45 protein-coding genes, 1 pseudogene and 1 riboswitch (2 of these 47 cut by a window edge) are annotated in these 57,671 nt (G+C 62.2%); of the genes and pseudogenes, 9 read left to right on the forward strand and 37 right to left on the reverse strand.

Features of this window, described 5'->3' with window-relative positions; all coding sequences use genetic code 11:
• Positions 1–312, forward strand: the 3' portion of a protein-coding gene (locus JW799_RS00840) for a permease (RefSeq protein ID WP_205428257.1). 249 nt of this gene lie to the left of the window's left edge; only the last 312 of its 561 coding nucleotides appear in the window; the start codon falls outside the window, past its left edge; its stop codon occupies positions 310–312.
• 158 nt (positions 313–470) lie between these two features.
• On the opposite strand, the gene JW799_RS00845 is transcribed toward JW799_RS00840, so the two are convergent.
• The 4 genes from JW799_RS00845 to JW799_RS00860 form a co-directional block, all read right to left on the reverse strand.
• Positions 471–1,094, reverse strand: a complete 624-nt coding sequence (locus JW799_RS00845) for a YcnI family copper-binding membrane protein (RefSeq protein WP_205428258.1) — start codon at positions 1,092–1,094, stop codon at positions 471–473.
• Between the two features lie 126 nt (positions 1,095–1,220).
• Complete coding sequence (locus tag JW799_RS00850; RefSeq protein WP_205428259.1) at positions 1,221–1,910, reverse strand: response regulator; 690 nt, start codon at positions 1,908–1,910, stop codon at positions 1,221–1,223.
• Positions 1,876–2,802: a sensor histidine kinase gene (locus tag JW799_RS00855; RefSeq protein WP_240353110.1), complete on the reverse strand. Its 927-nt coding sequence runs from the start codon at positions 2,800–2,802 to the stop codon at positions 1,876–1,878. Before JW799_RS00855 ends, JW799_RS00850 begins: the two co-directional genes overlap by 35 nt.
• A complete protein-coding gene (locus tag JW799_RS00860; RefSeq protein ID WP_205428260.1) occupies positions 2,799–4,460 on the reverse strand; it encodes a copper resistance protein CopC in 1,662 nt (553 codons plus the stop codon). Before JW799_RS00860 ends, JW799_RS00855 begins: the two co-directional genes overlap by 4 nt.
• A 190-nt stretch (positions 4,461–4,650) precedes the next feature.
• A riboswitch (cobalamin riboswitch) is annotated at positions 4,651–4,800 on the forward strand.
• A gap of 163 nt (positions 4,801–4,963) precedes the next feature.
• Between JW799_RS00860 and metE the strand changes: the two genes are divergently transcribed.
• Entirely contained in the window at positions 4,964–7,267 is a 2,304-nt protein-coding gene (gene metE, locus JW799_RS00865) for a 5-methyltetrahydropteroyltriglutamate--homocysteine S-methyltransferase (RefSeq protein WP_205428261.1), read from the forward strand.
• A 732-nt stretch (positions 7,268–7,999) separates the two neighbouring features.
• Here the strand turns inward: metE and JW799_RS00870 are convergent.
• Positions 8,000–8,440, reverse strand: a complete 441-nt coding sequence (locus tag JW799_RS00870) for a gamma-glutamylcyclotransferase family protein (RefSeq protein ID WP_240353111.1) — start codon at positions 8,438–8,440, stop codon at positions 8,000–8,002.
• A 188-nt stretch (positions 8,441–8,628) separates the two neighbouring features.
• Here JW799_RS00870 and JW799_RS00875 point away from each other — a divergent pair, with 188 nt between their 5' ends.
• On the forward strand, positions 8,629–8,949 hold the full coding sequence (locus JW799_RS00875; protein ID WP_080836596.1) for a hypothetical protein: 321 nt from the start codon (positions 8,629–8,631) through the stop codon (positions 8,947–8,949).
• 191 nt (positions 8,950–9,140) lie between these two features.
• Here JW799_RS00875 and JW799_RS00880 read toward each other — a convergent pair whose 3' ends face one another.
• Both JW799_RS00880 and ssuE read right to left on the reverse strand, forming a co-directional pair.
• On the reverse strand, positions 9,141–10,106 hold the full coding sequence (locus JW799_RS00880; protein ID WP_080836595.1) for an aldolase catalytic domain-containing protein: 966 nt from the start codon (positions 10,104–10,106) through the stop codon (positions 9,141–9,143).
• A gap of 237 nt (positions 10,107–10,343) precedes the next feature.
• Entirely contained in the window at positions 10,344–10,895 is a 552-nt protein-coding gene (gene ssuE, locus JW799_RS00885; protein ID WP_080840853.1) for an NADPH-dependent FMN reductase, read from the reverse strand.
• A 271-nt stretch (positions 10,896–11,166) separates the two neighbouring features.
• On the opposite strand from ssuE, the gene JW799_RS00890 reads away from it, so the two are divergent.
• A complete protein-coding gene (locus tag JW799_RS00890) occupies positions 11,167–11,706 on the forward strand; it encodes a phosphoribosyltransferase family protein (RefSeq protein ID WP_205428263.1) in 540 nt (179 codons plus the stop codon).
• 51 nt (positions 11,707–11,757) lie between these two features.
• Here JW799_RS00890 and JW799_RS00895 read toward each other — a convergent pair whose 3' ends face one another.
• The 17 genes from JW799_RS00895 to JW799_RS00970 form a co-directional block, all read right to left on the reverse strand.
• Positions 11,758–14,835, reverse strand: a complete 3,078-nt coding sequence (locus JW799_RS00895; RefSeq protein WP_205428264.1) for a glycoside hydrolase family 2 TIM barrel-domain containing protein — start codon at positions 14,833–14,835, stop codon at positions 11,758–11,760.
• A gap of 156 nt (positions 14,836–14,991) precedes the next feature.
• Entirely contained in the window at positions 14,992–16,470 is a 1,479-nt protein-coding gene (locus JW799_RS00900; protein WP_205428265.1) for a four-carbon acid sugar kinase family protein, read from the reverse strand.
• Between the two features lie 7 nt (positions 16,471–16,477).
• Positions 16,478–17,737: a ribulose-bisphosphate carboxylase large subunit family protein gene (locus JW799_RS00905; RefSeq protein ID WP_080836587.1), complete on the reverse strand. Its 1,260-nt coding sequence runs from the start codon at positions 17,735–17,737 to the stop codon at positions 16,478–16,480.
• A gap of 947 nt (positions 17,738–18,684) precedes the next feature.
• Positions 18,685–19,527, reverse strand: coding sequence for an aspartate/glutamate racemase family protein (locus JW799_RS00910; RefSeq protein ID WP_205428271.1), 843 nt, complete (start codon positions 19,525–19,527; stop codon positions 18,685–18,687).
• A gap of 186 nt (positions 19,528–19,713) precedes the next feature.
• On the reverse strand, positions 19,714–20,202 hold the full coding sequence (locus JW799_RS28170) for a hypothetical protein (RefSeq protein ID WP_240353112.1): 489 nt from the start codon (positions 20,200–20,202) through the stop codon (positions 19,714–19,716).
• Positions 20,199–21,437: a hypothetical protein gene (locus tag JW799_RS00915; protein ID WP_240353113.1), complete on the reverse strand. Its 1,239-nt coding sequence runs from the start codon at positions 21,435–21,437 to the stop codon at positions 20,199–20,201. The genes JW799_RS28170 and JW799_RS00915 overlap by 4 nt, the downstream gene beginning before the upstream one ends.
• Positions 21,438–21,581: 144 nt before the next feature.
• On the reverse strand, positions 21,582–23,309 hold the full coding sequence (locus JW799_RS00920) for a response regulator transcription factor (RefSeq protein WP_205428275.1): 1,728 nt from the start codon (positions 23,307–23,309) through the stop codon (positions 21,582–21,584).
• A gap of 150 nt (positions 23,310–23,459) precedes the next feature.
• On the reverse strand, positions 23,460–24,278 hold the full coding sequence (locus JW799_RS00925) for a carbohydrate ABC transporter permease (RefSeq protein ID WP_080836581.1): 819 nt from the start codon (positions 24,276–24,278) through the stop codon (positions 23,460–23,462).
• Positions 24,278–25,147 carry a carbohydrate ABC transporter permease gene (locus tag JW799_RS00930; protein ID WP_176220791.1) on the reverse strand — a complete coding sequence of 290 codons (870 nt, stop codon included), beginning with the start codon at positions 25,145–25,147 and terminating at the stop codon, positions 24,278–24,280. The genes JW799_RS00925 and JW799_RS00930 overlap by 1 nt, the downstream gene beginning before the upstream one ends.
• A 99-nt stretch (positions 25,148–25,246) precedes the next feature.
• Entirely contained in the window at positions 25,247–26,590 is a 1,344-nt protein-coding gene (locus tag JW799_RS00935; RefSeq protein WP_205428277.1) for an ABC transporter substrate-binding protein, read from the reverse strand.
• A 75-nt stretch (positions 26,591–26,665) separates the two neighbouring features.
• Positions 26,666–28,552, reverse strand: coding sequence for a cache domain-containing sensor histidine kinase (locus tag JW799_RS00940; RefSeq protein ID WP_205428279.1), 1,887 nt, complete (start codon positions 28,550–28,552; stop codon positions 26,666–26,668).
• A 111-nt stretch (positions 28,553–28,663) separates the two neighbouring features.
• Entirely contained in the window at positions 28,664–31,357 is a 2,694-nt protein-coding gene (locus JW799_RS00945; RefSeq protein ID WP_205428281.1) for a glycoside hydrolase family 78 protein, read from the reverse strand.
• A gap of 101 nt (positions 31,358–31,458) precedes the next feature.
• The gene (locus JW799_RS00950; RefSeq protein ID WP_080836572.1) at positions 31,459–32,361 is read right to left on the reverse strand and encodes a nucleoside hydrolase; all 903 of its coding nucleotides are present in this window, start codon (positions 32,359–32,361) and stop codon (positions 31,459–31,461) included.
• A 126-nt stretch (positions 32,362–32,487) separates the two neighbouring features.
• Positions 32,488–33,981 (reverse strand): FGGY family carbohydrate kinase, encoded by a 1,494-nt coding sequence (locus JW799_RS00955; protein ID WP_205428284.1) that lies wholly within the window; start codon positions 33,979–33,981, stop codon positions 32,488–32,490.
• Positions 33,978–34,937 (reverse strand): transketolase family protein, encoded by a 960-nt coding sequence (locus JW799_RS00960; protein WP_080836568.1) that lies wholly within the window; start codon positions 34,935–34,937, stop codon positions 33,978–33,980. Before JW799_RS00960 ends, JW799_RS00955 begins: the two co-directional genes overlap by 4 nt.
• Entirely contained in the window at positions 34,930–35,790 is an 861-nt protein-coding gene (locus JW799_RS00965; RefSeq protein WP_080836567.1) for a transketolase, read from the reverse strand. The genes JW799_RS00960 and JW799_RS00965 overlap by 8 nt, the downstream gene beginning before the upstream one ends.
• Before the next feature lies 1 nt (position 35,791).
• Complete coding sequence (locus tag JW799_RS00970) at positions 35,792–37,222, reverse strand: L-fucose/L-arabinose isomerase family protein (RefSeq protein WP_080836566.1); 1,431 nt, start codon at positions 37,220–37,222, stop codon at positions 35,792–35,794.
• Between the two features lie 313 nt (positions 37,223–37,535).
• Here JW799_RS00970 and JW799_RS00975 point away from each other — a divergent pair, with 313 nt between their 5' ends.
• On the forward strand, positions 37,536–38,654 hold the full coding sequence (locus tag JW799_RS00975; protein ID WP_205428286.1) for a LacI family DNA-binding transcriptional regulator: 1,119 nt from the start codon (positions 37,536–37,538) through the stop codon (positions 38,652–38,654).
• Positions 38,655–39,444: 790 nt separating this feature from the next.
• On the opposite strand, the gene JW799_RS00980 is transcribed toward JW799_RS00975, so the two are convergent.
• Together JW799_RS00980 and JW799_RS00985 are read right to left on the reverse strand one after the other, a co-directional pair.
• The gene (locus JW799_RS00980) at positions 39,445–40,878 is read right to left on the reverse strand and encodes a heterodisulfide reductase-related iron-sulfur binding cluster (RefSeq protein ID WP_205428288.1); all 1,434 of its coding nucleotides are present in this window, start codon (positions 40,876–40,878) and stop codon (positions 39,445–39,447) included.
• A complete protein-coding gene (locus tag JW799_RS00985; protein WP_080836561.1) occupies positions 40,871–42,286 on the reverse strand; it encodes an FAD-linked oxidase C-terminal domain-containing protein in 1,416 nt (471 codons plus the stop codon). Before JW799_RS00985 ends, JW799_RS00980 begins: the two co-directional genes overlap by 8 nt.
• Positions 42,287–42,488: 202 nt before the next feature.
• On the opposite strand from JW799_RS00985, the gene JW799_RS00990 reads away from it, so the two are divergent.
• Entirely contained in the window at positions 42,489–43,211 is a 723-nt protein-coding gene (locus JW799_RS00990) for a FadR/GntR family transcriptional regulator (RefSeq protein WP_080836558.1), read from the forward strand.
• A gap of 143 nt (positions 43,212–43,354) precedes the next feature.
• Here JW799_RS00990 and nrdF read toward each other — a convergent pair whose 3' ends face one another.
• The 4 genes from nrdF to JW799_RS01010 all read right to left on the reverse strand — a co-directional run bounded on the left by nrdF (position 43,355) and on the right by JW799_RS01010 (position 48,133).
• Complete coding sequence (gene nrdF / locus JW799_RS00995) at positions 43,355–44,308, reverse strand: class 1b ribonucleoside-diphosphate reductase subunit beta (RefSeq protein ID WP_080836556.1); 954 nt, start codon at positions 44,306–44,308, stop codon at positions 43,355–43,357.
• Between the two features lie 174 nt (positions 44,309–44,482).
• Complete coding sequence (gene nrdE / locus JW799_RS01000; RefSeq protein ID WP_080836554.1) at positions 44,483–46,567, reverse strand: class 1b ribonucleoside-diphosphate reductase subunit alpha; 2,085 nt, start codon at positions 46,565–46,567, stop codon at positions 44,483–44,485.
• Complete coding sequence (gene nrdI / locus JW799_RS01005; protein ID WP_080836552.1) at positions 46,554–46,913, reverse strand: class Ib ribonucleoside-diphosphate reductase assembly flavoprotein NrdI; 360 nt, start codon at positions 46,911–46,913, stop codon at positions 46,554–46,556. Before nrdI ends, nrdE begins: the two co-directional genes overlap by 14 nt.
• A 311-nt stretch (positions 46,914–47,224) precedes the next feature.
• Positions 47,225–48,133, reverse strand: a complete 909-nt coding sequence (locus JW799_RS01010) for a helix-turn-helix domain-containing protein (RefSeq protein ID WP_205428290.1) — start codon at positions 48,131–48,133, stop codon at positions 47,225–47,227.
• A gap of 150 nt (positions 48,134–48,283) precedes the next feature.
• Between JW799_RS01010 and JW799_RS01015 the strand changes: the two genes are divergently transcribed.
• The 3 genes and pseudogenes from JW799_RS01015 to JW799_RS01025 all read left to right on the forward strand — a co-directional run bounded on the left by JW799_RS01015 (position 48,284) and on the right by JW799_RS01025 (position 51,155).
• The gene (locus JW799_RS01015) at positions 48,284–49,018 is read left to right on the forward strand and encodes a ThuA domain-containing protein (RefSeq protein ID WP_205428292.1); all 735 of its coding nucleotides are present in this window, start codon (positions 48,284–48,286) and stop codon (positions 49,016–49,018) included.
• Positions 49,019–49,297: 279 nt separating this feature from the next.
• Complete coding sequence (locus tag JW799_RS01020) at positions 49,298–49,990, forward strand: MBL fold metallo-hydrolase (RefSeq protein ID WP_240353114.1); 693 nt, start codon at positions 49,298–49,300, stop codon at positions 49,988–49,990.
• 41 nt (positions 49,991–50,031) lie between these two features.
• Positions 50,032–51,155: pseudogene (locus JW799_RS01025) on the forward strand (AbrB family transcriptional regulator).
• A gap of 407 nt (positions 51,156–51,562) precedes the next feature.
• Here the strand turns inward: JW799_RS01025 and JW799_RS01030 are convergent.
• The 7 genes in view from JW799_RS01030 to JW799_RS01055 are tightly spaced (at most 33 nt apart) and all read right to left on the reverse strand, a layout consistent with a single transcriptional unit that may run on beyond the window.
• Positions 51,563–53,275: a methyl-accepting chemotaxis protein gene (locus JW799_RS01030; RefSeq protein ID WP_205428296.1), complete on the reverse strand. Its 1,713-nt coding sequence runs from the start codon at positions 53,273–53,275 to the stop codon at positions 51,563–51,565.
• 33 nt (positions 53,276–53,308) lie between these two features.
• Positions 53,309–54,175 carry a fumarylacetoacetate hydrolase family protein gene (locus JW799_RS01035; protein ID WP_205428298.1) on the reverse strand — a complete coding sequence of 289 codons (867 nt, stop codon included), beginning with the start codon at positions 54,173–54,175 and terminating at the stop codon, positions 53,309–53,311.
• 16 nt (positions 54,176–54,191) lie between these two features.
• Positions 54,192–55,190 (reverse strand): Gfo/Idh/MocA family protein, encoded by a 999-nt coding sequence (locus JW799_RS01040; RefSeq protein ID WP_080836540.1) that lies wholly within the window; start codon positions 55,188–55,190, stop codon positions 54,192–54,194.
• A 7-nt stretch (positions 55,191–55,197) separates the two neighbouring features.
• Positions 55,198–56,226: a zinc-dependent alcohol dehydrogenase gene (locus JW799_RS01045; RefSeq protein ID WP_205428300.1), complete on the reverse strand. Its 1,029-nt coding sequence runs from the start codon at positions 56,224–56,226 to the stop codon at positions 55,198–55,200.
• A 21-nt stretch (positions 56,227–56,247) separates the two neighbouring features.
• Positions 56,248–57,063, reverse strand: a complete 816-nt coding sequence (locus JW799_RS01050; protein ID WP_338026337.1) for an aminotransferase class V-fold PLP-dependent enzyme — start codon at positions 57,061–57,063, stop codon at positions 56,248–56,250.
• A complete protein-coding gene (locus tag JW799_RS29480; RefSeq protein WP_338026194.1) occupies positions 56,952–57,368 on the reverse strand; it encodes a hypothetical protein in 417 nt (138 codons plus the stop codon). The genes JW799_RS01050 and JW799_RS29480 overlap by 112 nt, the downstream gene beginning before the upstream one ends.
• 17 nt (positions 57,369–57,385) lie before the next feature.
• On the reverse strand, positions 57,386–57,671 hold the 3' end of the coding sequence (locus tag JW799_RS01055; RefSeq protein ID WP_080836534.1) for an MBL fold metallo-hydrolase. It continues 452 nt past the right edge of the window; only the last 286 of its 738 coding nucleotides appear in the window; its start codon lies off the right edge, out of view; it ends in the stop codon at positions 57,386–57,388.

Genomic DNA, 57,671 nt, shown 5'->3' on the forward strand with positions numbered 1-57,671 from the left:
GCCTGGGGCGCAAAAGGCGGCTACGCCATTGCGTCCGTCGTCTTCAGCCACTGGCTGCTCGATTTGATCGTCCATCGGGCGGACATGCCGATTTTGCCGGGAAATGCGGGCCAATTGCCGCTGCTTGGCTTCGGACTGTGGAAATATGCGGGAATCAGCATGATCCTGGAAACGGCGATCCTTGCGATCGGATTCGCGATGTATGTGCGTTACGCCATGAAAGGGACGGGAAAAACAAGCCGGAAAAAGGCGACGGCGTCGGTCATTGCCATGGGGTTGTTCCTCGCGCTCACGATGATGATAAGCGTCTGACGGCAAGACGCGCCGCGACAACGATTCGGCGGCAAGGAAAGAGGCCGGCCGGATGGCCGGTCGGCCTCTTCCAACGGAGCGCCCCAAACGGAAGCGCCTCCCCGCCAAGCGCATATTGCGGCAAGCAAGCATTTGCCGCGAAGAGGGCAAGGCTCGCCCTACGCCTTCCGGCGAACGAGCGAGACGACAAGCGCCAGCAAGCCCGCGGCGAGGCCGGCGATCGCAAGGCCGAGCGTCAGCGGATCCCGCCCCGCGCCGTCGGACGCCTCATCGGCGGCGCCGGAAGAAGCGGCGCCGTGGCCGTGGCCGTCGGACTCGCCGGTCGACGGCGTCACCGCCGTCACGGAAGCCGGCGTGTCGGCGTCCTCGGCGCCGGTCCATTCGACGACGCTGCCGTCGGAGTACGTCTGGTAAGCTTTCCAGACGAGCTCCGCGGCGTCTGCCGCGACCCGGCCCTGGAAGCGGAACTCGCCAAACTCCGTCGCGCCCAGGCCGCTGCCGGACGTCGTCCAGACGACGGAAACGATTTTGCCGTCCGCGTTCGTCTCCGTCTCGTAGCTCCATTCGGGCTTCGGCTCGAACCGCAGCACTTCGACGCCGTCCGGAACGTCCAGCTTCACTTCGGTCGTAGCCGCGTCCTTCTCGGACGGGACGCGAATCGTAAACACCTGGTACGCGCCTTGCGCCACTTCGCCCGGCGATACCGTCACATGCGCGCTTGCCGCCTGGGCGAACCCGAAGGCGAGAAACAGCGCAAAAACGAGAGACAACCTTTTTTTCATGACAGGACCAATCCTTTCCGTTGATTGCGGATGAGACCAAGTATAAATCGTCCGCAACCCGACGGCATGACCCCAAAGGGCTACTCCGGCGAAAAAAAGATGGCGATCCGAAGGCGGCCCGCCGCTCTACCCGTCCACCAGCCCCCGTTCGTACGCATAACGGGTCAGCTGCACCCGGTTGTCCAAATGCAGCTTTTGCAAAATATTTTTGAGATGGTTTTTGACCGTATTTTCGGACAGGCCGAGACCGGCGGCGATTTCGCGATTCGTCCGGCCCCTGGCCACCTCCAGCAAAATTTCCTTCTCCCGCGGCGTCAGCCCCTCGCGCATGGCGGTTTCGCCGTCCGCGCCCGCTCTCCCCCGCGCCGGCGAAACCGGCGGCTGGGGCCTTGCGGCGAACTCCCGCAAAATCGACATCGCCAGATCCGGGTTCAGCGGCGCTTCGTCCAGGGCCACCGCACGCAAATATTCGCGCCAGGACGAAGGCTCCAGGTTTTTGAGCAAGTAGCCTTGGGCGCCCTTTTTCAGCGCTTCGAACAGGTGGGCCGGCTCGTCGGACACCGTCACCATGACGATTTTGACGTCGGGATAGGCGCCCTTGATCGCTTTCGCCGCCTCGAGCCCTCCCATCCCGGGCATGGAAATGTCCATCAGCACGAGCTCCGGCGTCGTCTCGTCCATCAGCTCGAGCGCCTCCTCGCCGCTGGCCGCTTCCCCGACGACGACAAAGTCGCGGTCGGACGCCACGATTTCCCGCATCCCTTGCCGCGCGTGAGGGTGGTCATCGACGAGCAGCACGCGAAACGGCTGATTCATCGCCTCTTCTCCCTTTCTTCGTCAATTCGATTACCGTACGGTCTCCACGCCGCTCCGCCGCCAGCGTCCAGCCCATCTTCCCCGCGCGATCGCGCACCATGCGCAGGCCGAACCGCCCCGGAGCCGCGAACGGGTCGCCCCCGAACCCGATGCCGTCGTCCTCGACGCGGCAGCGAAAGCCTCCGCCTTCGACCGGTTCGCCGACGACCGTCACGTTTTGCGCCCGCGCATGCTTGCGGACGTTCAGCAGCGCTTCCCGCAGGCAGGCGTGCAGCTCGACCTTTTCCTTGCCGGACAAGCTTTCGTCCGGAATCGTCCAGCGAAAATCCGCCTCGGCGTCGAGAACGCCCGCCGTCTCTCCGAGCAGCTCGCGCAAGGGGAGCACCCAGGCGGCGTCCGCCGCCGACGGCGGCAGCCGCAAATTGGCGATCGCCTGCCGCACGTCCTCGTGCATGACCCGGACCGTCTCGCGAATCTGTCCGGTAAGCTTGCGCACGGGCGGCTCGCACGCGGCTCGATCCAGCTGGTCGAGCTTGACCGCGAGCAGAAACAGCGACTGAGCGATGCCGTCGTGCAGCTGCCGCGCCAGCTGTTCCCGCTCTTCGAGCGCCGCCTTGGTCGCTTTCTCCCGCTGCAGCTCGCTCTGCGACTGCTCCATGCGCCGGAACAGCCCCGGCACGAGCGCCAGCGTCACCGCAAGCACGATGAACGGAGCCAGCAAGTTGCCGAGCTCCATCGACAAATAGGGCAGCAAAAACGCATGCCGCACGTACTCCCACAGCCCGATTGTCAGCGTGGGAATCCCGATGATCAGCCATTTGATCCGCTTGTCGCGCATGACGGCTCCCTCTTTCGCATCCGGCCGGCTGCCTCCGCCTTCCGGCCGGTTCAATAAATCCGAAACTCCGTTTCGCGCACGAGCTCGTTGCTTTCCGAATCCGTCACCCGCACCTGCGCCTTCCATTTTCCCGCAAAGGGCAAATACGAGCCTTGCGCGCGGTAGGTCGCTTTTTCATAGCCGGCAAAATCGTCCAGCTCCTCATCCTCGTACGCTTCGAGCGGAACGTCGATCGCGCCGACGTCGTCCCGCCCTTCGGGCATCAGGCGCAGCAGCGCTTGCTTGGGCAGTCCCAGCTCCTCCGGCAGCCATATTTTCAACGTAAACGCGTTTTCCCCAGGGGCGTTCGGCGCGATTCGCAGCGTCAGGTGCATCTCTTCGCCCATCTCGTGATAATGCAGCGGGGCGTTCGAGGGCAGCGGATTTTGATACGTCAGAATGCCGACGCACAGCACGATCGCTCCGAACAGGCCGATGTCGAGCTTCAGCAGTCCGCCGCCGGGAAGATTCCCTTTGCGCAGCCTGAGCCGGATCAAAAAGGCGGCGATGACAACAAGCGCGGACAGCGCCGTTTTGGCGATCAGCCATTTGCCCCAGGACGTGTAGAGCAAATAAGAAAGCGAAGGCAAATATTTCAAAACGCTAAGCGTCCCCGTGATCCAAAGCGCGACAAACGAAAGGAGCGCCCACCTGGAAAACAGCAGGGCAAACCGTCCCGCCTCCGTCCGCTCCTTGCTCCATACGAGAATAAGCAGCGCAAGTCCTCCGCCCCACAATGCGGCTCCAAGCAGGTGGACGAAATCGAGCCCGACCGAATACCCGATCGGCGAAAAAGCCGCCGCGTGGCCGCTCCAGGCCTCGGCGAACAGCGCAGCGGCCGCCCAGAAGAGGCGGGCGTACGCCCCGAGCGACCGAAGCAGCGTCGCCGCGACCGCGAGCAGCAGCTCGGCCAGGTACAGCCGGCCGATCGTCGTCTGAATCAGGATGCGGCCCCATTCGGACATCGGCTCGCCCTGCGCAAGTTCGCTTACATGCAGAACGGCGTAAGCGAGCGTCGCGCAAAGCGCGAATTTCCCCATGAAGCCGAGAGCCGCTTCGCGCCGCTCCCGCACGACCGGCGAAGCTCCGCGCGAAAGGCTCCACAGCGCCAGCCCGGCCGTCAGGAGCAGGCCCGCGTAATAGGCGATTCTCGTCGCGTAAAGAACGAATGCCCGGTCGCCCAGCATGTGCTCGCCGTGCCCGTCATGTCCGACCTGGGCGTGAGGATCCAGCCGGTCGGACGTCGTCGCGGCCGGCGGATTGCCGACGGTGAACACGTAGGCCCCGGAAACCGGATGGCCGTCGGCGGAAATGACGCTGTACGACACCGTATAATGGCCCTCTTCAAGCTTCGGAAGGCTGAGCCTCAAGCCTTTTCCCTGTTCGAAACGCTCCGGCTCCGCGTCCGTAACGGACTTCGAAGCGTCATCCAGCACGCGAAGCGAGTATCCGGTGCCGTCCAGCCGCTCGTTGAAGAGCAGCTCGACGGCCTCGGGTGCGGACGCGAGTTTCGCGTCTTGCGCGGGCGAAGCCTGTTCCAGCGTCGCATGCGCGAAAGCGGAAGGAGCCGACAGCCCGATGGCCCCGGCCCAAAAAACGATGAACGCGACAAAGCGCCGCAGCGCCGGCAAAGCGGCCGCATGCTTGCGCCCGTAAGCTGATGCAGTCGACACGAACGAAACCCCTCTTTCGAAAAATCCAAAAATTTCCGCAATCCTTGGACCCTGTCACCGTCCATCGTACCCGAACGCGTCCCTTCGTTCAACTGCCGGAAAAGAATTGTTGCATAAATATTCTTTCGAATGTATAGTTATTGACGACAACCGCATACCGGAAAAGATGGCGACGCAGCTTCCGGCGCTCGTGAAGAGCGCTTGAAGCGGTGAGCGGATGAAAAGGGAAGCCGGTGAGAGTCCGGCGCGGTCCCGCCACTGTAACGGGGGCAAAGGCGCGATATGCGCGCGGCCTTTGGAACCCGAAGCCAGGGATACCTGCCGTCTTTTCTCAAGCCAAGGAACCTACGGTCGATAGGGATGATCCGGCACATCTGATTTGACGTTCTGGACGTCTATTTCGGCATGCCCGTCCTTCCGAAGCTGGGAGGCGGGCATGCCTTTTTTGCTTGCGGCGCCCGGATGTCGGTTGATCAACATTTTGCGAGAGGTGTGGTTTGCGTATGTCTATCGTGGCAACCGCCGCGCTCGGGTATCCCCGAATCGGGGAAAACCGGGAATGGAAAAAAAGCCTGGAGCGCTTCTGGAGCGGAAAGTCGGGCGAAAACGAATTCAGGGAGGAGCAGGCGGAGCTTAGAATCCGCCGGCTGCTGCGGATGAAACGGTCGGGCGTCGCCGTTCTGCCGTCCGGGGACTATTCCCTGTACGACGGCATTCTCGATCATACGGTCGCCTTCGATCTCGTCCCGGAACGATTCCGGGATCTCGGCGCTCCCGGCTCGCTTGAAGTCTACTTCGCCGTCGCCCGCGGCGCGGAAGGAAAGCCCGCTTCCGAAATGACGAAGTGGTTCGACACCAACTATCACTATATCGTGCCCGAGCTGGGCGACCGCCGCGAGCCCCGGCTCGCGTTCAATCCCTGGCTCGACGCTTTCAACGAAGCGAAGGAAAAAGCCGGCCTTCTGACCCGTCCGGTTATCGTCGGCCCCTACACCTATGTCCGGCTGGCCAAAGGGGTGGCCGCCGGGGAATTCGCGGATCGGGTTCGCCGCCTCGTGCCGGTCTACTCGGAAGTTCTCGCCCAGCTGGCGGACGCCGGGGCCGTCTGGGTGCAAATGGACGAACCTTCGCTCGTCACGGACGTGCCGGAAGAGCATCTGCCGCTGATCGACGAGGTTTATGCGGCGCTTTCGTCCGTCCGGCCGAATTTGAAACTGATGCTGCAGACGTATTTCGCCGCGGCGGAGTTTCCGAAGCGGCTGCTCGCGCTGCCCGTCGGCGGCATCGGGCTCGATTTCGCGCGGGACGGAGGCGCGAATCTGGAGGCGCTCCGGCAGGAAGGCTGGCCCGCGGACAAAACGCTCGGTGCCGGCATCGTTGACGGACGCGGCATTTGGCGCGCCGATCCCGACCGCGCTCTCGCCCTGCTCGGCGAGCTGGCGGCGATCGTGTCCCCGGAGCGGCTCGTCGTGCAGACGTCGTGCAGCCTGCTGCACGCGCCCGTGACCGCCTCCGCGGAACGCAGCGGCGACCCGGTTGTGCGCGCCGCCTTCGCCTTTGCCGACGAGAAGCTGCGCGAGCTCGTCGATCTTGCCGACGCGCTCGGCTCGCGCCTGGCCGCCGGCGCCGACAGCGGCAGCGCCGCGCTGCCGGCGCGGCTGGAGGAGAGCCGCGCGGCTTTGGCCGCGCTGCGCGCTCATCCGGCGCGCGGCCGGGAAGCGGCCGGCGCGCGGGCGGATTCGGCGCCGGAGCGGGCGCCGTACGAGCGGCGCCGCGAGCTGCAGCAGGCGCGGTTCGGGCTGCCTCCGCTGCCGACGACGACGATCGGCAGCCTGCCGCAGACGGACGATATTCGCCGCGCCCGGCTGGAATGGCGGAAAGGAAAGCTGGCGGAAGGCGATTATCGCCGCCTGCTGAAGGAAAAAACCGGGCTGTGGATTCGCCGCCAGGAGGAGCTTGGCCTCGATGTCCTCGTGCACGGCGAATTCGAGCGGACGGACATGGTCGAGCACTTTGCCATGCTGCTGGACGGGTATCATTTTACCGACAACGGCTGGGTGCAATCGTACGGCTCCCGCTGCGTCAAGCCGCCCGTTATTTTCGGGGACGTGATGGACAAAGGCCCGATGACGCTGGAGGACACCGTCTACGCCCAATCGCTTTCTTCCCGTCCGGTGAAAGGCATGCTGACCGGCCCGATCACGATGCTCGCCTGGTCGTTCAGCCGCGAAGACCTGCCGCAAAGCCGGATCGCCGACCAGATCGCCAGGGCGCTGAACGCGGAAGTGCTCCGTCTCGAAGCCGCCGGCATCGGCATGATCCAGGTGGACGAGCCGGCGCTGCGGGAAATCGCCCCGCTGAAGCGACGCGAATGGACGGCCTACTTCGAATGGGCGGTCCGGGCTTTCCGCCGCAGCGTAGCCGGCGTGGCCGACGACACCCAAATTCATACGCATATGTGCTACTGCGATTTCCATGAAATTATCGACGCGATCCAGGCGATGGATGCGGACGTCATTTCGCTCGAAACGTCGCGCAGCCACGGCGCCCTGATCGAGGCGCTCCGCGGCGAGCCTTACGGCAACGGCATCGGGCTTGGCGTATACGACATCCACAGCCCGGTCGTGCCGGGCAGCGGCGACATGCTGGCCGTCATCCGCGCCGCCCTGGAGGTCGTGCCGGCCGACCGGCTGTGGATCAACCCGGACTGCGGCCTCAAGACGCGCAGCGAAAGCGAAACGCTCAAGGCGCTTCGCGAAATGACGGCCGCGGCCGAGCAGGCTCGCCGGGAGCTGCCCGCGACGTAAGCGCCGGCCGGGTTGGCCCGCCGGAGCCGCTCGTGACGCCAGCTGCCAGCCGTCTTGACCCGCCTGAAGCTTCCAGCGGCATAAGCTGCCGGACGCCTTAACTCGCCGGAATGCTCGCGACGCAAGCCGTCGGACATCTTGGCCCGTCGGGAGCTTCCCTCGACGTACTTAAATTGCCTGCCATCTTGGCTGGCCGGGAGCTGCCCGCGACGCAAGCTGCCGGACCAGTTGTCCCGCCTGAAGCTTTCAGCTGCCGGACGCCTCGGCCCGATGGGAGCTGCCCCGGCACCCATGCTGCCCTTGCGGCAGCCGGCGATGGTAGCGTGCAGCAATGCCGCGACGAAAAGGACCCCATTTCCGCCTGGATGCGGAATCGGGGTCTTTTCGTTCTTTTCGGGGCCACCCGTACGTTCGGGACGAAGTCCTCCCCACCGATGCCCGTCTCCGTTGGATTTTGTCCAACCGAGAGCCCCATTTTCACGACCCGCGCCGTCTTCGATGGATTTTGTCCAATCAAGCGACGCCCCTTTGCAAAATCTGCGCTAAATCCCCGTTCCTCGTTGGACAATATCCAACCTAGACAGCCCAATTCCCGAGTTTCGCTCTGCTGATTGGATGAAATCCAGCGTAGGCGATGCCGCGGCATTTGCCGACAGCATTATGCGTTCGCCTCTGGCCTCCTGGGGCCGCCTCCCGTTCGGGTCGGCATGGGCGGTTTGTACCCTGCGGGTGTCAGAAGCCTCTCCCGTCCTGGTATTTGTCCGCCCACGCGTCGAAATCCGCGAACGCCAGCCCGCGCGAATCGGGCCAAATGTAAGTCCAGCCCGCGCAATCCGGGCGGTCCGCGTCGCGCACCCATACCCGCTCGTAGTCGTTCGTTTCCTCGATCCCGTAAAATTCCTCGTACGCGTCGATCTCGGCCAAGGCGGCCCCGCTCAGCTCGCACCACAATCCGCGCACGAAGCGGTCTTCCCCGCCGGTCCCCGGCACCAACGCCGGATACGCCCCCGCATCGACCAGCCGTCCGCGCACGCGTCCCGGGAGGGGAGTCCCGCGCAAATAAGGCTCGAGAAGCCGATAACCCGCGAAGCCCGGCAGCAGCGTTCCGTATACGAACAAGCGGACGAGCGGCTCCTGCTCATCCAGGCCGGACCGTTCGATCCGTTTTTCCAAGCGCACGCCTCCTTCCCTATTTCCGCCGTATTTTACCGATGGTTCGTTATAAAGGGGACGTTGTCCGAATCCAATCTCTCGTTTGCAAAACGAACCTTGCAACGGCTACAATTTCGGTATGCCTGCGATTGGATTCAAATGGAGATTCGATTCAAATTGACCGACAAAACCGACAAAGGATGGGACCTATGGAAAGTTACGATTTGGCGTCATTGTCCGTCGCGCATTCGACCGGAAGCTGGGAGCTTGCTTTTTCCCAGGCTAAGCTGTTCGTCATTCAGGAATACGGCACCTTTCTTTGGTACATCGATGCGGAAGGCGTTTCCGACGAACGGCTGCTTGCGCATTTCGCCCAAACCGAGGATATCGGCGTTCGGGTCGAGGCGACGACGATCGGGGGACGCGTGTTGAAGGGCGACGCCTATTTCCATCCGAATCCGCAAAACAAAGCGGCCGCGATCCGCGGTCAAGGCGAACTTTCCGGCTATAACCCGAGCGCCGCGCGCTAAGCCGGGCTTGCCCCTGCCGGCATAACCCGAGCGCCGCGCGCTAAGCCGGGCTTGCCCCTGCCCGGCTATAATGAGCGCCGCGCGCTGAGCCGGCAACACCCCGATCCGACGCCCCAACCGAACATGGGGCACTCCATAGCGAAAACGGCCCTCCTTCCGGAGAGCCGTTTTCGCCTGCCGCGACGGCCGGATTACTTGGAATACACTTCCGGCGTCGTCATTTTATCGTAGAAATTGACGTATTCGTCGCGTTCGGCCGAAGCCCGGCACGCCATGGCGGAACGGGGATGCTCGTCCAGCGCGCCCGTCACCATGTACGGAATGAGGTAGCCCCATTCTTCCTTCTCGCGAAGCTTGACCATGTGGCGCTCGATCATGCCGAGCACGGGACGAAGGCTGTACTGGGGATTGTTCAGCTTCGCCAGCAGCAGCTCGGTCGGACAGTTGCCCGCCGCGCGGCCCATGCCGTACACGGAAGCGTCCAGCAGCTCGACGCCCATCTCCGCGGCGACAAGCGTGTTGGCGAACGCAAGCTGCATATTGTTGTGCGTATGGACGCCGAGGCGTTTCGTTTTCAGGTTGCGGCGGAACTTTTCCACCAAATAGCGGAAGTCGTCCGGATCGAGGCTGCCGTAAGAGTCGACGATGTAAACGACGTCGATCGGGCTGTCGGCGATCATCGCCAGCGATTCCGTCAGCTCGTTGTCCATCACGTTGGACAAGGCCATAATGTTGATCGTCGTTTCATATCCCCGATTATGGAACAAGGTGGCCAGCTCGATCGCCTTCGCCGTATCGCGCGCGTAGCAGGCGACGCGAATCAGGTCGAGCAGCGACTCGCTGCGGGGCAGCACGTCGTTTTCGTCGACGCGGCCGACATCGACCAGCGCGGAAAGCTTGGTGTTCTTTTTCTCGGGGATGACCTTGCGCAAAAAGTCGTCGTCCAAAAAGCGCCACGGACCGGCATTTTCCGCGCCTTTAAGCAGCTTGGGGGAATTTTTGTAGCCGATCTCCATGTATTCCACGCCGGCTTCGTTCAGCGAGTTGTACAAATCCTGAACGAATTCGACACTGAAATCCCAATTGTTGACCAGCCCGCCGTCGCGTATCGTGCAGTCGACGATCTGGCAATGATCCGTCTTGCGGTGTGCGGCCATATTGACAAAATCTCCTTTGCTTCGTGCTTGACTTGAGTCCGAAAGGAACTTGGTACCTAGTTTATAACGAAACGCGACCAATTAACAAGGGCTTTGTCCGACAGCCCGGGAAAAATCCGCGCAAGCGCGCCGAACCGCCGCGAGCCGTACGACGCTTTCCGTCCGTGCATTAAAAAGGCCCCTGCCGGCCGGGTATCCGATCGGGGGGGCCACATAAGCGTCAAGCAAAACGAAGCGTTACGCCTGCGCCTTGCCGGACAGCCACTCCGCTTCCTGGACGAGCTGGGCGACCGAACGATCTAGACGGGTCGTCGCTTCTTCGGCGATGTCCGCGCCGCCTTGGTCGTTCCAAACGACCTGGGTATCGAGAACGAAGACGCCCGTCAAAATGTTGCGCGCGCCGAGCACGGAAAAAACCGGCTTCATCGCGAAATCGATGGACAGAAGATGGGCGATCGTCCCGCCGACGGCGATCGGCAGCACGAGCTTGTTGTCCAGGCCCTTTTGCGGCAGCAGGTCGAGGAAAGCTTTAAGAATGCCCGTAAACGAAGCTTTGTAGACCGGCGTGGCGATAATCACGGCGTCGGCTTCCTCCACTTGCTTGTTGGCGGAGATAATCGCCTCGCTGTCGAAGCGCGCGTGGAGCAGATCTTCCGCGGGAAGATCGCGGACGTAAAGGACGGACACCTCGTTGCCCGACGCTTCCGTTTGGCTGCGAACCCGATCGACGACGGCGTGCAATCTGGACTTTTGAACCGGACTTCCGACGATAATGACAATTTTGGCCACTTTGATCACGTTCCTTTTCTCGCGAGACGTCAATTCCGATATAACCTCTAGGATTATATTGAATTATAACGTGCAAATATTCTGTCTTCAAGCTCAAGTTATCAAAAACATTTCGATAATGCAAATATTTCTGCCACGCGGTGTCGGGATGCATGCCGTTTCGTCCCTTTCGACGCTTGATGAGCATGAGACAAGTCCTGTATGATTTAGGAGTCGCCGGGAAGCCGGCCGACGGATTTGGAACCCCATTCGCTGCGAGAGGAACATCAACATGAATTCATATACGCTGAAAGTCGCGGGACTTGCGCGGGAACTTCCCGTAATTCCGATCACGGATAAGCTTTGCATCGCCAGCTTCGTCATTTTGGGAGATGCGGAGCTGGTCGAAAAGGCAGCCGAGGCGCTGGCCGGGAAGCTCCCGCCGGTCGATGCCATCGTGACCGCCGAAGCGAAAGGCATTCCGCTCGCCTACGAGCTTTCGAGAAGGCTCGGCCTCGGACGCTACGTCGTCGCCAGAAAAAGCGTCAAGCCTTACATGGCCGCCCCCCTGCTGCACAAAGTCGTTTCGATTACGACGCAGAAGGAGCAGGTACTGGCTTTGGACCGGGCAGACGCCGAGTTTTTGCGGGGCAAACGCGTCGCGATCGTCGACGACGTGATCAGCACGGGAGAATCGCTGCGCGCCCTGGAGGAGCTTGTCGGGCTGGCCGGCGGCATCGTCGAGGCGAAGGCGGCCATTTTGGCCGAAGGCGATGCGGCCGGCCGGGACGATATCGTTTTTCTGGAGAAGCTTCCTTTGTTTCCCCGTTGAACCGAAAGGACCGGGAGGAGCGATTGGGCGCGCTCCTGGCCCGGTCTTTTTCTAGCTGCGGATTTCGGCCCGGCAAGGACGAACGTTCAGCGAAAAAGACAGCGTCTTGTCCGGCCGCAGCAAGTATTGTTCGAGCGTCGGCGCGTAGCCGCAGCTGTGGTTGCCGAGGCCGCTTTGGGCGGCGTCGAGCTTGACGATCGTCTCGCCCAGCCTCGTCAGCAAATGAACGTGACTTGTCCGCATCAGGTCCTCGGTCGAATAGTGGTGCGCGCTGACGTTGAAGGGCCTGCCGCCGGATTCCGCGAAGCGCAGGCCGATTCCCGCGGCGTTCGTCACCGCAGCCCAGCGGACGTCGGCCTTGTTGCCGTTTTCCTGCGGCTTGACGTACGGCACGAACTGCTCCTGCACCGTTCCTCCGTAAACGCCGAGCTTCCCGCTTTCCTTGCGGTCGGCATAGCATTCGTGCGGCCCCCGGCCGAACCAGTCGAGCCGCTCGAAGCCGGCCGGCATCGACAGCTCGAAGCCGAAGCGGGGCAGCGGCGGAAGTCCTTCTCTCGGCTCGACGAGCGCCTCGAGCAGCAGCTCTCCGCCCGCCCGCACGGCAGCGGTCGTCCGCGCCCGGAACGCGACGCTTTCGCCCCTTGCGCCGATGACGGAATCGGCCGTGACGACCAGCTCGGAATCGCCCGTTTTTTTCACCGCTACATTCCGTACGTTGGTGATAAGGCGATCGTAGCCCGCCTTCGCCCATTCCTTGGCCATTCGCACGTCATTGTCGACCGGGGCCCGCCAGAAGTTCGGCTTCGGCCCCGAGGCGAGCATCGGGACTCCCTGAACGCGCCAATCGCAAAGCTGTCCCGTGCGCTTGTCGAACGTTATCGAAAAATCGCCGCCAAGCACGCGAACGTGCCGGCCGTCTTCTTCGACGCGAAGCGCCTCCCGCTTGCCGGACGCTTCTCCGGCGACGGTCGCCGTTATTACGCCGGAACGCGCCTCCTCCCGCTCCTTCGCGATGACGAACAGCGGCAAATCCGCCCACGCCGTTTCATGGCCCGCCTCCGCCCACGACGTCCCTTCGCGCAGAACGAAGCTCGCGTGAACCCAGTATTCGCCCGCTTCGGCGGGAAGCCGCTCCGGCAGCGGAATACGCACCGTCTCCGTCCCGCCCGGACCCGCGGAAAGAGCCGGAAGCTCGCCGTTCGCGATCGTTTCTCCGTCCCGCTTCAGCTCCCAAGCTCCCCGCAAATGGGAGAGCGTCAGCGTATCGTAACGGTTGCGGACCGTCCATTCGCCGGTTTCCGCGTTCCAGGCTTCCGTTTTGACGGGTTCGAGAACTTTTTTGTATTCCAGAAGGGAGGCTTTCGGCGCGCCGTCCGGAAACAGCAGGCCGTCCAGGCAGAAATTTCCGCTGTGCGGCTCTTCCCCGAAATCGCCCCCGTACGCGTAGTACGGTTCCCCGGTTTCCGTTTTTCGGCCGATCGCGAGGTCCGTCCATTCCCAGATCAGCCCGCCGAGCAGGCGCGGATACGCGTAGACGGCATCCCAGTACTCCCGCAAATTGCCGGTGGAATTTCCCATCGCATGTCCGTATTCGACCATTAAATAAGGACGGCTGTCCGGCTTGTTCGCTTCGGCGATCAGCATGTCGACGGACGGGTACATCGTGCTGACGATATCGACGATCGGCGCGTCGTACGCCCGCTCGTAATGGATCGGCCGGGTCGGATCGGCCTCGCGCACCCATGCCGCCATCGCGTCGTGATTCGGGCCGTAGCCCGACTCGTTGCCGAGCGACCAGACGATGACCGACGGAAAATTGCGATCCCGCTCCACCATTCGTCTGGCTCTGTCGATATAGGCGGCCGTCCAGTCCGGATGCTTGGACAGATAGCTTTCCGCCGCCCCTTTCGCAAACCCCGGCGTCTCCTGGTTGACGCGCTCGCCGGTAAACGCGAAGCCGTGCGTTTCCAAATCCGCCTCGTCGATGACGTAGAGCCCGTGCCGGTCGCACAGCTCCAGAAAGCGGGGATCGTTCGGGTAGTGGGACAGCCGGACCGTGTTGATATGATGCCTTTTCATGAGCACGACGTCCCGCTCCATCTGCTCGACGGATACCGCAAAGCCGCGCCAGGGATCGAATTCGTTGCGATTCACGCCCTTGACGACGATCGGCCGGCCGTTGACGAGCAGCTTTCCGTCCGCGATCCGGACCGTTCGGAAGCCGACGGCGATTCGTTTGACTTCCATTATGCGTCCGTCCGGATCCGTCAACGTCAGCAAAAGCGCGTACAAATAAGGCGTTTCCGCCGTCCAGAGGTTCGGTGCCGAGAGCTTTTCGCCGAGCGTCACGGTCCGTTCCTCTCCCGGAAGCGGAGCCGGAGATACGCTTAGCGTCCGGTCCAGCACCGGGCGGTCGTCCGCATCCAGCAGTTCGATCCGCAAACGGCAGGAAGGCTGCTCATGCCGCGAAAGATTGGCGACGGCCAGCGACACGCTCAGCTCCGCGTCGCCTCCCTTCTCGTTCGCGTCCGTCCTCACCTTCGCGTCCCGAATCGTAACCGGGGCCGGCGCCAGCAAGTACACATCCCGGAAAATGCCGCTCAGCCGCCATTTGTCCTGGCTTTCCAGGTAACTGCCGTCCGACCATTGATACACTTTGACCGCGAGAACGTTGTCCCCGGAAACGAGCCGGTCCGTAATCTCGAATTCGGCGGCCATATGGCTGCCCTGGCTATAGCCGGCAAGCTCGCCGTTCACCCAAACGTGAAAAGCGGAATCGACCCCTTCGAACACGAGCAGGACGCTGCGGCCTTCCCAGGCTTCGCCGAGGCGGAACGCGGTCCGGTAGCAGCCCGTCGGGTTGTCCGCCGGCACATGCGGCGGGTCGACCGGGAACGGATACGGACAGCTGCTGTAGTGCGGACGTCCGTACCCGTGCAGCTGCCAATTGCCCGGCACGGGCAGCGTCGCCCACTCGTCGTCCGCGTAATCCGGCGCTTCGAACCGCGCGGGAGCCTCTTCGGGGGACTCGCAGTACCGAAACTTCCAATCGCCGTTCAACAAACGGAAAAAAGGAGACGCCTCGCGCGGCTCCTTCAGGGCCGACTCGCGGCCGGCGTAAGGAATCATATAGGCATGGGGGCCTCCGCGTTTCGCGCGAGGACGTCCGGGTTCATCCAATCGGGCCTGCTCGCTTGCGCCGTCGGCGCTTCCTGCATGGCATTTTCCTCCTTTTGGGGCGCGGCTTCCGTGTATTCCGTCCGGGTTTGCGGCCCGGTTCAGGTTCTATTCCCCTCGCCGCACTTTTTCGAAAAAACGGTCTCCGCCGACCTGCCCGCCCTTCAGCACCAGCTCCAGGCCGTCGAACGCAGAGTCGTTCGAAAAAGCCCGGCACAGCGGAGCGCCCGGGGCGAGCGCGGACACGCATTCGAGCGCGTAGATGCCAAGCTCCCGGGTGACGTAGCCGGACGTGTCTCCGCCTGCGATGAGCACGCGCTTCAGTTCCGTTTCCGCCGCAAGCGTCCGGGTCAGCGAGCCCAGCTCCGCCCCGAGCACGCGGCTGCTGTCCTCGGCTCGCATGCCCTGGCCCTCGAGCGCCCGACGAAGCTCGGCGATGCTCGGGTCGCCGGGGCCGGAGGCGGAGTACAGCACGACGCTGCGGCCCGCGAGCAGCCGAGACTTCGCCTCCTCCAGCAGCCGCAGCCTCGCCGCTTCGGCGCTGTCCGGACGGATCAGCTCGTGCGCCGGCACCCGAATGCCGACAAAGCCGGCGTCCAGGGCTTGAGCGATCTGCTTCTCCGTTACCGGGGAGCAGCTGCCGGAGACGACAAGGAGCCGGTCGACGGAGCCGACGGCTTGTCGCTCCCGGTTTCCGGCCTGAACTCCGCCGTTCTTCGCATCCGCCGCGAGAGCTGCGGGCCCGCCAGGGCCCCCGTCTTCCCGCCAGCAGGCGCCGAGCGCATACTCGACGCCGGAAGAACCGACGACGAACAAGGCGTCCGAACGTTCGGCCTCCTCCAGGATCAGGCGTCCCGCCGTCCGCAGGCGCTCCTCGTCGAAGGCGTCGAACAGGACGATGTCCGGCGATTCGGCTTTAAGCCGCGCTTCGAGGCGGGCGCGCACGTCTTCGACGGCCCCGTCCAACGCCAAAATGTCCATCAGCGCCGTCCTCAGCTTCGTCTGCCCGGACAGATGAAGGCGCAAATCCGACTCCGCCATCGGCGTCACCGGGTGGCGGGACATCGTCGGATGGCGGTCAAGCCGGTACACGGCCTCGCCCGCCGCCGCGAAATGGTGGCCGAACAGCGTATATCGGCCCAAGTACGGCACGCCCGCAAGCAGCGGAACATAACGGCCGCCGAAAATATCGCGCCCGATCTCCGCCGCCTTGCCGATGCTGCCCGTGCCGGGCGACGAATCGAACGTGGAGCAGATTTTGTAATGCACGATCGCCGCGCCCGAGCGCTTCAGCGTTTCGAAAATCGGCCGCAATTCGCGCTCCATCTCGTCCGGCGACATCGACCGGCCGACGCCGGCCACGCCGAAGGCTTCCGCATCGGCAAACGGCCCGGCAAGCTGTTCCTCGGTCGGCGGCTCCAAAAACAACACCGATTTCAGCCCGGACCGGAACAGCGCCTCCAGCACGTCCGTCGACCCGGTAAAATCGTCGCCGTAATAGCAAATCGGCCGCCGGCGACGCTTGCTTTCCGCACCCGGCCCTGGATCCGGACCCGGCCCCGGGCGTATCGCTTCGTTTTCTTCCATGGCGCGATCAGCCCTTTCCGTATTTTTCTATCGCCCGCCGGAGGCTTGGATGGCTGCGCGCGTATTCGTCCAGCGGGATGCCCTTGACCGCCGCCTCCCAGCCGAGCTTCATGCTCTCGAAGCCGGCGGCCGGCCCGTCCGGATGCGCCAGCATGCCGCCGCCGGCGAGGTGCATGACGTCGACGCTGCCGGTCGCCTCGTAGGTCGCCGGGGCCGTGCCCGCCCACTGGGCGGAAGAGACGACGGGCATCGCGAGATAATCGCCGAACAGCGGAGTCGTGCACGCCGCGATCGAACGAAGCACCGATTCGTTGCTTTCGTAAAACTTGCTGTTCAGGCCGTTGACGTGCAGCTGGTCCGCGCCGGCGAGCCGGCACAGCTTTTGATACGCGGTAAACTCGAAGCCGAGCAAAGGCGCACGCGTCATCATCCCCCATTGATTGCGGTGGCCGTGAATCGGCACCTCGCTATAGCCGTTCAAATGGGCCAGCCCGGCCAGCCCGACGCTCAAAATGCTCACCATGACGCACGTTCCGCCGGAGCTTACGACCAAATCGTGATTCGCCCGCAGCTCGTCGATGTCCCCCGTAATGTTGAACGCGTACATCAGCTTCCGTCCGGTGGCGTCGGCCGCGCGCTCCACCGCCTCCATCACCGTTTTGACCTTTTGTTCCAGCGGAAAATACGGCGGATTGGCGTTCAGCTCGTCATCCTTGATAAAATCCATGCCGGCGAGCGCCAAATCGTAGACGAGCTTGCCCAACTCCTCCGGCGACAAGCCGACGCTCGGCTTTACGATCGTGCCGAGAATCGGACGATCGTAAACGCCCGTCAGCCGCCGCGTGCCTTCGATGCCGAATTTCGGTCCCGGATAACGGGACGCGAACGCCGCGGGCAGCTCCAAATCGACGAGCCGAAGGCCGGACAGCTCCTGCAGCTCGTACAAATTGCCCGCTACCGCCGACATCAGGTTCGGAATCGACGGGCCGAAATTGCGCAGCGGGAACGAGACCGTGATTTTTCCCCGCCGGTACTTCCCGTCATGCGCCTTCGGCAGCTTGGCGCCGGGCAGCGAAGGCGCGTCCGTCTCCTCCAGCGTCTCCACCGCTTCCACTCGGGCGGCATGCTTCTCCTTCAGCGCCTCCGTTTCGCCGGGCACCGCCGTAAACGTCCCGGTCGACTGCTCCCCGGCGATAATTTCCGCCGCCTTTTCCAGCGAAAAAGGCGTCTCCGCCAAATAAACCGCCTTTACGCGCTCCTCGCTCATTTTTTCGCTCCCCCTTTGACGCATCAACTTTTATCCTGAACGTGCACCGGATGCGCTACATCGGTCATTTATCGCCGCAGCCCGCCCATGTAGCGCACTAGGTGCATCACATCGGCTCATTCCGCACAGCTGGCCGCCCATGTAGCGCACGGGGTGCGCCACATCGGCTCGTTTCTCGCCGCAGCCCGCCCATGTAGCGCACGGGGTGCGCCACATCGGCTCATTCCCCGCCGCTGCTTGCCCATGTAGCGCACGGGGTGCGCCACATCGGCTCATTCCCCGCCGCTGCCCGCCCATGTAGCGCACGGGGTGCACCACATCGGCTCATTCCCCGCCGCTGCTTGCCCATGTAGCGCACGGGGTGCGCCACATCGGCTCATTCCCCGCCGCTGCCCGCCCATGTAGCGCACGGGGTGCACCACATCGGCTCATTCCCCGCCGCTGCTTGCCCATGTAGCGCACGGGGTGCACCACATCGGCTCATTCCCCGCCGCTGCTTGCCCATGTAGCGCACTAGGTGCGCCACATCGGCTCATTTCGCACAGCTCGCCGCCCATATAGCGCACGGGGTGCATCACATCGGCTCATTCCGCACAGCTGGCCGCCCATGTAGCGCACGGGGTGCGCCACATCGGCTCATTCCGCACAGCTGGCCGCCCATGTAGCGCACTAGGTGCGCCACATCGGCTCGTTTCTCGCCGCAGCCCGCCCATGTAGCGCACGGGGTGCGCCACATCGGCTCATTCCCCGCCGCTGCTTGCCCATGTAGCGCACGGGGTGCGCCACATCGGCTCATTCCCCGCCGCTGCCCGCCCATGTAGCGCACGGGGTGCGCCACATCGGCTCGTTTCTCGCCGCACCCCGCCATGTAGCGCACCGGGTGCGCCACATCGGCCTATTCCCGTATCGCCGTCACGCCATACAGGGGACTGGCTCCCCTTCTTGCGTTAACTCGGTCGCAAGGCGCCTGACCCGCGATCCGGTTGCTCCGCACCGAACCGATCAGCAAACCGGCGCCTGCCCGCCGCCGAGTTCGGCGCCGAAGCGCGGGGCGGCGCTGTCGGACGTCGCTTGCCGCTCCTCCTGTCCGCCGCCCCTTCCGTGCCGCCTTGCCCGGCAGGCTCCCCCCGGCTCAGCCGTTCCAGCGTCTCTTTCACCTGCTCGACGCCGAGCCGCGGACTGGACAGCACCGGCTTGCCCGTCGCCTCGGCCAGCGCCTTCTCCATCCGCGCCATCGAGCCTTGCGCGAGCACGATCGCATCCGCATCCTGCGCGACGCGCAGCGCGGTCTCGAGCAAAATGCGGTCGTGCTCCTCCGGGTTCCCGCCGGTCAGCGCTTCGAACGCTCCCGCCGCAAGCCCGTTCACGAGCGCGACCTCGCGCCCCGCTTCGGCCGCTTTCCTCTCGATCAGGCGCATCGTCGGCCGAAGCGTCGACGGCAGCGTGGCCAAAACGGCGACTCGGCCGTACGCCGAGGCCGCTTTGGCGGCCATCGCGTCGTCGATTTTGACGATCGGGATGCCGATCAGCTTGCGCGCGTCGTCGGCCGCTTCGCCGACCGACGAGCACGTATTCAAGATCACGTCGGCGCCCAGCTCCTCGCCGTGATGAAAATATTGCACCAGCCTGCGCGCAACCCCCGGGGGAACGCTCCCCGCCTTGACGACGTCCCCGATGAGGGAATCGTCGATAATGTTGACCAGCCGTACGTCCGGCAGCACCTCTTTGAAAACGGCCTTCAACGGATCGGCCAACCCCTGGCCCGTATAGACGGCAACAACGGTTTTCATCGCAAAACTCCTCCTTCTATGGATCTATCCGCGATTCTCTGGCGATTGAGCCGAATCGTCTTTTCGTTATCCGTACGGCAACTCGTATGAAAACCTGCAAATTATATCCGCTGATGCATCCGCCTGAATGCCCGATACCGCGTCAAGACAGCCCAAAAGCAGCGGGCCTAAGCCCGCCGCCCGGCATTACCATACGATTTCGTTTTCCAGCCGCCGGTAGTCGCCTTCGCGCATCGGCGCCGTGTCGTACACCTTGCGTCCGCTGTAAAACGGATGGTGCCGCCCTTCCGGAGAAATGCCGACGACGTCGTCGCCGCGCCATTGCGTCAAAAACGTTTGGCCGATCGCCGTTTCGACGGTCGTCCGCTCGTCCAGCGGGAACGTGACGGTAATCGTTTCTCCCGCGCAGGCCCGGCCCAGCAGCAGGAAGTGTTCCTTCACCCAGCTGCTCGGATCCATGCCGCGGCCTTCCGTCACGCTGCCTCCCCGTTCGCGAACGATCCGCACCTTCGCATAGCCGGCCCATTCGGGAATGCGGATTTGCAGCTCGGGAATGTCCCGATGAACGTGCAGCACGACTTTTCCTTCATGCGGCAAATAGCTGTCGACGTCGAGCCAGACGGAGCCGCGGTTCAGCAGAAAATTGACGCTGACCGTCCCCTTCGATTCCGTCACCGTGTTGCTCCAGCCCATGTACAGGCCGCGGGTGCCCGAGCCGAGACAGCAAATTTGCAAATCGTTCGTGTGGCCCGGCCGTGATTGACGTCGCAGCAAAAATCGTTCGGCGCGGAATAGCCCGCAAAGGCGCCGCGCGTGCGCTTCGCCACGTCGGTATAGCTGATTTTGCCCGGGATGTTGCCGGACTTGTCGTCCGTCTCCTGCACCCAATCGAGATCGAGCAGCTGCGACTCGGCCAGATGGTTGCGCAGAAACCGCTCGACCGTTCCCCAATATTTCGCGTAGCCGCTCTTCGCCAGCGTAATGCCCGTCGCGATGAGGTCGACGAGCGAGCACGTTTCGTGCTCGTACGCCTGCTCTTTCAAGTCGCCCGGCGTCCACCCGAACGCGGTGCACTTGGTCAGCGCCCAGGCGTAGCTTTTCTCGACCCAGGCGATCAGCTTCGCGTCGCCCGTAAACGCGCCGAAGCGCGCGATCGCGTCCAGCGTGCCGAGGCGCGTATGGAAGTGGCCGCTCCGGTACGCCAGCGCGTCGTTGAAGCTGCCGTCCTCGTTGAACACGCCGCTGCGCTCGACGATGAGCGCCGTAAAGAACCGGCACAGCTCGAAAGCGTCCGGATTGCCCGTCACCTCGTGATATTTGAGCAGCGGCATGATGAGGCGCCCGCAAAAAGCGGCCGGATCGGGCGCAAGCCTGAGCAGCACCGCGTTTTTGGACGGCCAGCCGTCCTCCTTGTATTCGGACGCCGGGTAGTACCACACTTCGCGCTCCTTGATCGCGATCCGCTTCAGCGCGGCGACGTGGCGGTCGGCCGCCTCCTTGACCTTCGGGTCCCCGCTCGCTATGTACCAGGTCGTCAGCGACAGGATGACGGCGCGCTGGTCGATCAGGTTGGCGTTTTGCTCCCAGTCGTGGTTCGGATTGTGCTGGCGGTAGCTGAGGCCGTCTTCCTTGAAAAACGAAAGCAGATTTTCGCGATATTTGGCCTCGATATCCTCGCCGAGCGTTTCGCCCGACATATGCCGGGCCAAAATCATGCCGTCGATCATCCGGCCGTGGGACGAGCCGAAGTCCCAGTCTCCGTGCGTCATGTTCGCGGGACTCGACATCAGGTTGGCCGCAAAAAAAGGATAACCGTGAAAATCCGGATCGGACATGCCCGCCATCGCGTTCAGCGCGTGTCCCGCCCGTTCCTCCAGCATCAGCGTATCGGGAATAAGCCGTTTGGCCATTTTCCATCTCTCCTCTTCCGTAGTGGATTTGCATCGCTTGCCTTGCTTCCTGATGTTACGGCGAAAAAGTTCCGGCGCGGGAGCCGCATCCGTTTCGCAAAAGGCCGCCAAATGGCGTTAAGGCCGCCGGGCCCTGCTTTGCGTCTACGTTTTGCCGCAACCGGCGGCGCTTCGGAACTCTCCGATCGTCTTGCCGGTTTTCTTTTTGAAAATCTGGCTGAAATACCGGTAGTCCTCGTACCCGACCTTATGGGCGATTTCATAGTTTTTGTAGGTCGGCACCTTCATGAGCTCCATCGATTTCCGGATGCGGATATCCGCCAAATAATCGACGAAGGTGCTGCCGGTCGTCTTTTTGAACAGCCGGCTCAAATAGTCCGGATTGACGAACCGGCTCTCCGCGATATGCTGCAGCGAAAGCGGCTGGTCGTAATGCGTCTCGATCAGCTTCAGCACCTCGCGGACGATCTGCTCGCCTTGCGTCTCGCCCCGCCGCCCCGCCGCCTTCAGCACGGCGGGAATGATCTCGCCCGAGAACACCGCCCGCACCGATTCGGGGTCGACCCGCAGCCGCAGCGCTTCCGCAAGCGCCAGCGGGTGTTTGCCGCAGACGCTCTCCAGGCTCGTCTCGGCGGCGCGAAGCTGCCGCTCCAGCGCGTGAACGAGCAAAATCGCCCCCCGCTGCAGCTGGTCGACCGTCGCCGTTTCGCCGCTGATCGAAGCGAACAGCAGGTCGAATTCGCGCTCGGCCTCCTCCTTGTTTCCCAGCTGCAGCGCGAGCAGAAACGCTTGTTCCCGCTTCTGCGGGTAGGGCTGCAAAGACGAACCCGGCGGATCGGCGGCCGCCGCGAACAGGATTTTCTCCCTTTCGCCAAGCTGTCGCCCGGCAAGGGCGGCTTGCGCCTGCGCGTAAGCCCGGCGCAGGCGGCTCGCCTCGGCCGGCCCGACCTCGCTTGCGCCGATGCTGCAGCCGGAGCCGCCCTGCCGCTTCAGCTCGGCCTGGATGTCCGCGAGCAGCCGCTTCAGCTCGGGAGCCGGCAGCTTGCCCGCGGCAACGGCGCCGACCGCTTCGGGGCGGCCGTCCGGCGCGGGCGACAGCGCGAGCTGCCAGTCGCCGCCGAAGTAGAACGCCCGCTCCCGGCCGAACTTCTCCCGCAGCGCCCGCAGCCAGGCGGCCCCCCCGCCGTCCGCCGGGTAGCGGTCGGCCTGCGCCGCGAAGACGACCGCTTCCTTGCCCGCCCAGGAGGACGGCACCTCCCCCTCTTCATCCGAAGCGGTGCTTTCCCGCCTTGCGGGCTCCGTCCGTTCCGGGCGGCCCTCCCCTCCGGACCGTTCCGCATTTTCGGGACGCCCGCCCTCTTTCGAACGCGCCTCGGCCTCCGCACGTCCGACACGGGGCGAAAACGCCGGATGCTCCGGCTCCCGCGCCAGCAGCAAATCGCGGAACCAGCCGTCGCCCCGCCGGCCCTCCTCGGCCGCAAGACGCTCGCCGTCCCGGCGGTCCAGCTCCTCCAGCGCCTTTTCCAGCACGCTCGCAAGCTCCTCCTTTTTGACGGGCTTGAGCAAATAATCGAAGGCGTGGTGACGGATCGCCTGCTTCGTGTATTCGAAATCCGAATAACCGCTGACGACGATCGTGACGAGGCCCGGCATGGCGCCGCCCAGCATGGCGAGCAGCTGCTTGCCGTCCAGCCCCGGCATCCGCATGTCGAGGAACATCAGATCGGGCTTTAGCTCGAGCGCCATTTCAAAGGCGTCCTGGCCGTCGGCCGCTTCGCCGGCAAGCCGCAGGCCGAGCCGATCCCACGGGATCGATTGAACGAGCCCGCGCCGCACCCATTTTTCATCGTCGACCACCATCACTTTGCGCATATCCGCACCTCCGCTCCGTTTGCCGCATCCGCCGGTTTTCGCCATGCCGACCTTCCGCGCCCCATGCCCGCCGCCTGTCCGCGCCTCCTCGCCTGCCGCCGCCGTCCGCGTCTCGCCTGCCGCCGTCCGGGTCGGCAGTTATCGCCCGCCTCAGCCTTTGACCGAGCCGGCCGTCAACCCGTCGATGATGTAGCGCTGCAGCAGCAGGTACACGATCAGCACCGGCAGCACGACGATGACCATGAACGCGAAAACGACGCCCCAGTTCGTGTTGTACAGCGAGACGAAATTGAAAATCTGGAGCACGATCGTCCATTTCGTGCTGTCCGTCACGAGATAAAACGGTCCGAAAAAGTCGTTCCACACCGAAACGATGACGACGATCGTGACCGTCACGAGCACGGTGACGAGCAGCGGCAGAATGATCCGGAAGTAAAGCCGGAAAAACCCCGCTCCCTCGATTTGCGCCGCCTCGTCCAGCTCGCGCGGGATCTGCTTCATGAAGCCGACGAGCAAAAAGACGGAGAACGGCAGCAGCACCGCCGTATAGTACATAATCATGCTGAAGTAGGTGCCCTTGATGCCCAACATGTCCATGAGCCGGATCGTCGGCACGATCGATACCGGCACGATCAGCCCGAGGATGAACATCATGTACAGGCCGCGCATGAGCCGGTCGTCGCGGCGCTGGATGACGAAGGCGGCCATCGAGGCGAACAGGTTGACGCAGACGACCGTCAGCCCCGCGAGCAGGAAGCTGTTTTTGAACCCGCGCAAAATGTTCCCCTGCTCGAACACTTTTTCGTAGTTTTCGAACAGCCACTCGGACGGCAGCCCCATCCCGAACAACGCCGACTCGCGGATGCCCTTGAACGAATTGACCAAAATCATGTAGAACGGAACGAGAATGACGAGAGCGCCCAAAACGACGACGAGGTGAAGCGCGAGCTTTTTTCCTCCTTGCCGCATCACATCTCCACCTCCCGTTTCTTGAGCGCCGTCAGCACCGGAATGCCGACGAGGGTGACGAGCGCGAAGAGCACCAGGTTGATCGCCGTCGAATAGCCCATCTGCCCCATGCTGAACGTGCTGCGGATGTACGTGTAGAACACTTCCGTCGTATACCCCGGCCCGCCGTCCGTCAGCACCATGACCATCTCGAACACCTTCATCGAGCCGATCAGCGACAGCAGGATGTTGACCGTCGTGGAGGACGCGATCAGCGGCAGCACGATGTTTTTAAGGCGATGCCAATAGCTCGCCCCGTCGATGGACGCGCTCTCGAGCAGGTCTTTCGGAATGAATTGCAGCCCGGCCAAATAGATGACCATCGTGAAGCCCGATACGCGCCACAGATCGGTGACGATAATGGAGAACAGCGCCCACTTCGGATCGTTCAGCCAGTCCTGGGCCATAAAGTCGAGGCCGATGCCGTTTAGAATCGTATTGACGATGCCGTGCTCGGGGTGATAAATGGCGCGGAACACGTAGCCGATGACGATCGGCGCGATGACGTACGGCATGAAAAACACCATGCGAAAAAAGTTCCGCATTTTGATCGACTCGTTCATGACGAGCGCGAGCGCGAGGCCGATTGCGTTTTGCAGGACGGTGACGGCCGCCGCGAAAATCAATGTATTGCTCAGCGCTTTTCCCAGTCTCGGTTCCTGGAAAAGAGCCGCGTAATTATCGAAGCCAATGAAGGTAACCGAATCGGCATTAATGTTCCAGTCCGTAAAGCTGTAATACACGCCGATCAATGTCGGGGCGATGAAAAACAGCAGAAAAACGGCAACTGCGGGGAAAGAAAAATAAAGCGGATATTTTCGCCTTTCCACGTCTCCCCCTCCTTCTCCCATGGTGGACGGGCCGTCCCGTTCGAACGCGCGAATCGCCTTCGAACGGGGGCAACCCGTTTTTTATCTAAGGCCGTCGGATCAGAAGCCTTCAAGCAGCTTCGCCTTGCCGTCTTTCTGATAGTTGGCGCTGAACTCCCCGATCGCCTTGTCGATGTCGCCGTCGAGGAAGAAGTTTTGCAGCGTCTTCGAGAAGTCGACGAACGACGCGGTGAGACGGTTCTGGATATTGACCTGGGATTTGCCGGCGTCGATAAACGCCTTGACGTCCTCCTGCACCGGATACAGCTCGCTGGTCGCGCCTTCGAAAATCGGAATGCCCGGTTTGTTCGCATAGAACAGATCGACGTTTTCCGGCTGCAGCATGAATTTCACGAGCTCGATCGCCGCGTCGCGGTTTTTCGCCTTTTCCGGCACCATCAGCTGGTTGGGAGGCGTAATCATCGCCGTGCCTTGGTCCGTTTCGGAAGGGAACGGGAAGAAGCCGAGGTTGTTCGCGACCCAGTCCTTGCCGAACTTTTGCTCCATTTGCGAAATGATCCCGTCCAGCATGAACGCCATCGCGACTTTGCCGTCGCCCATCTCGTTTTGCATTTCGTCGTACGTGCCGGCCATCACGTTTTTCTGATACAGGTCCAGCTCCTTCAGCTCTTTCTGCTTCGCGAACAGATCCTTCAGCTCCGGAATGTCCGTAAACTTCAGTTCGTTCCGGTTCAGCTTCGCGACGCCTTCTTCGCCGATCGCCGGATCGACTTGCGTCACCCAGCCCGTATAGTAGAACACTTGCGGCGGCCATGCGTCCTTGACGCCCTCGTAGAACGGCGTGAAGCCCGCGGCCTTGATTTTTTTCGCGATTTCGATCAGGTCCGCGTAGTTTTTCGGAACGTCCACGCCCGCCTGCTTGAACACTTCCTTGTTGTAAAACACGCCCATCATGCCGGTGGAGCCGTACGGAACGCCGTAAATTTTGTCGTTTTCCACCTGCGCCTGCTTGATCGAATCGATGACGTTGTCCCAAACGCCGGACTCGCCGGACCATTCGTGCAGCGTCTCTTCGGCTCTCAGCTTGACGTACTGCTTCGTGCCCGGCTGCATCAGGAACAAATCCGAAAAATCGCCCGTGGAAAACCGCGTTTTGATCAGGTTGTCGTAGTCGCCGCCGGGCAGCGCCTGCAGCTCGACCTTGTTGCCCGTTTGCTGCTCGTACGCCTCGAACACTTTCGTGAACGCCGTCGTATCCTCGGTGTTGGAAATGACGAACGTCAGCGTGACCGGGTCGCTGTTTTTGGCGCCTTCGGACGCCCCGGCCGATCCGGACGGGGACGCGCCGCCGCTGCCCTCGTTGTTTCCGCCTCCGCAGGCGGCAAGCAGAGTCATGAGCAGGCCGAGAACGAGCACAATCGATACCGTTTTCATCTTTTTCATTCGGTGGAACCTCCCTTTGGTAATCGCTTTCTGGTGACGCTTTCATTATAAGGGAAGCGCTTTCCGTTGCCCCATTCACGATTTTGACCCGATTTGTTGAACATTCCGACTTTTCTTCTCGATGCCCGTCCGGACGGCGAAGCCGGCGTCTTCCGCCGGGAGCCCGATCGTCACGAGCGTTCCCGTCCCTTTGCGGCTGTCGACCGCAAACGCCAGCCGGTCGCCGAACCTGATGGCGTAGCGGGAATAGACGTTGCGGATGCCGATGCCGCCTTCGGCTACGGAGACGACCTCCTCCTCCCGGTGCAGCGACTGCTTCAGCTTCGCCCGAAGCTCGGCGAGCCGGCCCTCGGACATGCCGACGCCGTCGTCGGATACGGAAAGAACGAACCGGTCCCCTTCCGCCGCGGCGGAGATGCGGATCGTGCCCTTTCCCCGCTTTCGCTCCAGACCGTGGAAGACGGCGTTTTCGACCAGCGGCTGCAGCGTCATTTTCAAAATCGGAAAATTGTACAGCCTCTCTTCGACATCCACTTCCCAGGCGATTTTATCCTCGAAACGGATGCTTTGGATTTTCATGTAAGCCTCGATTTGATCCAGCTCCTCCTGCAGCGTGACCACCTCGTCCCTGCCCCGCGTATTGTAGCGGAACATGTCGGCAAGCGCCTGCGCCATCTCCCCGATTTCCTCTACCTTGTGGTAGTCGGCCATCGCGCGGATGATGTCGAGCGTGTTGTACAAAAAGTGCGGATTGATCTGCGAGTACAGCATCGCCAGCTCCACCTCGCGCAGCTTGATCTGGTTGACGTATTTGTGTTCGATCAACTGCTGCAGTTCGTCCTGCATCGCGTTGAAGTTCGCGGCGATGAGCCCGATTTCGTCGTTGCGCTTCACGGGAGCCCGTTCGGAAAAATCGCCCCGTTTAATCCGGTTCACGTTTTTGTAAAGGGCGAGGATCGGCTGCGTAATCCGGCGGCCGAACAGCACGGAGATCATAAAAGTCAGCGCGAAGGCAAGCAGCGCCGTCGCGATTACGGTCGTTTTGATGTTGTCGAGCGGTCCGACGATATCCCGGCGCGGCGTGACGAGCACCACTTTCCAGCCGGTGGAGGTGGACGCGATATACGAAACGAATTGCTCGTCGGTTTCGCCTTCCGTCCAGAACTTTCCTTCGGCGCCGTCGAGACGGTTGAGCAGCCTTTCGTCCGGCATCCTGACCGCCGCGCCCGACGAGTCGTACACGAGCGCGTTCCGCTCGTCCAGCACGAGAATCCGGCTGCCGGCGGACAGGTCGTCGTTTTGGCCGATCGCGCGGAACAGATCGTCGCCGTACTCGACGCGAACGACGATAAAGCGCTCCGGACTGGAAAAGTCCCGAATGAGAATCGAAGACGAATACGCCGTGTCGGCGGCGTCCGTCGTGCCGTCGCCCGAGCTCGGTCCGTTGAAGTACACTTCCCCGTCCTTCGCCGCCGTGCGCAGAAACCAGTCCGAATTGCGCACCTGGACCGGCGTCCAAGGCTTGTAATCGTCGGAAGCGGCCAAAAGCTCTCCCGTGCGGTAGTAGATTTGAAACCGAATGAAGCCGCGAATCGGCGTGGCGTTGAAGCTTTTCAGAAACAGGTTTTCCAGCTTTTGCTGGTACCGGAATTTTTCTTGATCGGTCATTTCCGGATAGGCGTTGATGCCGTCGATATACTCCTGATCGTAATACGGAGCGAGCAGCAGATTGCGCTTGCTTCGAAAGTCGTTGTTCAGGTTGTTTTCGATTTGCCGGACGATTTGCAGGTTGGCCGACTCGACCCGGTCTTTGATCGTGGAAGAGGAAATGGAAAAGGAAACGGTTCCAACAATCGCGATCGAGAGCAAAATGGTGACGGAATAACTGAAAAGCAGGACCGTGCGGATACGGGAAAAGAAGTCGCGAATTTTGCCGGCGATCGGCTTGCCGCCTGTTTTCATCTTCTTTCCCCTCCCCGCTGCGATTCTGCCTGTCCGTTTCTTCGAATTATAAACCGCTTGAAGCCGCCTAACCAGTCCGTGTTGCTGCCAATTGTCCTTCCGCCCGCGACGTTAGCGCGCGAACGCGGCCGCCCCGATGACGCTTTCGAATACGTATTCGCCCGAACCGATCTCGAACGTCGCCGCCGCTTCGGTCTGCCAGGCGAGCGTCCAGCCTGTCGGCGAAGCCGCGGCGTTCGCCGGCTCGCCGTCGACGCGCGCTCCGCTGCCCGGCACGACGACCGTCGCGGTCGCGCCGGCCGGCACGCGAACGGCGAGCCGGAACGCTCCGTCCGGCGACAGCTTCCAGTCCGTCGAAACGACGCCGTACAGCGATTCGTATTCGGCCTTCGCCTCCGTCAGCCGGCCTCCCGGCTGCGGGCGAACGATCGCGTGGCGGAAGCCCGGCCGGTCCGGATCGGTTTCGATGCCGGCCATGTACCGGAACATCCATTCGCCGACGGAGCCGAGCGAGTAGTGGTTGAACGAGTTCATCGACGGCGTCTGGAAGCCGTTATGCTCGGTCCAGCCGTCCCAGCGTTCCCAGATCGTCGTCGCGCCGTGCTTGATCGAATACATCCACGACGGGAACGCCTCCTGGGTGAGCAGGGCGTAGGCGACGTCGAGCCGGCCGCTGTCCGTAAGCGCCGGGAGCAAATAGCCGACGCCGAGGAAGCCCGTCGACAGCCGGTCGCCTCTTCCGCGAATGTCGTCGACGAGGTGGCGGATCGCCGCGTCGCGCTGTTCGCCCTCCAGCAAGCCGAACTGCAGCGCCAGCACGTACACCGTCTGCGTCGCGCCGTGAATGCGCCCTTCGGCGTCGACGAAGGCGCGGCGGAACGCGGCGGCGATATCGCGGAACAGCCCGTCGTAATGCGCTTCGTCGCGTTTTTCGCCCAGGACGCCCGCAATGCGCGACAGCAGCTTCGCGCTGTAGGCGAAATAAGCGGTCGCCAGCACTTCGTTCGGCGTGTCGGCGTCGATCGACAGCCAGTCGCCGTAGTTGGCGTAGCTCGGACGCACGAGTTCGTCGCTGTTCGCCTTCAAATACTCGACCCAGCGGACCATCGCGCCGTAGTGCGTTTCGAGAATGCGGGTATCCCCGTACATCAGGTACAGCGTCCACGGAATGACGACGCCCGCGTCGCCCCAGCCCGCATTGTCCGGCGCGAACCAGTTGAGGCGCGTGTTCCACATTTTGTGGCGGATCCAGCCGGCATCCGGCGCAACGTCGGTGAACGCCCCGGAAGGCTGCTGCGCGTCGATCATATCCCACATGAATTTGGTGAAAAACCGCGAAACGTCCATATTATAGGAAGCGGTTCTCGCGAAAATCTGCGCGTCTCCGGTCCAGCCGAGCCGCTCGTCCCGCTGCGGGCAGTCCGTCGGCACCGACAGAAAGTTGCCGCGCTGGCCCCAGACGATGTTCGAGTAAAGCCGGTTGACCATCGCGTCGTTCGTTTCCAGCCGGCCCGTGCGCGGCGTGTCGGAATGAACGACTTTGCCGACGATCGTGTCGAGATCCGCTTCGCCGGGGTAGCCGATCAGCTCCACGTAGCGGAAGCCGTGGAACGTGAAGCGCGGCTCGTAGCGCTCTTCGCCCTCGCCTTTCAAAATATAGTGATCCTGCTGAACGGCGACCCGCAAGTTGTCCAAATACAGCGAGCCGTCCGGATTCAGCATTTCGGCGTGGCTGAGCGTGATTTTGGCGCCGCGCGCTCCCCGCACCTTCACTTCCGTCCAGCCGACCATGTTCTGCCCCATATCGTAAATGAACGTGCCCGCATCCGTGCGGCGGACGGAAATCGGGCGGCGCGTCTCGGTAATCCGGACGGGCGGCTCGATCGAAGCGGTCAGCAGGCCGTTGTAGCCCGGCCGAACGTCCGGCTGCTCCCAGCCGGAATCGTCGAAGCCGGGACGATCCCATCCCGCAAGCTCGAGGCGCGCGTCGTACGCTTCGCCCTTGATCATGTCCGAGTACAGGATCGGCCCGCGGGCCGTGCGCCAGGTCGAGTCCGTTTTCACGATTTGCTTCGTGCCGTCCTCAAGCTCGATGTGCAGCTGCAGCAGGAAAAAAGGCCGCTCGCCGTACACTTTGCTGCCGAGGAAGCCGACGGTTCCGCAGTACCAGCCGTCCCCCAGCACGGCTCCGACCGCATTTTCGCCTTCCCGGACGAGAGGGGTGACGTCATAGGTTTGCACCTGCACGCGCTTGTCGTAATCGGTAAAGCCCGGCGCGAACAGATCGCCGACCTTCTCTCCGTTCACGCGCAGCTCGTACAAGCCGAGCGCCGTCGCGTAGGCGGTCGCCCGCTTCACTTTTCCGGCGATTCCGAACGACTTGCGTACATGGGGAGAAGGCTGCATGACGACGTTCGCTTCCGTTTTGCGGCCGATCCAGCCCGCCTTCCATTCGCCGCGATCCAGCAGCCCCATCGTCCAATAGGCCGTTTCGCTCCAGCCGGACGGATTTCCTTCGCCGTCCCAAGCCTGCACTTTCCAGAAATATTGCCCCTCGGACTGAAGCGGCTTGCCGCCGTATACGACCTGGATGGAGCTGGCGGATACCACCTTGCCCGAATCCCACTGATCGCCCTCGTCGCGATCGAGCGCTTCCCGGCTCGAGGAGACGAGCACGCGGTAGGCGCTCTGCACCGTTCCCCGCTTTTCCGACTCCAGACGCCAAAACAGCCGGGGCTTCGATTCATCGAGCCCCAGCGGATTGACGACGTACTCCGTTTTCAAATGGACGACGCGAAAAGACATCGGCGTTTCCTCCGTTTTCGTTATATTGAGTCAAATCCCGGCACCCGCCGGACCGAAAAACCGGCTTGTCGGCTTCGCGTCCGGCCGGGCAGCGGCAGGATTCAAGCCTGCCCCGCGAACAAGGCCAGCTTGGCGTACATGTCCTCGAGGATGAACCGGGCATCCACCCGCTTGTAAACCCGGATTGTGCGGCTTCCGGGCCGCTGCTCGTAGGTCATGTCGCCGCGCACGTACGGCGCTTCCCGCCATTCGAAGTCGTACGGCTGATCGTCGATCAGCAGCGACACCGCCGGCGAGTCCCCGAGCGACCACATTTCGCCTTTCGGCCACTCCTGGCGGTGGGTCGGCAGCCGGTTGAACGCTTCCAGCTGCTCGAACAAATAGCGGCCGAGCTCGCCGTGCGGCCGGACTCTCGCCGCCAGCTCCGCGAGACTGACGCGGACCGACGAGTACACGTCGCGCGGCACCTGCCACAGCGGGATCGGCGAGCCGAAAACGACGTTCGCCGCAGGAATGTCGTTTTGCAGGTTGAACTCCCGCTCTCCCGCCGGGTAGGCGCCGCCTCCGATCCAGACGGCCGTCAGCCGCGAGGCGATGCCCGGCTCCTTCAAATAGGCCGCGGCCAGGTCGGTAAGCGGTCCGAGAAAAATAACGAACAGCGGCAGCGGATCGTCCTTCATCGCCTCCTCGACAATCAGATCCGCCCCTTCCGAAGGCACCGGCGTCGTTTCGTCCGGAAGCGCTTTCGTTGCGCCCCTGACGAGGCGGATCTTCTCTTGCGAATGCGTGAGCTCCAGCATTTTTTCGATTTCCGCGTACGACTCCTCCATCGATTCGTTCGTCCGGAGCGTCCCGAAATGCGCGGCGATGATGCCCTCGATCTTGAATCTCGGCGTCAGTATGGCGTGCGCGATGGCGAATTGGTCGTCCGCCTCGTTTTTCGCGTCGGTGTTCACGATCAGCCGAATGCGCTTCGCTTCCGGCACTTGATAAGGAAATTCCATAGGTTTCGCGCTCCTCCGTTCCGTAGTCGGCTGCGTTCCCGTTCACGTCCGGCAACCCGCCGGCCTCCGCATCCGTTTCATCCCGCCAGACGGCCCGGATGCTTCCCGGGAGCCCGGTCGGCCCCGTCAGCCGGTCCGGGCCGCTTCCTCCGCCGCGAGCACGGCCTTGACCGCCGCCCGCCAGCCCCGGTCGAGACGGTCCCGCGTCTTTCGATCCATCCCGGGCGAATACATTTTGTCTTTGCGATAAAAGGTAAAAAGCGTATCCCGATCCCACCATCCGAGGGCGAGTCCTCCCATGTAAGCGGAACCGAGCGCGGACAGCTCGGCCGCGTCCGAGCGGACGACGTCCGCTCCGAGCAAATCCGCCTGGAACTGCATGAGCAGCTCGTTCGCGGTGGCGCCGCCGTCGACGCGCAGCTCGGCCAGCGGCAGCCCGGTCTCCGCGGACAGGAGCCGAACCGCATCCGCCACCTGGAAGGCGATGCTTTCCAGCGCCGCCCGCAGCACATGGCGGCGGTCCGAGGCGCGGTTCAGGCCGATGACGGCCGCCCGGGCCCGGGCGTTCCAGTGCGGCGCGCCCAGGCCGACGAATGCGGGGACGAGGTAAACGCCGCCGGTGTCCTCGATTTCCGCGGCGGCCGCCTCCAATTCGGCATAATCGGCGAACAGTCCCAGCTGGTTGCGCACCCAATTCAGGCAATCGCCGGTCGAATGGATGACGCCTTCCAGCGCATACTCCACCTTGCCGCCGATGCCCCAGGCGATCGCCGTCACGAGCCCGCTGCCCGCGCGGACCGGCTCGTCGCCCGCGAACATGAGCACGGACGTGCCCGTGCCGTACGTGCCCTTGGCCATGCCCGGCTTCACGCACTGCTGGCCGAACAGCGCCGATTGCGAATCGCCGATGACGCCCGCGATCGGCAGCGGATTCGGAAACAGCTCCGGTTCGTCGGTCATGCCGTACACGGCGTCGCTGTCCTTTACCTCGGGCAGCAGCGACAGCGGAATGCCGAATGTCTCGGCCAGTTCTTCGTCCCACCGCAGCGTGCGGATATTGAACAGCTGGGTCCGGCTCGCATTCGTGTAATCGGTTGCATGCACCTTGCCGCCGGTCAGCTTCCACAGCAGCCAGCTGTCGACGGTTCCCGCGGCCAGCCGCTCCGGCGGGATGCCGGCCGCCGCATGATCGAGCAGCCAGCGCCATTTGCCCGACGAAAAATACGGATCGAGCGGCAGCCCGGTTTTCTCCGCGACAAGCGGCTCCAGCCCTTCCCGCTTCAGCCGCTCGCACCAGTCGCTCGATCTCCGGCACTGCCAGACGATCGCGTTTCCGACCGGAAGGCCCGTCTCCCGGTCCCAGACGAGCGCCGTTTCGCGCTGGTTCGTGATCGTCATCGCCTCGACGGCGTCCGCGTCGAGGCCGGCTTCGGCCATGACGTTCCGGATGGCGGCTTTAACGTTATCATACAACTCGAGCGGATCGTGTTCCACCCATCCGTCCCGCGGATAGATTTGCCGGTGGCCGAGCGAGCTGCGGTGCCGGATCCGCCCGCTGCGGTCGGTCAGGACGGCTTTCGTTCCGGTCGTGCTCTGGTCTACGGTGAGCAGGTAGCTCATTTCGCCTTCACGCCCGTTTGCCGCAGCAGCTCGCCGGCGAGCTGCTTCACGTTTTCCGCGGAAATCCCGTAATGACGGAACACCTCGGCCGTTTTGCCCGCGATCGCCGGTTCGTCCGGAATGCCCAAAATCCGCAGCGGAACCGGGCAAGCCTGCGACGTCACCTCGGCCACGGCGGCGCCGAGCCCGCCGTAAACGCTGTGCTCCTCCAGCGTAATGATCGCGCCCGTCTCCTCGGCCGCCGCGACGATCGCTTCCGTATCGAGCGGCTTGATCGTGTGCATGTTCAGCACCCGCGCCGAGATGCCGTCCTGCGCCAGCAGCGCCGCCGCATCGAGCGCCACGCGCACCGTTTCGCCGCAGGCGATCAAAGTCAGGTCGCCGCCGTCTTTCAGGCGGACGGCTTTGCCGATGACGAGCTCGCGGCCGTCGTCTTCATCGTATACGTCCTCGACCGGATTGCGGCCGATCCGCATATAGGCGCCTCCGGGATAATTGGCGAGCGCCCGCGTCATTTTCTTCGTTTCGTGGCGGTCCGCCGGCAGCAGGACGGCGAGTCCGGGAATGGCCCGCGTGACGGCGATATCCTGTACCGAATGATGCGACATGCCGAGCGCGCCGTACGAGACGCCGCCGCTGATGCCGACCAGCTTGACGTTCGTTCCCGAATAGGCGACGTCCACCTTGATCTGCTCGATGCTCCGCATGCTTAAGAAGCAGGCCGGAGACGTGACGAACGGCGTCTTGCCGCTGTGCGCGAGACCCGCCGCGATGCCGACGATATTTTGCTCCGCGATGCCCGTCTCCACGAACTGCTCCGGAAACTTCTTCGCGAACGGGGCCATCGCGGCCGATCCGCGGGAGTCGCTCGTCAGCACCATAATGTCGCGGTTGTCCTCCGCGATTTCCAGCAGCGCTTCGCACATCGCCTGGCGGTTCGGTATCGTATTAGGCATGCGTCTCGCTCCTCTCCTCTTCGTCCGCGAGCGCCGCAAGCGCGGCGTCGAGCTCCTCGTGCGCCTGCTTCAGCTGCTCGTCGCTCGGCACATGGTGATGCCACTCCGGCTTATTTTCGGCAAATGATACGCCTTTGCCCTTGACCGTATTCGCCAGCAGCAGCGTCGGCTTCCCCGCGATCTCGGGCACGCCCGCGAACGCCTTCAGCAGCGCGTCGTAGTCGTGGCCGTCCACGGAGACGACGTGCCAGCCGAACGCTTCCCATTTCCGGTCGAGCGGCTCCAGCGCCATGACGTCCTCCGTGCTGCCGCTGATTTGCAGCCGGTTGCGGTCGATGATGCCGACGAGATTGTCCAGCTTGTAGTGCGCGCCCGCCATCGCGGCTTCCCAGACCGAGCCCTCGGCCTGCTCGCCGTCGCCCATCAGGCAAAAGACGCGGTACGACTTTCCGTCCTTTTTGGCCGCGAGCGCCATCCCGACGGAGACGGCAAGGCCGTGGCCGAGCGCGCCGGTGTTCATTTCGACGCCCGGCACCTTGTTGTTCGGATGCCCGATCAGCCTCGTGCCGAACTGGCTGTACGTGGACAGCTCTTCTTTCGGAAAATAGCCGAGATCGGCCAAAATGCACCAGAGCGATTCGACGCAGTGCCCTTTGCTCGCCACGAAGCGGTCGCGTTCGGGCCATTTCGGATTTGTCGCGTCATGGTTCATCACTTCGTAATAAAGGGCGGTCAAAATGTCGGCGTTGCTGAGCGAGCCCCCGGTGTGGCCGCCCTTGGCCGCATGGATGATCGTCAGCAGGTCCTTGCGGATTTGCAGCGATTTGCGCTTCAATTCCCGTACCGTCGCCATCTTACACACTTCCTCTCAGCCAAGCGCGGATTTGATCTTCCGTCGGATCGACCGGATCGGGCGTGAGGCCCGGAATGTATTGGCAAGCTTCGTAAAGCGCCGGAATGACGTTGGCATGAATGCCGACCGAGTGGTGGACGTACGGGCCTTTGACGAGTTTTTCTTCCCACAGCGGCCAATCGTTCACTTCGACCCATACGTAAGAGCCGCGGGTGTAGGGACCTTGAATGCCTTTCGCCTTGCCGAGGAAAAGCTGGTACTCGCCGTTGTCTCCGTCGAACCGGGCGATCGTCATGCTGCCGCCGCGGATTTCGCCTTCGTGCGTGCCCGGAGCGTGGTCGTCGAACAGAAAGTGCCGGCGCATTTTCGGCTTGTTTTCGACGCTGAGCGAAACCGGGAAGTTGCCGCAATGGAACAGCAGCTCGCCGTTTTCGTTTTCCGGATGGCGAATCGTAATGTCGGCAAAAAAGGTCGGCGCCTCGTTCATCGCCGCCGCCTGCACCATGACGGACGTGATCGCCCCGTGAATGTCGGTTTCGCACGTGACCGGAATTTGCTCGTCGGTCAAAATCGCGTTGGCGAGGCACGGCATGATGCCGATCGCGTCCTGCAGCGCGGACCAGCACTGGATGGCGATCGCGGTGCTGCCGGAATCGACCGCCAGCTTCTTCATCGCGACTTTGAGCGCGGCCACCCGCTTGACGTCGTCTTCGGTCACCTCGGAAATGTCCAGCTTGTCGCGAATGTATTGGATCGCTTCCGCAAGTTCGGCGCCGCCGGACTTCTCGATCTTTTTCGCCGCGTTCGTTATATCGACCAGCGTAATCGGATGCAGTTCGATGCCGAACCGCTCCAGCAGCTCGCCTTCGTTGCAGATCATCGTCCAGAACGACGTCGGGCGCGGCCCGATTTGCAAAATCCGCAGGCTGCGGAATTGACGGACGACGTTGGCGGCCGCCACGAAGTTTTTGAAGCCGCGCTCGAACACCGGATCGTCGACCCGGCTATTGGTGACGTACGTAAACGGAACCTGAAAGCGGCGCAGCACCTTGCCAGTCGCGAACAGGCCGCATTGCGTGTCCCGCAGCCGCATGCCGTCCTCGAGCGGCGCCTCGTCGCGAGGCCCCCACAGCAGCACCGGCTTGCCGAGCGTTTTGGCGACCCGCGCCACCGTATCCTCGGTGCCGAAGTTGCAGTGCGGGAAAAACACCGCGTCGACCTTTTCCTTAAGCAGGTGCTCGGCGATTTGCTCCGCGCCGATCCGGTCGTCGTACAGCAGCCCTTCGGGATTCAAGCCCTCCAAGTCGACGATATCGATATCCATGCCGAATGAGTCCAGCTTCTGGCGGATTTGCACCTTGTACCTGAAGGCGTCTTCCGCGCTGAACGTAAACCGGCGCGTCGGCGCGTAACCCAATTTCAGCTTTTTCATGTCCCGGTCCCCCCTGGTATCGGCTTTCAAGTCTCGCTCAACTAAACAAATTAACTAAACAAACCACACTTTTCAACCAAATCCCTAAACAAAACAACTAAACCAGCCCAAACTTAGTTGAATAATGGCGGCTTCACCCTCATCCTAACACCGTAAAACCGCTCCGTCAATCATTATTTAGTTTAGTTTAGTAAATTTAAGCGTTTTATTTTAATCAATTTAGTTTATTGGATTGCGCAAACGGAAAGATTAATAGTAAACTAAACTTATTCCAGCTATCCAAACATTTAGCTCATAGATCGGAGAAATTAGAATGAAAATGGAAGACATCGCCAAGATTGCGCAGGTGTCGAAGTCCGCCGTTTCGCTGGCGCTTAGCGGAAAGCCCGGCATCGGCAGCGAAACGCGGGAACGCATTTTGCGTATTGCCCGGGAAATGGGCTACAGCGCCAAGCCCCGCAGCACGGCCGCGCCGGACAAAACGTCGAAAACGCTCGTATTTCTGGTGATCACCAATTTGGGGATCGTGCTCGAGGAGTATTACCAACAGCCGTTTTTCCGGGAATTGATCCATTTTGTCGAAGACCGCTGTCGTACGAAAGGCTACTCCGTCATCTTCTCTTCCGTGGACATGGAGCATTTCGAGCGGGACGTTCGGGCCGCGGCCGAGGATTACCGCCACAGTCCCGTTATTTTGCTGGGCACCAATTTAAGCCGCGAGCAGATCGCCGCCATTTCCGCCAAGCTGCCGCAGCTCGTCGTACTGGACACTTGCTTCGACACGCTGCCCGTTCATTTTATCGAAATCAACAATGCGATGGGCGCTTATCAAGCCGGCTCGCACCTGTGCGACATCGGCCATCTGGATATCGGCTATGTCGCCTCCAACGTGCGAATTCACAACTTCGAGGAGCGCAAAGCGGGCTTTATGGGCGCCTTGCGGGAACGCGGCGTCGAGATTGCGCCGGGCCGAATGTTTTCGGTGGCCCCAACCATCCTCTCGTCCCAGGAATCGATGCGCCAGCAGCTCGAGGCCTGCCTTCATTCGGAAGGCAAGCTGCCGACGGCCTTGTTTTGCGAGTGCGATTACATCGCGATCAGCGCGATGAAGACGCTCGCCGAGCTCGGCTATCGCGTTCCGGAGGATATTTCCGTCATCGGCTTCGACAACATCAGCGAATCCGTCATCGTCACGCCCGAGCTGACGACGATCCACGTCGAAAAGGAGAAAATGGCCCAGCTGGCCGTCGATCTGCTGACCGATTCGGCGGAGTGGAGCTCCGATGCCCGGATTAAAACCCGCGTCGACACCCGGTTCGTCGAACGGCTTTCCACCAGCGCGCCGGCCGTCGCGGCCACAGGGACGGGAGCTACGGGAACGACGGGAGCTACAGGAGCTACAGGGGCTACGGGGGCGGGGCAACAGGAGTGACGGGAGCTATGGGGGTGAAACGGAGCTGAACCGGTTTTTCCGCCTCCGGGCAGTAAGAAAACGGTTCGTTAGCGGGCGTGCGGAGGCTGAGAGGTACGTTAGCGGGCGGCCGGAGGCGGCGAGATGAGTCATTTTTACTCAACTGCGTGCGGCCTTATCCGTTTGGCGGGTTAAAATGAGTCGCCACGACTCAAACGGTTCGTTAGCGGGCGGCCGGAGGCGGCGAGATGAGTCATTTTTACTCAACTGCGTGCGGCCGTATCCGTTTGGCGGGTTATAATGAGTCGCCACGACTCAACCGAATCGTTAGTTGACGTGCGGAGGCGCAGCATGCGTGCCGAGCCGGCTTTCGGAGTGGATGAGAGAAATAGGGTCAGAAAAACGTACCGTCAGGGACAAGTGCCCTGACGGTTTTTGATTTGCGCGCCTGTTGCGAAGCTTCGTTGGATTCCATCCATTCAAAAACGGCTTTTTAGCGGCATCCGCCCGCTCTGTTGGAATTTTTGTCCCATCGGGCGAGGCCGGTTTGGACAATTCCGCGCGGTTTTTCCCGCTGCCCAGCGGTGGCGCTGCCCAGCGGTGGCGCTGCCCAGCGGTGGCGCCGCCCGCTCATCCGCTGCCGAGCGGCAGCGACGGTCTCCCGCTGCACGAGCGGCAGCGACGGTCTCCCGCTCTCCAAGCGGCGGCGATGGTCACTCGCTGTCCGGCGGCAGCGACGGTCTCCCGCTGCAAAACCTTTTTTTCGCGAGTCCGTATGCGTTGTCTGTTCCGTCCGTGACGTCTTCCCGGGTCAATCCTTCGCCATCCGCTCATGCAAAAAGTCGACCACGTGCGCGACCTTCATATCCGTTCCGGCGCCGTGCCGCTGCACCCCGAGCTTCATTTGCAGCAGACACCCAGGGTTGCTCGTCAGCAAATAATGAGCTTGCGTCGCGTTGGCATGCTCCATTTTGTGCTCCAAAATTCGATTGGCCATCTCCGGCTGCGTCAAGTTGTAAATGCCGGCCGAGCCGCAGCACCGGTCCGATTCGAACATTTCCACGAACTCCGCGCCCGGCACCTGCCGCATCAGCTTCCGGGGCGCGTCCGACGAGCGCATGACGTTGCGCAAATGGCACGAGTCCTGGTACGTAATGCGCACCGAGCAAGCTTCTGGTTCGTTGGCAGGCGATCCGGCCACGGACGTTTGCGCGTCCGCCCGCGCGTTCGAACGCGCATGTTCCTCCGCTTGCGCAAACGCGGGAATCCGGCCGTGCGAAACGAGCATGTCGCTGATGTCCTTCACCCGTTTCGCAAACCATTCCGCGTCTTCGCGATACGCGGGATCGTCGTGCAGCAGATGATCGTATTCGACCAAAATCGCGCCGCACCCGCCCGCGTTGGACACGATGTAATCGACGTTCGCCTCCTTGAACGCCCGGATGTTGCGGCGGGCCAGCTCGCGCGCGTCCTCCGCCTCGCCGCTGTGGGCGTGGAGGGCGCCGCAGCAGTTTTGCGTTTTCGGAATGACGACCTCGAAGCCCGCTTCCGTCAGCAGCTCCACCGTATGCACGTTCGTTTCCGTGAACAACGTATCCATCAGGCAGCCGCGGAACATGCCGACGGTGGCGATTTTCGTCCCCTTCGCCGGATGAAAATCCCCAATGAGCTCGACGACGCCGCGGCCGGACGCGCTCGGCAATATTTCTTCCATATCGGACAGCTGCTTCGGCAGCAGCTTCAACGCCCCGGTACCGCGCGCAAGCTTCTGCAGCCCGGACTTCTGATAGGCTTTCAGCGCGCCGCCGAGCAGCTTCATGCGGCCCTGCTTCGGAAACAGCTCCTTGAACACGAGGCGCCGTACGCCTTTGACCCAAACGCGATGGCTTTTCGTGTGGTCCTCGATCGCGTCGCGCGCCTGCTCGATCAGTTGCCCGTACTTCACGTCGGCCGGACACGCCGGTTCGCAGGCGCGGCAGCCAAGGCAATGGTTCATTTGCTCCTCGAACGCTTCGTCCGGGTCCATGAGGCCGTCGGCGACCGCCTTCATCAACGCGATCCGGCCGCGCGGCGATTCGGCTTCGATGCCCGTTTCGCGGAAGGTCGGGCAAGCCGGCAGACAAAATCCGCATCTCATGCAATTGGTCAATTGGTCCTCGTCCAGCCTGATTTTCAATTTGGCGGCGAGCGGACTCGCCGGAGGCTTGGCTTCCGGGCGACTGACCGCCGTCTGGGTCTCAGCCATGCTGGATCACCACCCTTTTCCGCGATGGCTTGGCGAACATTTTGCCGGGATTGAGCAGGCCCAGAGGGTCGAAAGCCGCCTTGATGCCCTTCAGCACTTCGATCCCCGGAGCGCCTACCTTCCATTCGAGAAACGGCGCCTTGACCATGCCGACGCCGTGCTCGCCGGTAATCGTGCCTCCCAGCGCGATCGCCGCTTCGAAAATTTCCGCGAACGCCTCCTCGACCCGGTGAACCTCGTCGCGATCGCGGGCGTCGGTCGTCGCCGTCGGATGCAAATTGCCGTCGCCGGCATGGCCGAACGTGCAGATGTTGACGTCGTACTTGCGGGCGATGCGGTTGATTTCAAGCACCATGTCGGCGATTTTGGAGCGCGGCACGGTGGCGTCTTCGAGAATCGTCGTCGGCCGCAGGCGGGCAAGCGCCGTAAACGCGCTGCGCCGCGCGGTCAGCAGCTTGAGCGCCTCCTCCGGCGACGAGGCCACGCTGACTCTCGCCGCTTTTTCCCCGATGCAGATGGCTTCGATCGTCGCGATATCCCGTTCGACCAGCTCCGGCTCGCCGTCCTGCTCGATCAGCAAAATCGCCGCCATGTCGAGCGGAAGGCCGAGCCCCGCGAAATCGTCCACGACCCGAATCGTCGGGTTGTCGAGAAATTCGAGCGTCGCGGGGATGATGCGGCTTTCGATAATTTTGGATACGGTGCGGGCCGCGTCGTACAGATCGTTGTACATCGCCAGCATCGTTTTTTTCGCTTTAGGCGGGGGAATCAGCTTCAGCGTCGCTTCGGTAACGATCGCGAGCGTCCCTTCCGAACCGACAAGCAGCTTCGTCAAATCGTACCCGGCGACGTCCTTCATCAGCTTGCCGCCCGTGCGGATGATGTCCCCGTTCGCCAGCACCGCTTCGAGTCCGATTACGTAATCCTTCGTCGTTCCGTATTTGAGGCCGCGCAAGCCGCCCGAATTTTCCGCGATATTGCCGCCGATCGTCGAAATCGCCATGCTGCTGGGATCCGGCGGGTAAAACAAGCCGAGGCTTTCGACATGCGCGCTGAACAGCTTCGTATTCAATCCCGGCTGAACGACGGCAACCAAATTTTCCAGATCGACCTCCAAAATCCGGTTCATCCGGTGCATGACCATGACGACGCCCCCCTGAACCGGAACGGTGCCGCCGCACAAATTCGTGCCCGACCCGCGGCTGACGACCGGAATGCGGTGCCTGTGCAGCACCTTCATCGTTTCGGACACCTGCCGGGTGTCGCGCGGATACACGACCGCGTCCGGCAGCGCCTGCTGCATCGGGGTACCGTCATACGAATGGGTGACGAGCGTCTGCATGTCGTCTCTAAAATCCTCGGCGCCTAAAACGGCGATCAATTCGCGTCTCGCTTGTTCGGGCAGCAAACCGGACACTTCCTCTCGATGGATGAAAATGGCGATGCATAGCTTAGACCCTAATCGAACAGGTGATCAGGTCATCTGATGACTTTTGTCGGATTGTAGTATACACTAAAATAGAAGAATTGGAAAGCGTTTAAGCGCGAAATTCGGCCTGCGGCGAACCGGCTTCCTGCCGGTCGCGCGACTGCCGGGCAAAGGAGCCATCATGAACGAAAACCGACCGTTAAAAAGCCACGAGTGGGTCATGAACGATTTGCGAAAACAGCTTGAGGAAGGAGCGCTCTCCCCCGGCGACCGGCTCGCGTCGGTCGTCGAGCTTGCGGAGCGATACGGGGTCGGCCGGTCGACCGTCCGCGAAGCGCTGAGCGCCCTGAAGGCGATGGGGATGCTCGATATCCGGCAAGGCGGCGGCACGTTCGTGAAAGCGACGTTGCCGGCCGCCGCGCCGCCGCACCCCGGCATGCTGCAGCCCGAAGCCTGGGCCGACCGGGCCCTCACTCTGCGGCATATTCTCGAAGTGCGGCGCGTGCTGGAAACCGGCTGCGCCGCGCTTGCCGCCGCGAGCCGGTCGGCGGACGATTTGGCCAGGCTGGCGGGGACGCTGGCGGAAATGGAAGCGCACATGGACGACGAGGCATTCAATGAGCAAGCGGACGTTCGGTTCCACGAGCAGATCGCCGCCGCCACCCATAATCCGCTGCTGATGCAGCTGATGGAGACGATGGCGGCACGTCTTCACGACAGCATGCGGGATACGCGGGCGTTGTGGTTTTACGCCGAGCGTTCGACCGCCGAGCGGCTGCTGGAGGAGCACCGCGCGATATATGAGGCGATCGCGGAAGGCGATGCGGGCGCGGCGACGCTGCGCATGCAACTGCACATCGCCAAAGTCGAGCAGGTGCTGGGGGAGAAGGGCGCGGGCGCTTAAAGGCGGGTTATGGCCTGTTGAAAATCGAAAAGCAAAAAGAAAAAAGCCCCGAAAAACGGGGCTTTGCCAACAATCCGAATCAAGCAAGCGCGGCCTTAATCTTTCGCCTGAAGGTTTTAGGTTGATGCAGCGCTCCTGCCGTCTTAATCGAAAATAAAGTCCTCGTCCGAAAGCGGCTCGACGTTCGTCGCGCGGACGTAGCCATTGCCTTTTTTGGAGAAAAAGTCGTGCTGCTTCGTCTTCGTGCTGAGGCCGTTCTGGACGATCGGGTTGATGTCCTCTTCCGGAAACGGCGGCTCGAAGCCGAGGTTCATGAACGCCTTGTTCGCGTTGTACCGCAGGAACGCCTTCACTTCCTCCTGCAGCCCGATTTGCGCGTACAGCTCGTCCGTGTACGCCTCTTCGTTCTGGTGGAGGAACTTGAACAAGCCGATCAGCGTCTCGTAAGCCGCCTGCTGCTCGTCCTCGTCCAGCTTCGCGTACACCTCTTGCGCGAGCACGCCGACGTACAGGCCGTGAATGCTCTCGTCGCGAAGAATCAGGTCGATGATTTCGCCGCAGCTCGTCATTTGACCCTGGCCCGCCAAATAAAGCGGATAGAAAAAGCCGCTGTAGAACAGGTAGCTTTCGAGCAGCACCGACGCGCCCATCGCCAGGAACAAGTCCTTCTGCGTATGGATGTTCTGATAGTACTGGGCGATCGTTTCCGCCTTCGTTTGCAAATGCTTGTTGTTCTCGACCCAGCGGAACACTTCGTCGATCTCTTCGTTCGTCGCAAGCGTCGTAAAAATGCTGCTGTACGACTTGGCGTGGATTTGCTCCATCATCCCCATGAACGACAGGACCGCCTTGCGCTGAAGCCCTTCGACGTGGTCGTTGATGCCCGGCATGCCGACGCCGCCTTGCAGCGTGTCGAGCAGCGTCAAACCGCCCAACACTTTGATGTATGTATCCTGTTCCGCCTCGCTCAGCTTGATCCACGTCATCTTGTCGTCGGACAGCGGAATTTCGTCGTCCGTCCAAAATTGCATGATGTTTTGCTTCCAGAACGTAATCGTATAATCGTCGTCGGGACGATTCCAGTTAACGGCTTTCATGAAAACTCTCCTCTCGCTGCCCCCTTCGGGGATAGAAAAGCCCGCTTCGCGGGCTTAACGGTTCTGACGCCGCCGGGACGCATGTTCAGAAGCTTGTCCCGCCCTGCTGAAGAGGAAGGGAAGCCCCGGCCGGCGGCGGCGCGGATAGGAATCGAATGCGGAATCGCGCGGATTTTACACGGCGCAGCTGACGCACTCTTCGACGCTCAGACGGTTCGTCCGCGTATAGTAGAGCGACTTCAGCCCTTTGCGCGCGGCGTAAATGTAGTAGCGGGCCAACTGCCGCGTCGTCACGTCGCTGTTGACGTGGAGCACGGTCGAGATGCCTTGGTCGACGTGCTCGGCGATTTCCGCGATCAGGTCGATGATTTTGAACTGGTTCATCTGATAGGCCGATTTATAATAGAAGAAATTCGACGCGTTCATGTAAGGCATCGGATAATACGTCGTCGAGTTGGCGTACGTGCGCGTTTCGATCGGCTCGACGATCGGCATGACGCTCGACGTCGCGTTCTGAATGTACGAAATGCTTTGCGTCGGCGCGATCGCCAAGCGATACGCGTGATACAGGCCGTGCTTCATGACGTTACCCTTCAAAACCGCCCAGTCGGCCGGCGCCGGAATGTCGATGCCGGCGAACAGCTGCCGCACCCTTTCCGTGCGCGGGCGGTAGTCCGTTTCCAAATACTTGTCGAAGTAGGTGCCTTTCGCATATTCGGACTTCTCGAAGCCGGCGAACGTGATGCCGGTCTTTTCGGCGATTTCGCAGCTCTTCTCGATCGAATGGAAGTTCATCATCATGAAGAACGTACGGGCGAAATCCCTCGCTTCTTCGCTTTCGTAGGCGATCAGGTTTTTCGCCAGGTAGCCGTGCAGGTTCATGGCGCCGAGTCCGACCGAGTGAAGCTCGGCGTTCGCTTTCGCCACGCCCGGCGCGTTCATGACCGTCGTCATGTCGCTGACGGCCGTAAGCCCCGCGATCCCCTCGTGCACCGATTCCTTGATTTTGCCGCTTTCCATCACGTTCACGATGTTAAGCGAAGCGAGGTTGCAGCTGATGTCCCGGCGGATAATGTCCTCTTCGCCGTAATCGGTAATTTCCGACGTCTCCTGCAGTTGGAAAATTTCCGTGCACAGGTTGGACATTTTGATCGAGCCGATATCTTTAAGCGCATGCGCTTTGTTGGCGTTCGTCTTGTTCATGATGTACGGGTAGCCCGATTCGAGCTGGATGGACGCGATCTTCGTCAGCATGTCGCGGGCGCTGAGCGGCGATTTTTTGATGACGCGGTCGTCCGCCAGCAGCTTGTCGTACATCTCGTCGAGGTCCATGTCGTCCAGATGCTGGCCGTATGCGCGATACACCGAATACGGAGCGAACACGTGCAGCGGCTTGTTTTGCTCCGCCAGCTCATACAGCTTGTTCGGCACGATCAGGCCGATCGACAGCGTCTGCAGGCGCGTTTTCTCGTCGGCGTTGATTTTTTTGGAATCGAGGAATTCCATGACGTCCCAGCCGAAAATGTTATAGTACGCGGCGCCGGAGCCTTTGCGCTGTCCCATCTGGTCGGCGTAGGAGAAGGCGTCCTCCATCAGCTTCAGCACGGGCATGATCCCTTTGGCGGCGCCTTCCACGCCCTTGATCGCTTCGCCGCGGCCGCGCAGCTTCGACAGGTTGACCGCAACGCCGCCGCCGATCTTCGACAGCTGCATGCAGGTAGCCAGCACGTAATTGATCGAATTGAGCGCATCGTCCATTTCCAGCAGGAAGCAGGACACCATTTCGCCGCGGCGGCTCTTGCCCGCGTTCAGGAACGTCGGGGTTGCCGGCTGCAGCCGCTGCTCCATCATCGAAGCGGCCAGCGTGCGGGCGGTCGCGAAATCGCCTCTGCCGAGGTGAAGCGCCACGATGGCGACGCGATCCGGGTAATGCTCCAGGTACGTCTTCTTGTCGTTGCTTCTTACCGCGTAGTCGGAATAAAACTTGGAGGCGGCCATATATGAAGGAAATTGAAAATGATAGCTGTGCGTCAGTTCGTATACTTGCAGGACGTCGTTTTCGGAGTAGTGTTGAAAAACGTCTTCGTAGTAGTCGTTCTCGATCATGTAGCTTACTTTGGCCAAATGGCCGTCAAAGCGAAGGGATTTCGTTTCGACTTCGGCCATGAACGCCTTGATGGCCTCCTGGTCCTTGTCCAGTTGGAAAAATCCGTCGGCGCCTCGTTGCATCAATAGGTTGTTCAGCTCAATATGCTTCAATATCATTCACTCCCCGCACAAAATGCTCGACGTCTCGCGTCGTGCCCGAAAGCTCGAACTTGGTGATGACCGGAACTCCGTACAGCGACGAAATCGTATCCGCGCTCTTCGCAAATCCGTCGCCCCAATTGCGGTTGCCGCTGGCGGAAACGCCTTTGAGCTGACGATGGTTGCGATTCAGAAACTTCATGACCCGCTCGGGAGCTTGTCCGAATCCCGTCGTATAGGTCACGAGCACAAACGGTTCTTCCACGCTCATGTTCTCGTCGATCTGGACGGAAGGCATATTGAGCTTGGCGATAAACCGGCGGACGTTCCCCGTCTTGGAATCGTAGGCAATCAACATCTAGTTCGAGCTCCTTTCATTTTCCGAAAATGAACGGCGCATCCGGTTGTTCCTTGCCGGACACGCCGCTCAACATATTGCGGGGCGCGAACCCCCCGTTTCCCGCTGCGCCGCGGGACCAAGACTCTATTTCCGCGTTCCTATTCCTGCAATGCCGATGAGAGACTATGTATTTCATTTAACCCATATCTAGATCGCTTAATCAAATTTAAATCAATATATTGTGTTTGTCAATAATCCGTCCCGAAAATAGTCATGTCGTCCTTCATCAAAAACGGTACTTTGGACGCTTTTCCAAGGCGCGGCGCGGCTTAGCCGCGCATGCGCCGGCGAAACTCTTTCGGCGAATGAGAGTTATAGCGGCGGAACAATTTATAAAATTGGGCCATGTTCCAGATTCCGACCTCGAAACCGATCTCCAAAATGCTGAGGTCGCTCGTCGCCAGCAGCCTTTCCGCTTTTTTGATCCGGTTGTAATTGACGTAATCGACGAACGGAACGCCCACGGCCTTTTTGAACGATTTGATAAAATGGTGGTAGCTCATGCCCATCAGGGCGCGGACGTCGTCCACCGTTATTTTTTCCCCGAGGTGGCCGTCCACGTAGTCGAGAACGGGACGAAAGCGCTCGAGCTCCAGATCGTTGGCGCGCTGAAGCAGCCCGCGGCTGTCGCGGCGGAGCAGCAGGAGCAGCAGCCGTTTCAGCGACGATCCGATCGCGAGCTCGTAGCCGATTTCCTTGCGCGCCGTTTCCGAAAAAATATCCGAGACAAGCTTGAACGCTTCTTCCTTCGCCTCCGGCTGCTCGTCGAAAATATAATTCATCTTTTCCAGGGCGGCGAACCGCTCGGAGAACCCGTTCAAGTAAGGAAGCATGCTCGGATCGAAATGGCGTTCCAGCTCCACCTGCAGCACCGTATAGCGCAGCGGAACGTCCGACCCGTTGCAGGTGCGGTGAAGCCCGGAAGAGCCGATCACCATCATATCGCCCGCCTCGAGCGTACGCGAGGCGGCGGGCGTCTGCACGCGCAGGCTGCCTTCCGAGATGGCCAAAAACTCGACTTCCTTGTGGTAATGCCAGGGCCACGTCTCCGGGACCGGGCGAATTCCGTCGGCGTCGCGAATTTCCCATACTTTTAAAAACAGCAGCGGATTTTGATAGACCACTTTTTCGTTGACGGCCTGTACGTCCGTATCGGGCCAAGGCTGGCGGTTCGACATGCGGACCCTACCTTTCGGCTGAAAAGTACATTTGCAAGTATACCACTTTTGAATAAAAAAGCGTTGAAATTCGGCATATCGAAAAAGCGGCGGGTTGCCTATACTGGGAAATAAGCGTTTACACGAACAACCGACGAGGAGAGAAGCGATATGACCGCCAAGCTTAAAGTAACCGTCTGGAACGAATTCAGACACGAGCAGCACAACGAAAAGGTGCGGAGCGTTTACCCCGGCGGCATTCACGCCGCGATCGGCGAAGGCCTCGCCGGGACGGCCGACGTCGCCTACGCCACGCTGGACCAGGACGAGGAGCACGGCTTGTCGGAAAGCCGCCTGGCCGAAACCGACGTTCTGATCTGGTGGGGCCATATGGCCCACGGCGACGTCAAGGACGAAATCGTGGAGCGCGTCAAGCGCCGCGTCCTGCAGGGAATGGGTCTGATCGTGCTGCACTCCGGGCATTTTTCGAAAATTTTCAAGACGCTCATGGGAACGTCGTGCGATTTGAAATGGCGCGAAGCGGACGAGAAGGAGCGGTTGTGGGTCGTATCGCCGGGCCATCCGATCGCGGAAGGAATCGGCGAATACATCGAGCTGCCGCAGGAGGAAATGTACGGCGAGCATTTCGACATTCCGCAGCCGGACGAGCTCGTATTCGTCAGCTGGTTCGAGGGCGGCGAAGTGTTCCGCAGCGGGTGCACGTTCCATCGCGGCCAGGGAAAAATTTTCTACTTCCGCCCCGGTCACGAAACGTACCCGACCTACTACAACGAGCAGGTTCGGACGGTCATCCGCAACGCCGTCAAGTGGGCCGCTCCGACGCGAAGGGACTATCCGACGTACGGCAACCACAAGCCGCTCGAAGCGATCGGGAACAAGGCGTAACGCCGCAAAAGGCAAGCCCGCAAGGCCGCGAAAGCGCGGCTTTGCGGGCTTGCTCTCTTTTTTGCGGATTGCCGCTGTGAGTTCGGCCTCGCTGCATCCGTTTCTCGTCCGGCTCCTTCTTCCCGCGTGCGCCCGGTTCCGCCGACGTTGCCGGCGGCGATTCGACCGCGAGGCTTCAAACGCCGGACCGTTTGGACTATAATTATCTTAGCACTAAACAAATCGCAGGAAAAGGTGGTTGCTATGCCCCTCCGGAAACTGGAACTAACGAAAAGCGTTATGGGGACTACGTCGACCTTCCACCCCGCGCTTATTTATGACGACAATGCGGCGGCTCTGGCGGATACGGGCCTGCCGGGCACCTTCGGCCAACTGCGGGAGCAAGTCGAGCTCGCCGGCGTGCCGCTGGACCGCTTGAGCCAAGTTATTTTGACGCATCAGGATATCGATCATATCGGCGGTTTGCCCGAGCTTGCGCACGGGCGGGAAAAGCCCCTCGAAGTAAGGGCGCACGCGGCGGATAAACCTTATATCGACGGGACGAAACCGCTGATCAAGCTGAACGCCCAGCGTCTCGCCGCCCTGACGCAAGGGCTGACGGACGGGGAGCTCGCCAGGTTCGAGCGGATGTTTTCCCCGGCGACCGCCCCCAACGTCAATCGGACGCTGGCGGACGGAGACACCCTGGACGTGGACGGAGGCGTTGTCGTCATTCATACGCCCGGCCATACGCCGGGGCATGTTTCCCTGTATCATCGCCGCACGAAGACGCTGATCGCCGGGGATGCGATGGTCGTGAGCGAAGGGCGGCTGATGGGACCGGCCCCGGCGATGACGCCGGACATGGACTCGGCGCTCCGGTCGCTGGGCAAGCTTGCGGCGTTCGACATCGAGCGCGTCCTGTGCTATCACGGCGGTTGGTTCGAAGGCAACGCGAACGACCGGATCGCGGAGCTTGCTTCCGGATCGTGAGGCGTCCCGGATCCAGGCCGTCGCCGTCCGCTTCTGCCGCCGTGGGTCCCGGGCCCGCCCTCCGGCTCGGCATCGCCCTCCTCGTCGCCTTCGCCGGAGGGCTGATCTGCTCGCTGGTCCGCCTGCCGGTTCCGTGGCTGCTCGGGCCAATGCTCGCGCTGCTTGCGGCCTCCAAGTTCATACGAATCCCGCTTCGCTGGTCCGGCTCGCTGCGAAACGCGGGCATGATCATCGTCGGCTATTCGATCGGCATGTCGTTTACGTATCCGCTGCTCGCCGAAATGGCGCGCCAACTGCCGGCCATGCTGCTCATGACCGTGCTGACCCTGCTTGTGTCCGTTCTTTTTGCCGTCGTTCTGTCCCGCATGGGCGGGCTTACGTTTCCGACCGCGCTGACCGGATGCATCCCCGGGGGCCTGTCGCAAATGATCGTGCTCGCGGAGGAAATGGACAACGCGGACTTGACCGCCGTGTCGCTGCTGCAGGTCACCCGGCTCATGATGATCGTCATTTGCGTGCCCCTGCTGGCGTTCAGTCCGCTGTTTCATTTCGGCGCGGGCAGCGCGGGCCCGGGCGCGCTTGAAGAGGCCGCAGCCGACGTCGCGAGCTGGAGCGGATTGTTTCCGAACCTCTTCGTTTTCGCCGTCGTCGCGGTCATTTCCGCCTGGGGCGGGCAGAAAATCAAGCTGCCCACCGCCATGATGCTCGGTCCCGTCATCGGCGTGGCGGCGCTGCATCTTTCCGGCTTCGAAGCTCCGGCTTTGCCGTCTGTCTTGCTGAACGCCGCCCAGTTCATGATCGGGGCTACGTGGGCTTGCTTCTGAGGCCGGACAGCCTGTCTCGCAAATCGCTGCGGACGCTCGCCCTCGCCGTCGCGACCGGCGCCATGCTGATCGCCATAGCCGGAGGTTTGGCCTGGCTGCTCGGCAAGCTCCATCCGCTCAGCCCGCAAACGAGCTTCCTGAGCCTTGTGCCCGGCGGACTCGATCAAATGAGCCTGATCGCGCACGAGATCGGGGCGGACATGACGATCGTGGCCGGTTACCAGCTGTTCCGCGTGCTGTTTATCTTTTTCGCCGTTGCTCCGCTGCTCGGGTGGTACTTGCGCCGGCTGCAGCGCAAGGAGCGCTTGAGGCCGGACCGGGCCGGGCCGGCGAAGGCGTGATCGGGCAAGCAAGGCGCGTCGGCCTCGCCGCGTGCGGCCGAGAGGCAACGTGGCGACCCTGCAAGGGGCGCGTTGAGAAGTAAGCTTCGTCGAACCCGCAGGGTCGAGGCTGACTCCTCGCGCCGTTATTCGGGTGCGAAGCCCGGAATCGGAGGCGCGAAGAGCGAATAACGGCCCGCACCGGCCGTTATTTCGCAAAATGTGGGCACGCCACCGATTTAACGGCCTCCTCGCGCCGTTATTGCGTGGAAACCGGTGTCCGGGGGGCATAGAGCGAAGCTCGGGGAGCGCCGGAAGCGGCTGCCAACCTGCGGCGCATCTTTCCAGGAAAGCGCTGCGCGCAAAGCAAAGCAAAGAAGGCCCGCAAGCCGCAGCCCCTCGGGACTCGCGCGAGCCTTCTTCTTTTTTTATACCTTGAAATGCCCGGTCATATCCCGAAGCGTTCCGGACACCCCGTTCAGTCCGTCCGACGAAGCGGCGAACTCGCGCAGGGAGGCATTCTGCTCCTCCACCATCGCCGACATCTGCTCCGCGAACGCCGACGTTTCCTCGGTCACCCGGCTGATTTCCTCCGCCGAACGGACGACGTGCCGGCTGCCCGCCGCGATTTGCTCGATCGCCGACGCCGCTTCGATCACCCGCTCCGCCAGCGAGCCCACGCTTTCCACGACCGATTTGACGCTGCCGCCCGCTTCCTTGAGCGACGACGTGCCGTTGTATACGGCCTGCGCGCTGCCCGCCATCAACTCCACGATTTGCCCCACGCCCTCGTTCAGCTCGTCGAGCGTCGCGGTGATTTGCCGCGCGGATTCCGCCGTCTCGTCGGAAAGCTTGCGAATTTCCGCCGACACGACCGTGAAGCCGCGCCCGTGCGCTCCCGCTCGCGCCGCCTCGATCGCCGCGTTGAGCGCGAGCAGGTTCGTTTGCTTCGACACTTCGGAAATGTAGACCGCGATGTCCTGGATCCGGCCGGCCCGCCGGGACAGATCGCCGACGCTGCCCTGGATCGTGCCGAAAATCGTTTCGATCCGCTCGATCTCCTGCTGGGAACGGTCGAGGCTGACGCTGCCGCTGTCGGCGTCCTCGCGCGTCGCGCGGGCAAGCTCCGACACGTCCTGCGTGCGGGCGGCGACCTGCTCCAGCCCTTTCATCGTCTCCGCCATAATGGCGGAGATTTCCTGCGTCCGGGCCACCTGGCTCTCCGCGCCCTCCGCCACGCGCCGCACCGCCTCGTTCACCTGGCCGTTGATGTCGAGCGCGCCGGCGGTTCCCGTCCGGATCGTCTCCGAAACGTCGGCCAGCTTGCCCGCTTGCTCGCGGATTTCCCGCATCATCGTTTGCAGGGAGGCCAGCAAGCCGTTCGTTTCCCGGCCCAGCTCCATCGTCTCGTCCGTCGCGCGGACCTGGATCCGCTTCGTCAGATCGCCGCCGGACCGGGCGATGTCGGCCACCGCCGCCGTCACCCGGCGGATGTTGACCGAGACGCTGCGGGAAACGATCCACGAAAAGGCGATCGTGAGCACCGTCAGCGCGCCGGCGAACGCGAACAGCAGCGTTTGCAGCTCGGACGTTTGCTTATGAAGCGAACCGACCCGCTGCTCCATCGCGTACTTGTCCGCCTGGCGCAGCCGGGACAGCTGCTCGCGCATGCCGTCCATCTGCTTTTGTCCGGCCGACTCCAAGGCGAACGCCCGGATATCCTCCAGACTTCGCGTGCCCGCCGGCACCTCCAGTTCCCGTTCCGCGATCGCGATCCACTGCTCGATGGACGCCGTCACGCTGTTCATCCGGCTAAGCTGGGCGTCTTCGCCCGCGAGCAGTCCCGCCAGCTGCTGCCCGTTCGCTTCCCATCTTGCGATCGCGGCCCGGACCGCCTCCTTGCTGCTCTCCTCGCCCGCGATCGCGTAGTCGCTCAAGCCCGCTTCCATGTCGGAGGCGTTTTTGTCGATTTGATAGCTCAGCTCCTGGATTTTCAGGTCGCGTTGGATCAACGTATCGATTTCCGTCTGCAGGCTTTCGATCGTCCGGGACACGACGAGGAGCGCCGAAGCGATAAACACCAGCAGCACGAGGTAACCGATCGTAATTTTGTAGCCGATTTTGAAGCGGAATTTTTTCATCCGTTTGCCTTCCTTTCCGGTCACGGTGCCGGATTAGCGGTTTTCCTTCACGTACCGGTTCCGCAGCGTGCCGATATGCTCGACGTACGCTTCGGTCACGTCCCCGTCCTTCAGCCAGACGGGCGGCTCGAACCCCATGCCGACTCCGGGCGGCGTGCCGGTGCTGATCACGTCCCCGGGCGAAAGCGTAATCGTCCGCGACAGGAACGAGACGAGATACGGAATATCGAAAATCAGAAAACCGGTGTCGGAATCCTGCATCGTCTTGCCGTTGAGCGCAAGCGACAGCCGCAGCTTGTGCGGATCGGGAATTTCGTCGCGCGTGGCGATGCAGGGCCCCATCGGCGCGAACGTGTCGATCGCCTTGCCCCGCGTCCATTGGCCTTCGGTCAGTTGCAGATCGCGGGCGCTGACGTCGTTGATGACGGTATAGCCGAAAACGTAGTCCATCGCGTCCTCCGCGGCAACGTTTTTGGCCGTGCGTCCGATGACGACGGCGAGCTCGACCTCGTAATCGCACTGCTCCACTTCGGCGGGAATGACGACGTCGTCCTCCGGCCCGACGATCGAGTTGGCGTATTTCGGGAAAAGGACCGGCACTTTCGGCACCGCCATGTTCGATTCGGCCGCGTGATCGCGGTAATTCAGCCCGATGAAAATCATTTTGTCGGGATTGTGAAGCGGCGCCTTTAGCCTCACCTCGTCAAGCGGCAGCGTTTCCTCCCGCTCGGCGAGCGCTTCAAGATGCAGCGCGTAATCCGGCGATTCCGCGCAGCGGGCGATCAAATGCTTCATGCTCGTACCTTCCGCGATCGGACGAACCCGGCCGTCGTCGGTAAAAGCTCCGAGCCATACGTTCTCTTCCGCGTCTCCGCGTTTGACGAATTGCACCCATTTCATCCGTTTTTCCTCCGTTTCATCCCCATGCGACCGGTTCGCCGGTCGCGGCCGACCGCACGATGGCTTTCGCCACCTCGATGCCGTGCGCCGCGTCCTCGAACGAGACGATGTCCGGCGTCCGGCCGAGCAGCGCGCATTGGCACAAGTAGTCCAGCTGCTCCTTCAGCGCCCCGAACACCCGGCCGCCCTGATTTTGATGCACCGACAAATCCGTCGTCGTTCTCCCCGCCGCTCCGAGCAGATGAACGCCCGCCGCATCCGTATCGAAGCGGGCGATGCCCTTGTCCCCGATCACTTCGGTATAATCGTGGATCGGGACGCCGGCGGCGTCGGGCGTCAGCCAATTGCTGTGCAGCACGGCCACGATGCCGTTTTCGAACGTCAGCTGCGCCCACAGCACCTCGGGCGCCTCCGCCCCGGACAAAAAACGTCCGGACGCGTATACCCGCTTGACCCGGCTGTCCGCGTACCAGATCGCCTGGTCGAGGTCGTGCACCGTCAGCTCGTACACGGTGTGCGTGCGCTTATAGGTGGAAAAGAGCGAGCTCCGGCGGGATCGCTTCATATATAAGGAAGCGACTTCTCCCAATTCTCCCGTGCGAATCATATGGCGAACCTGCGCGTACTTCGGCTCGAAGCGCAGCAGGTGGCCGGGCGCAAGCCACGTCCCGGCTTTCGCGGCCGCCTCGAGCATCGTTTGCGCCTCGTCCGGGTCGGTCGTCACCGGCTTTTCGACGAGAACGTGCTTTCCGGCTTCCAGCGCCAGCAGCGTCGGCCGCAAATGGTTGCGCTCGAACGTGACGACGCTGACGAGCTTGATCTCCTCATGCCGAAGCAGTTCCTCCGGAAGCTCGTACGCCTGCGGGACGCCGTGCCGTTCGACGGCCTCGCGCCGCCGCCGCGGATCGGCGTCGCATACGGCAACCACTTCGACGAAAGGCAGCGCCCGATAAGCCTCCAAATGGCAAGCGCCCCAATCTCCGAAACCGATGATGCCGACTTTGAGTTTTTCCATGTCCGACTCAGCCCCCGTTCACCGACAGAAAAATTTTGCCGTTTCGGACTTTGCCGGACGTCAAATCCCGGAACGCTTCGTCCCCTTGCGAAAGAGGACGCACCTCGGTCCAGCCCTCCTCGGTCACGCGACCTTGCGCGAGCAGGTCGACCGCGTCGCGGAAGTCCTGGGCCGTGTAGCAGAACGAACCGAGCACTTCGATTTCGCTGCGGATCAAATGATTGATTTTCAAATTCGTCTCGTCGATGCCGAGGCCGATGTTCATGACGGTTCCCGCGGGGTTGACCAGGCCGAGCGCCGCCGCCCGCGTCGGCTGGAAGCCGGCCGCGTCGATGACGACGTCGATCCCCTTCTCTCCCGCTAGCTTCGCGACGGATGCGGCCAGGTCGGACGACGCCGGATTGACGATTTCGTCCGCCGCGACGCCAAGCGCGATCGCAAGCCGCTCGTCCTGCGTGTCCGCGACGATGATGCGATCCGCGCCGAGCTGCCTCGCGACTTTGGCGCACAGCAGCCCGATGCCGCCCGCGCCGAAGACGAGCACGTTCGGAGCGAAGTGCCGCTGCATGGCGCGGCGGGTCGCCCGCAGCGAGCAGGCGAGCGGCTCGGCCAGCGCGGCCCGATAAGCGCCAAGCTCCTCCGGCACGGGCACGACGCCCGAAGCGGGCACCACGACCCGTTCGCCGAAGGCGCCCGGCCGGTGAATGCCGACGATGCTGCGGGACGCGCACAGCTGCGTGTGCCCTTTGCGGCAGGACGCGCAGACGCCGCACGAGGAGAGCGGGTTTACGACGACTTTCTGTCCCGCCGCGAGCCCCGTCACCCGGGCGCCGAACGATACGACGCGCCCGCAAAACTCGTGCCCCATGACGAGCGGCGGCACGCGCAGGCTGTTGTGGCCGAGGTAGCCTTCCAGCTCGGAGCCGCAGATGCCGACCGCCTCTACCTGGATCAACACTTCGTCTTCCTTGGGCGCCGTTTCCGGCAGTTCCGCATATTCCATCTTTTCCGGTTCGGTCCATACTAAAGCTTTCATCGCGTGCGCCTCCTCCTTGTTTTACAGACAGTCCGGAAGTTGGCCGATCAGCGTTTCCACGTCGGCCGAATCGTTGAAGGCGTGCACGGAAATGCGCACCCTGCCGTCTCCGCCCATGACGTAAATGCCCCGCTGCCTGAGCCTGGCGGCGACCGCTTCGGCCTCGTCGTGGCGGAAGGTGATATTGCCCGCGCGCCGCCCGGCGTCCGGGGGCGTCGTCACGTCCAGCTTGAGCGAAACGAGAAACGGAATGAGCACGTCGCCGAGCGCGGCGACGTGTCGCTCGACGTTGCCGATTCCGACGTCGAGCAGCAGCCGGGTCGAGCGCTCCAGCGCGTAAACCGTCGGATACGCCGGGTAGCCCAGCTCGAAGCGCCGCGCGTCCGGCTGGAAGGCGAACGTTTCGAACCGGTCGGAGCCGTCCGGATTGTCGGCCACGCTGCGCCAGCCGACGTAGGCCGGCATCATATGGGCCGTCCGCTTCGGGTTGACGGCCAGAATGCCGCCTCCGTGCACCGACAACAGCCATTTGTAGGAGCTGGCGACGACGAAATCCGCCATCGACGCGTCGACGGGAACGACGCCGAGCGACTGCGTCGCGTCGAGCAGCAGCAGGGCGTCGGTCTTCGCGATGCGCTCGTACAGCTTCCGGTAATCGAACCGAAAGCCGTTCAAGTAGCTGACGTGGCTCGTCATGACCAGCTTCGTGCGGCCGTCGACCCGGCTTAAAATATCGGCCTCGTCGACTTCCCAGTCGCGGTGCTGCACGACTCTGACCTCCACGCCGTCGCGTTTAAGCGCAAGCCAGGGGAGCACGCCGGACGGAAACTCGAGCACGTGAAGCACGACATTGTCCCCGGCGCGAGCGCCAGCGCCCGCGAAATCATGGAGATCGCCTCCGAGGAACTGGACATGAGCGCAATGTGCTCCGGCCGGCTGCCGAGCAGCTCGGCCAGATTCCGCTTGCAGCTCCGTTCCGTCTCCGCGTTGCGGTCCCGTCCGCCGGGCCCGAGACTGCGGACGGTCATATACTCCGTCACCGCCTTGAGCACTTCGCGGTGGGTCGGCGTTTCCGCTCCGCTGTAAAACCAGGAACAGCGCTCCAGGCCGATAAAATCGTTTTTGTCGATCAATGCTTTCATCGGGGTTTGTCCCTCCGTTATAGGTTGGGCGGCACATCCAGCCGCTCGAAGCACAGGTGCGCCCGCTCGATATGCGCAAACGCCCGGGAGAGCAGAAACGGCCCGTGGCCGGGGAACAGCCGGTCGGCGCGAAGCCCGTGAAGCTTCGCCACCGTAGCGGCGTATTCGTCGATGATGCAATCCCATACGTTCTGAATGACGACTTTGCCGCCGGCGAATACGGTGTCGCCCGCAAACAGGCTGCGCCGCTCCCCTTCGTCCCACAGCAGGCAGATGTGGCCTCTGGAATGGCCCGGACTGTCG

This window comes from Cohnella algarum, from assembly GCF_016937515.1.
Classification (GTDB): Bacteria; Bacillota; Bacilli; order Paenibacillales; family Paenibacillaceae; genus Cohnella; species Cohnella algarum.

What these genes read in the sequence shown, in the direction of transcription:
- JW799_RS00845 (WP_205428258.1), bottom strand. Translation starts at nt 1,094, where the DNA reads ATGAAAAAAAGGTTGTCTCTCGTTTTTGCGCTGTTTCTCGCCTTCGGG.
- JW799_RS00850 (WP_205428259.1), bottom strand. Translation starts at nt 1,910, where the DNA reads ATGAATCAGCCGTTTCGCGTGCTGCTCGTCGATGACCACCCTCACGCG.
- metE (WP_205428261.1), top strand. Translation starts at nt 4,964, where the DNA reads ATGTCTATCGTGGCAACCGCCGCGCTCGGGTATCCCCGAATCGGGGAA.
- JW799_RS00875 (WP_080836596.1), top strand. Translation starts at nt 8,629, where the DNA reads ATGGAAAGTTACGATTTGGCGTCATTGTCCGTCGCGCATTCGACCGGA.
- JW799_RS00880 (WP_080836595.1), bottom strand. Translation starts at nt 10,106, where the DNA reads ATGGCCGCACACCGCAAGACGGATCATTGCCAGATCGTCGACTGCACG.
- JW799_RS00890 (WP_205428263.1), top strand. Translation starts at nt 11,167, where the DNA reads ATGAATTCATATACGCTGAAAGTCGCGGGACTTGCGCGGGAACTTCCC.
- JW799_RS00895 (WP_205428264.1), bottom strand. Translation starts at nt 14,835, where the DNA reads ATGATTCCTTACGCCGGCCGCGAGTCGGCCCTGAAGGAGCCGCGCGAG.
- JW799_RS00900 (WP_205428265.1), bottom strand. Translation starts at nt 16,470, where the DNA reads ATGGAAGAAAACGAAGCGATACGCCCGGGGCCGGGTCCGGATCCAGGG.
- JW799_RS00905 (WP_080836587.1), bottom strand. Translation starts at nt 17,737, where the DNA reads ATGAGCGAGGAGCGCGTAAAGGCGGTTTATTTGGCGGAGACGCCTTTT.
- JW799_RS00910 (WP_205428271.1), bottom strand. Translation starts at nt 19,527, where the DNA reads ATGAAAACCGTTGTTGCCGTCTATACGGGCCAGGGGTTGGCCGATCCG.
- JW799_RS00915 (WP_240353113.1), bottom strand. Translation starts at nt 21,437, where the DNA reads ATGGCCAAACGGCTTATTCCCGATACGCTGATGCTGGAGGAACGGGCG.
- JW799_RS00920 (WP_205428275.1), bottom strand. Translation starts at nt 23,309, where the DNA reads ATGCGCAAAGTGATGGTGGTCGACGATGAAAAATGGGTGCGGCGCGGG.
- JW799_RS00925 (WP_080836581.1), bottom strand. Translation starts at nt 24,278, where the DNA reads ATGCGGCAAGGAGGAAAAAAGCTCGCGCTTCACCTCGTCGTCGTTTTG.
- JW799_RS00935 (WP_205428277.1), bottom strand. Translation starts at nt 26,590, where the DNA reads ATGAAAAAGATGAAAACGGTATCGATTGTGCTCGTTCTCGGCCTGCTC.
- JW799_RS00940 (WP_205428279.1), bottom strand. Translation starts at nt 28,552, where the DNA reads ATGAAAACAGGCGGCAAGCCGATCGCCGGCAAAATTCGCGACTTCTTT.
- JW799_RS00945 (WP_205428281.1), bottom strand. Translation starts at nt 31,357, where the DNA reads ATGTCTTTTCGCGTCGTCCATTTGAAAACGGAGTACGTCGTCAATCCG.
- JW799_RS00950 (WP_080836572.1), bottom strand. Translation starts at nt 32,361, where the DNA reads ATGGAATTTCCTTATCAAGTGCCGGAAGCGAAGCGCATTCGGCTGATC.
- JW799_RS00955 (WP_205428284.1), bottom strand. Translation starts at nt 33,981, where the DNA reads ATGAGCTACCTGCTCACCGTAGACCAGAGCACGACCGGAACGAAAGCC.
- JW799_RS00960 (WP_080836568.1), bottom strand. Translation starts at nt 34,937, where the DNA reads ATGCCTAATACGATACCGAACCGCCAGGCGATGTGCGAAGCGCTGCTG.
- JW799_RS00965 (WP_080836567.1), bottom strand. Translation starts at nt 35,790, where the DNA reads ATGGCGACGGTACGGGAATTGAAGCGCAAATCGCTGCAAATCCGCAAG.
- JW799_RS00970 (WP_080836566.1), bottom strand. Translation starts at nt 37,222, where the DNA reads ATGAAAAAGCTGAAATTGGGTTACGCGCCGACGCGCCGGTTTACGTTC.
- JW799_RS00975 (WP_205428286.1), top strand. Translation starts at nt 37,536, where the DNA reads ATGAAAATGGAAGACATCGCCAAGATTGCGCAGGTGTCGAAGTCCGCC.
- JW799_RS00980 (WP_205428288.1), bottom strand. Translation starts at nt 40,878, where the DNA reads ATGGCTGAGACCCAGACGGCGGTCAGTCGCCCGGAAGCCAAGCCTCCG.
- JW799_RS00990 (WP_080836558.1), top strand. Translation starts at nt 42,489, where the DNA reads ATGAACGAAAACCGACCGTTAAAAAGCCACGAGTGGGTCATGAACGAT.
- nrdF (WP_080836556.1), bottom strand. Translation starts at nt 44,308, where the DNA reads ATGAAAGCCGTTAACTGGAATCGTCCCGACGACGATTATACGATTACG.
- nrdI (WP_080836552.1), bottom strand. Translation starts at nt 46,913, where the DNA reads ATGTTGATTGCCTACGATTCCAAGACGGGGAACGTCCGCCGGTTTATC.
- JW799_RS01010 (WP_205428290.1), bottom strand. Translation starts at nt 48,133, where the DNA reads ATGTCGAACCGCCAGCCTTGGCCCGATACGGACGTACAGGCCGTCAAC.
- JW799_RS01015 (WP_205428292.1), top strand. Translation starts at nt 48,284, where the DNA reads ATGACCGCCAAGCTTAAAGTAACCGTCTGGAACGAATTCAGACACGAG.
- JW799_RS01020 (WP_240353114.1), top strand. Translation starts at nt 49,298, where the DNA reads ATGGGGACTACGTCGACCTTCCACCCCGCGCTTATTTATGACGACAAT.
- JW799_RS01030 (WP_205428296.1), bottom strand. Translation starts at nt 53,275, where the DNA reads ATGAAAAAATTCCGCTTCAAAATCGGCTACAAAATTACGATCGGTTAC.
- JW799_RS01035 (WP_205428298.1), bottom strand. Translation starts at nt 54,175, where the DNA reads ATGAAATGGGTGCAATTCGTCAAACGCGGAGACGCGGAAGAGAACGTA.
- JW799_RS01040 (WP_080836540.1), bottom strand. Translation starts at nt 55,190, where the DNA reads ATGGAAAAACTCAAAGTCGGCATCATCGGTTTCGGAGATTGGGGCGCT.
- JW799_RS01045 (WP_205428300.1), bottom strand. Translation starts at nt 56,226, where the DNA reads ATGAAAGCTTTAGTATGGACCGAACCGGAAAAGATGGAATATGCGGAA.
- JW799_RS29480 (WP_338026194.1), bottom strand. Translation starts at nt 57,368, where the DNA reads ATGAAAGCATTGATCGACAAAAACGATTTTATCGGCCTGGAGCGCTGT.